Annotated in this window: 41 protein-coding genes (1 of these 41 running past the window's edge); 28 read left to right on the plus strand and 13 right to left on the minus strand. The window is 69.6% G+C overall.

What is annotated here, in order from left to right:
- Nucleotides 1-141, minus strand: partial view of a guanylate kinase gene (gmk, locus tag ACFW16_RS18030; protein WP_380307431.1) — the 5' end (the start) only. Its footprint begins 495 nt before the window's first position; the window shows 141 of its 636 coding nt (coding positions 1-141); its start codon is at nt 139-141; its stop codon lies off the left edge, out of view.
- Nucleotides 138-1,040, minus strand: a complete 903-nt coding sequence (locus ACFW16_RS18035; protein WP_380307433.1) for a YicC/YloC family endoribonuclease — start codon at nt 1,038-1,040, stop codon at nt 138-140. Before ACFW16_RS18035 ends, gmk begins: the two co-directional genes overlap by 4 nt.
- Nucleotides 1,041-1,085: 45 nt before the next feature.
- On the opposite strand from ACFW16_RS18035, the gene ACFW16_RS18040 reads away from it, so the two are divergent.
- Entirely contained in the window at nt 1,086-1,844 is a 759-nt protein-coding gene (locus tag ACFW16_RS18040) for an SDR family NAD(P)-dependent oxidoreductase (protein ID WP_380307435.1), read from the plus strand.
- Nucleotides 1,845-1,911: 67 nt separating this feature from the next.
- Nucleotides 1,912-2,040: a hypothetical protein gene (locus ACFW16_RS18045; protein ID WP_255646373.1), complete on the plus strand. Its 129-nt coding sequence runs from the start codon at nt 1,912-1,914 to the stop codon at nt 2,038-2,040.
- Here ACFW16_RS18045 and pssA read toward each other — a convergent pair.
- From pssA to fabD, 7 genes are all read right to left on the minus strand, one after another.
- Nucleotides 2,022-2,900, minus strand: a complete 879-nt coding sequence (pssA, locus tag ACFW16_RS18050; protein ID WP_380307437.1) for a CDP-diacylglycerol--serine O-phosphatidyltransferase — start codon at nt 2,898-2,900, stop codon at nt 2,022-2,024. The two genes, ACFW16_RS18045 and pssA, sit on opposite strands and share 19 nt — an antisense overlap.
- The gene (locus ACFW16_RS18055; protein WP_380307439.1) at nt 2,897-3,613 is read right to left on the minus strand and encodes a phosphatidylserine decarboxylase; all 717 of its coding nucleotides are present in this window, start codon (nt 3,611-3,613) and stop codon (nt 2,897-2,899) included. Before ACFW16_RS18055 ends, pssA begins: the two co-directional genes overlap by 4 nt.
- Nucleotides 3,610-4,635, minus strand: a complete 1,026-nt coding sequence (gene mltG / locus ACFW16_RS18060; protein ID WP_380307440.1) for an endolytic transglycosylase MltG — start codon at nt 4,633-4,635, stop codon at nt 3,610-3,612. Before mltG ends, ACFW16_RS18055 begins: the two co-directional genes overlap by 4 nt.
- 4 nt (nt 4,636-4,639) lie before the next feature.
- Nucleotides 4,640-5,902, minus strand: coding sequence for a beta-ketoacyl-ACP synthase II (fabF, locus tag ACFW16_RS18065; RefSeq protein ID WP_380307442.1), 1,263 nt, complete (start codon nt 5,900-5,902; stop codon nt 4,640-4,642).
- Between the two features lie 43 nt (nt 5,903-5,945).
- Complete coding sequence (locus ACFW16_RS18070; protein WP_225766028.1) at nt 5,946-6,185, minus strand: acyl carrier protein; 240 nt, start codon at nt 6,183-6,185, stop codon at nt 5,946-5,948.
- 144 nt (nt 6,186-6,329) lie between these two features.
- Nucleotides 6,330-7,067 (minus strand): 3-oxoacyl-[acyl-carrier-protein] reductase, encoded by a 738-nt coding sequence (gene fabG, locus ACFW16_RS18075; protein WP_380307444.1) that lies wholly within the window; start codon nt 7,065-7,067, stop codon nt 6,330-6,332.
- A 31-nt stretch (nt 7,068-7,098) separates the two neighbouring features.
- On the minus strand, nt 7,099-8,049 hold the full coding sequence (gene fabD, locus ACFW16_RS18080; RefSeq protein ID WP_380307446.1) for an ACP S-malonyltransferase: 951 nt from the start codon (nt 8,047-8,049) through the stop codon (nt 7,099-7,101).
- A 235-nt stretch (nt 8,050-8,284) separates the two neighbouring features.
- On the opposite strand from fabD, the gene rpsF reads away from it, so the two are divergent.
- From rpsF to ACFW16_RS18155, 15 genes are all read left to right on the plus strand, one after another.
- A complete protein-coding gene (rpsF, locus tag ACFW16_RS18085; protein WP_380307448.1) occupies nt 8,285-8,749 on the plus strand; it encodes a 30S ribosomal protein S6 in 465 nt (154 codons plus the stop codon).
- The gene (gene rpsR, locus ACFW16_RS18090; protein WP_026872743.1) at nt 8,746-8,985 is read left to right on the plus strand and encodes a 30S ribosomal protein S18; all 240 of its coding nucleotides are present in this window, start codon (nt 8,746-8,748) and stop codon (nt 8,983-8,985) included. Before rpsF ends, rpsR begins: the two co-directional genes overlap by 4 nt.
- Before the next feature lie 14 nt (nt 8,986-8,999).
- Nucleotides 9,000-9,584 carry a 50S ribosomal protein L9 gene (gene rplI / locus ACFW16_RS18095; RefSeq protein WP_380307450.1) on the plus strand — a complete coding sequence of 195 codons (585 nt, stop codon included), beginning with the start codon at nt 9,000-9,002 and terminating at the stop codon, nt 9,582-9,584.
- Nucleotides 9,585-9,844: 260 nt separating this feature from the next.
- The gene (mprF, locus tag ACFW16_RS18100) at nt 9,845-12,397 is read left to right on the plus strand and encodes a bifunctional lysylphosphatidylglycerol flippase/synthetase MprF (RefSeq protein WP_380307452.1); all 2,553 of its coding nucleotides are present in this window, start codon (nt 9,845-9,847) and stop codon (nt 12,395-12,397) included.
- Entirely contained in the window at nt 12,394-13,833 is a 1,440-nt protein-coding gene (locus tag ACFW16_RS18105; protein ID WP_380307454.1) for a virulence factor family protein, read from the plus strand. The genes mprF and ACFW16_RS18105 overlap by 4 nt, the downstream gene beginning before the upstream one ends.
- A 108-nt stretch (nt 13,834-13,941) precedes the next feature.
- Nucleotides 13,942-15,429, plus strand: coding sequence for a replicative DNA helicase (locus ACFW16_RS18110; RefSeq protein ID WP_380307456.1), 1,488 nt, complete (start codon nt 13,942-13,944; stop codon nt 15,427-15,429).
- Nucleotides 15,419-16,537: an alanine racemase gene (gene alr / locus ACFW16_RS18115; RefSeq protein ID WP_380307458.1), complete on the plus strand. Its 1,119-nt coding sequence runs from the start codon at nt 15,419-15,421 to the stop codon at nt 16,535-16,537. The genes ACFW16_RS18110 and alr overlap by 11 nt, the downstream gene beginning before the upstream one ends.
- The gene (locus ACFW16_RS18120; RefSeq protein WP_380307460.1) at nt 16,534-17,304 is read left to right on the plus strand and encodes an MlaE family ABC transporter permease; all 771 of its coding nucleotides are present in this window, start codon (nt 16,534-16,536) and stop codon (nt 17,302-17,304) included. The genes alr and ACFW16_RS18120 overlap by 4 nt, the downstream gene beginning before the upstream one ends.
- A gap of 5 nt (nt 17,305-17,309) precedes the next feature.
- Complete coding sequence (locus tag ACFW16_RS18125; protein WP_380307462.1) at nt 17,310-18,086, plus strand: ABC transporter ATP-binding protein; 777 nt, start codon at nt 17,310-17,312, stop codon at nt 18,084-18,086.
- Nucleotides 18,087-18,161: 75 nt separating this feature from the next.
- Nucleotides 18,162-18,410, plus strand: a complete 249-nt coding sequence (locus ACFW16_RS18130; RefSeq protein ID WP_380307463.1) for an antitoxin — start codon at nt 18,162-18,164, stop codon at nt 18,408-18,410.
- Entirely contained in the window at nt 18,407-18,829 is a 423-nt protein-coding gene (locus ACFW16_RS18135) for a type II toxin-antitoxin system VapC family toxin (RefSeq protein WP_380307465.1), read from the plus strand. The genes ACFW16_RS18130 and ACFW16_RS18135 overlap by 4 nt, the downstream gene beginning before the upstream one ends.
- Nucleotides 18,830-18,874: 45 nt before the next feature.
- Nucleotides 18,875-20,311: a DNA repair protein RadA gene (gene radA / locus ACFW16_RS18140; protein ID WP_380307467.1), complete on the plus strand. Its 1,437-nt coding sequence runs from the start codon at nt 18,875-18,877 to the stop codon at nt 20,309-20,311.
- Between the two features lie 31 nt (nt 20,312-20,342).
- Complete coding sequence (locus ACFW16_RS18145) at nt 20,343-21,014, plus strand: CvpA family protein (RefSeq protein WP_380307505.1); 672 nt, start codon at nt 20,343-20,345, stop codon at nt 21,012-21,014.
- A 107-nt stretch (nt 21,015-21,121) separates the two neighbouring features.
- Nucleotides 21,122-22,588 (plus strand): amidophosphoribosyltransferase, encoded by a 1,467-nt coding sequence (gene purF, locus ACFW16_RS18150; RefSeq protein WP_380307469.1) that lies wholly within the window; start codon nt 21,122-21,124, stop codon nt 22,586-22,588.
- 4 nt (nt 22,589-22,592) lie between these two features.
- Nucleotides 22,593-23,312 carry an SDR family NAD(P)-dependent oxidoreductase gene (locus tag ACFW16_RS18155; protein ID WP_380307471.1) on the plus strand — a complete coding sequence of 240 codons (720 nt, stop codon included), beginning with the start codon at nt 22,593-22,595 and terminating at the stop codon, nt 23,310-23,312.
- Between the two features lie 94 nt (nt 23,313-23,406).
- Here ACFW16_RS18155 and ACFW16_RS18160 read toward each other — a convergent pair whose 3' ends face one another.
- From ACFW16_RS18160 to ACFW16_RS18175, 4 genes are all read right to left on the minus strand, one after another.
- Entirely contained in the window at nt 23,407-24,528 is a 1,122-nt protein-coding gene (locus tag ACFW16_RS18160) for an alpha/beta hydrolase-fold protein (RefSeq protein WP_380307473.1), read from the minus strand.
- Between the two features lie 119 nt (nt 24,529-24,647).
- Nucleotides 24,648-25,541, minus strand: coding sequence for a 3-hydroxyisobutyrate dehydrogenase (gene mmsB, locus ACFW16_RS18165; protein WP_380307475.1), 894 nt, complete (start codon nt 25,539-25,541; stop codon nt 24,648-24,650).
- A 212-nt stretch (nt 25,542-25,753) separates the two neighbouring features.
- A complete protein-coding gene (locus ACFW16_RS18170) occupies nt 25,754-26,821 on the minus strand; it encodes an enoyl-CoA hydratase/isomerase family protein (protein ID WP_380307477.1) in 1,068 nt (355 codons plus the stop codon).
- A gap of 19 nt (nt 26,822-26,840) precedes the next feature.
- Nucleotides 26,841-27,980 carry an acyl-CoA dehydrogenase family protein gene (locus ACFW16_RS18175; RefSeq protein ID WP_380307479.1) on the minus strand — a complete coding sequence of 380 codons (1,140 nt, stop codon included), beginning with the start codon at nt 27,978-27,980 and terminating at the stop codon, nt 26,841-26,843.
- Between the two features lie 118 nt (nt 27,981-28,098).
- On the opposite strand from ACFW16_RS18175, the gene ACFW16_RS18180 reads away from it, so the two are divergent.
- From ACFW16_RS18180 to ACFW16_RS18230, 11 genes are all read left to right on the plus strand, one after another.
- Nucleotides 28,099-28,497: a heme-binding protein gene (locus ACFW16_RS18180; RefSeq protein WP_380307481.1), complete on the plus strand. Its 399-nt coding sequence runs from the start codon at nt 28,099-28,101 to the stop codon at nt 28,495-28,497.
- Nucleotides 28,498-28,590: 93 nt separating this feature from the next.
- Nucleotides 28,591-29,412 (plus strand): ABC transporter ATP-binding protein, encoded by an 822-nt coding sequence (locus ACFW16_RS18185; protein ID WP_380307483.1) that lies wholly within the window; start codon nt 28,591-28,593, stop codon nt 29,410-29,412.
- Nucleotides 29,409-31,322 (plus strand): long-chain fatty acid--CoA ligase, encoded by a 1,914-nt coding sequence (locus ACFW16_RS18190; protein ID WP_380307485.1) that lies wholly within the window; start codon nt 29,409-29,411, stop codon nt 31,320-31,322. Before ACFW16_RS18185 ends, ACFW16_RS18190 begins: the two co-directional genes overlap by 4 nt.
- A gap of 4 nt (nt 31,323-31,326) precedes the next feature.
- On the plus strand, nt 31,327-32,220 hold the full coding sequence (locus tag ACFW16_RS18195) for a branched-chain amino acid ABC transporter permease (RefSeq protein ID WP_380307487.1): 894 nt from the start codon (nt 31,327-31,329) through the stop codon (nt 32,218-32,220).
- A 167-nt stretch (nt 32,221-32,387) separates the two neighbouring features.
- Entirely contained in the window at nt 32,388-33,473 is a 1,086-nt protein-coding gene (locus ACFW16_RS18200; RefSeq protein WP_380307489.1) for a branched-chain amino acid ABC transporter permease, read from the plus strand.
- A 40-nt stretch (nt 33,474-33,513) separates the two neighbouring features.
- A complete protein-coding gene (locus tag ACFW16_RS18205) occupies nt 33,514-34,788 on the plus strand; it encodes an ABC transporter substrate-binding protein (RefSeq protein ID WP_380307491.1) in 1,275 nt (424 codons plus the stop codon).
- A 156-nt stretch (nt 34,789-34,944) separates the two neighbouring features.
- Nucleotides 34,945-35,742 carry an ABC transporter ATP-binding protein gene (locus ACFW16_RS18210; protein WP_380307493.1) on the plus strand — a complete coding sequence of 266 codons (798 nt, stop codon included), beginning with the start codon at nt 34,945-34,947 and terminating at the stop codon, nt 35,740-35,742.
- A gap of 92 nt (nt 35,743-35,834) precedes the next feature.
- Nucleotides 35,835-37,061, plus strand: coding sequence for a phenylacetate--CoA ligase family protein (locus ACFW16_RS18215; protein WP_380307495.1), 1,227 nt, complete (start codon nt 35,835-35,837; stop codon nt 37,059-37,061).
- Between the two features lie 106 nt (nt 37,062-37,167).
- The gene (locus ACFW16_RS18220; RefSeq protein ID WP_380307507.1) at nt 37,168-38,286 is read left to right on the plus strand and encodes a tryptophan 2,3-dioxygenase family protein; all 1,119 of its coding nucleotides are present in this window, start codon (nt 37,168-37,170) and stop codon (nt 38,284-38,286) included.
- On the plus strand, nt 38,283-39,455 hold the full coding sequence (locus ACFW16_RS18225; protein WP_380307497.1) for a hypothetical protein: 1,173 nt from the start codon (nt 38,283-38,285) through the stop codon (nt 39,453-39,455). Before ACFW16_RS18220 ends, ACFW16_RS18225 begins: the two co-directional genes overlap by 4 nt.
- Nucleotides 39,456-39,522: 67 nt before the next feature.
- On the plus strand, nt 39,523-40,443 hold the full coding sequence (locus tag ACFW16_RS18230) for a phosphotransferase family protein (RefSeq protein WP_380307499.1): 921 nt from the start codon (nt 39,523-39,525) through the stop codon (nt 40,441-40,443).
- Nucleotides 40,444-40,595 lie beyond the last annotated feature (152 nt).

A 40,595-nucleotide genomic window follows, 5' to 3' on the forward strand; every position in this document is an offset into this window, starting at 1 on the left:
CTGCGCCCGGGTGGTGACCGAGACGGAGATCGTCAGGTTCGGGTCCTGCGCCAGAACGGCCCGGGTGATCGAGGTCTTCCCCGCCCCCGAGGGCGAGGACAGGACGAGCATGAGCCCGCGTCGGGAAATAGCGGTGGTCATTCGATGTTCTGGATCTGCTCGCGGAACTGTTCGATCACGGCCTTGAGGTCGAGGCCGATCCGGGTCAGCGCCACATCCGCCGCCTTCGAGCACAGCGTGTTCGCTTCCCGGTTGAACTCCTGGCACAGGAAATCGAGCCGGCGCCCGACGCCGCTACCGGCGGCAAGCAGGCCGCGCGCCTGGCCGATATGGGCGTCGAGCCGGTCGAGCTCCTCGCGCACGTCGCAGCGGCCGACCAGCACCGCCACCTCCTGCGCCAGCCGGTCCTCGGCCAGAGGCGGCCGGGCTTCCAGCAACAGGTCGAGCTGGGCCTTGAGCCGCGCCTTGAGCGCCTCCGGCTGGGCGGCGGCGGAAGCCCGGGCCTGGCCGACGAGCGCGGTGATCTGGTCGATCTGGCCGGCCAGGACGTCGCGCAGGCGCCCGCCCTCCTCCAGCCGCGTCGCCAGCAGGTCGTCGAGCAGCGGCGCGATCGCCGCCCCCGCCTCGGCCTCGACGGCGCCGTTCAGCTCGGCCGACGCGGCATCGCCGTTCTCGACGACGCCGCGCACGCCGAGCAGCGCGTCGACCTGCACCGGCGCTGTGTCGCCGTTCACCTCGCGCACCAGCGCGATCAGCTGGTCCAGCACCTCGCGGTTGATGCGCAGCTGCGGCGCCGCCTCGCTGCGGCCGAGCGACAGGTTGAGGGTGATGTTGCCGCGGCGGAAGCGCTTGGCCAGCTCGATCCGCGCGGCGGCCTCCAGCCGCTCGAAGCCGGCCGGGGTGCGCAGGCGCAGGTCGAGCGACTTGCCGTTGACGCTGCGCGCTTCCCACACCCAGGACACGCCCTCGACGCCGCCCTCCCTGCGGGCGAAGCCGGTCATGCTGGAAAGCTGGGCCGAGGCGGTCTTATCCTGAGTCATAGCGGGCTTATAGCGGTCGCCCGGATCGCCAACAAGGAGAACACCATGGCGGGTCCGACCGCGATCCTGATCACCGGCGCCTCGAGCGGCCTCGGCGCGGCGCTGGCCAAGGGCTATGCCGCGCCCGGCGTGCGGCTGGTGCTGTTCGGGCGCGACACCGCCCGGCTGGAGACGGTGGCGGAGGCGGTCCGTGCCCTCGGCGCGACGGCGGAAACAACGGCCGTCGATGTCACCGATCAAGCGACGATGGCGGCGGCTGTGATCGCGGCCGACGAGGCCGGGCCGCTCGACCTCGTCATCGCCAATGCCGGCGTCGCGCCGGGCGGGGCCGAGGGCACCGACGTCGCGGCGAAGGCCCGCCGGATCCTGGCGGTCAATCTCGACGGCGTGCTCAACACCGTCGACCCGATCCGCCCGCGCATGGCGGCGCGGGGCGCCGGGCAGATCGCGCTGATGAGCTCCCTGGCCGGGTTCCGCGGCTTTCCCGGCATGGGGCCCTACGCCGCCTCGAAGGCCGCGGTGCGGATCCATGGCGAGGCGCTCCGGGTCGAGCTGCGGCCGCGCGGCGTCCGGGTCTCGGTGATCTGCCCCGGCTTCGTGCGCACGCCGATGACCGACGGCGCCGGTTTCCCGATGCCGATGCTGATGGAGGTCGAGGACGCGGCGGCGGCGATCCGGCGCGGCCTGGAGCGCGGCCGGCCGCTGATCGCCTTCCCCTGGCCGATCCATGCCGGCTCGCGGCTGCTGGCCGCGCTGCCGGCCGCCTGGGCCGACGCGCTCATCCGCCGTTTCATCCGGGTGTGACTGCCGTCACGGTACGCCCACGCCGGATCGGGCATTGTCGCGTCACGCATTCAGAAAGCGCGACATCATGCACCTGATTCATGACGACGACGACACCGACAGCCCGTTCGACCTGGTCCGCGAGATCGTGACAATCGTCGGCTGGGTGGCGACCACCTTCGCCCTGCTGCTGGTCGCCTACGCCGCGTTCGGCTGATCCGGCCGGTCGGGGGGCTGTTGCGCCGAAGCGGCGGCCGGCGCCCCCTCGTCCAGATCCCCCATCATCAGCGCGGCCTGGCGCTTGAGATGGGCGTAGCGCCGGATGCTGAAGAAGATGCTGCCGACATAGATCAGGCCGAGCGCGACCAGCGTCGGCCAGGTGGCGGTGACCAGCAGCGTGGCCACCAGCCCGACCCCGACCAGCACCGGCACGATATATTCCTGCGGGATCCGCACCACCTTCATCGAGAAGGTCGGGATCCGGCTGACCAGCAGCAGCGCGACGAAGACGGTCCAAAGCCCGACCAGCAGCGGCGCCGCCCAGAAGCCGGACGAGAACTCGAAGCTGATCATCAGCGGCATCAGGATCAGGATGGCGCCCGCGGGCACCGGCACGCCGGTGAAGTAGTTGTAGGCGAAGGGCGGCAGGGTGGTGTCGTCCAGCGCCGTGTTGAAGCGCGCCAGGCGCAGCGCGGCGCAGACGGCATAGGCCATGACCGCCAGCCAGCCCAGGCTGCCGGCATCCTGCATCATCCAGAGATAGAGGATGATCGCCGGGCTGACGCCGAAGCTGACGATGTCGGCCAGGCTGTCCAGCTCGGCCCCGAATTTGCTCGACCCGCGCAGCAGCCTGGCGACGCGGCCGTCCAGCCCGTCCAGCACCGCGGCCACCAGGATCGCCGTCACCGCCTGCTCCCAGCGCTCATGCACGGCGTAGCGGATCGCGGTCAGCCCGGCGCACAGCGCCAGCGTGGTCAGGATGTTCGGCAGCAGCCGGTTGATCGTCAGGCCGCGGATGCGGACGACCGGGCGGCGGCGGAAGGGCCGCGGGCCTCGCCGGTGTTCGGGCTTCATCATCGTGCGACGGCGACCGGGTTGGCGACGACCGCGGCCGCCAGGTCGGCCAGCACGGTCTCGCCGCCGACCATGGTCTGGCCGACCGAGACCAGAGGCTCCACCCCGTCGGGCAGGTAGATGTCGGTCCGGCTGCCGAAGCGGATCAGCCCGTATGTCTCACCCGCCACCACCGGCTGGCCGGGCGACAGGTCGCAGATGATGCGCCGGGCCACCAGCCCCGCGATCTGGACGAAGACCAGGATCCGCCCGTCCGGCAGGCGCAGCGAGACGGCGCAGCGCTCGTTCTCCTCGCTGGCCTTCTCCAGATTGGCGTTCAGGAACTTGCCCGGCCGGTATTTCACGTCGACCACCGCCCCGTCGGCCGGGACCCGGTTCACATGCACGTTGAACACGTTGAGGAAGATGCTGACCCGGGTCAGCGGCCGGCTGCCGAGGCCGAGCTCCGCCGGGGGCACCGCCTGCACCAGCATCTGCACCACGCCGTCGGCCGGCGCCACCACCAGGTCCGGCCGGGTCGGCGTCACCCGCGGCGGATGGCGGAAGAAGTAGATGCACCAGGCGGTCGCCAGCACGCCGAGCCAGCCCAGGGGCTCCCAGATCAGGAACAGGATCACCGTGACCACGGCGAACACGCCGATGAACGGGTAGCCGGCCGGATGGATCGGCACCAGGACCCCGCGGATCGTGTGCAGAAGATGGGGGTCGTCGTTCAAGGCGTCTCGTCTCCGCTTGCCGGGGCCGCGTCGCCGGGAGTCGGCGGGGCGGCCTGCCGTCGCTTCTGCCATTCGGCGACGTTGCGATTGTGCTCCTCGAGCGTCCGGGCAAAGACATGCCCGCCGGACCCGTCGGCCACGAAGTAATAATAATCCGTAACCGCCGGCTTGAGCACTGCGGCAAGTGCGTCGCGCCCGGGATTGGCGATCGGTCCCGGCGGCAGGCCCGTCACGACATAGGTGTTGTAGGGCGAATCCAGCTTCCAGTCGGCCCGGGTCAGCGGGCGGCCGAGCGGCTTCCTGCCCTGGGTCAGGGCATAGATCACCGTCGGGTCGGCCTGCAGCGGCATGCCGGCCTGCAGCCGGTTCAGGAACACGCTGGCGACCGCGGGACGTTCCGCCGGCACCCCCGTCTCCTTCTCCACGATCGACGCCAGGGTGACGGCCTCCTGCGGCGACTTGAACGGCAGCCCGTTCGCCCGCCTCGCCCAGAGCGCGTCGATCTCCTGCCGCATCGCCTTGCGCATCCGTTCGATCACGGCCGCGCGGGTGTCGCCGCGGATGAACTGATAGGTTTCCGGCAGCAGCGAGCCGTCTGCCGGGACATCCCCGGCCTCGCCGGTCAGGAGAGGCTCGGCCTGCACCAGGGCCACGATCTCGGCCGAGGTCAGGCCTTCCGGAACGGTGACCTTGTGCGAGACGTTGCTGCCGCGGGCCAGGAGATCGGCCGCCTCGGCCGGGGAAATCCCGGGCGCGAAGGCGTATTCCCCGGCCTTCAGGACGCGGTCGCCGCCGTCCAGCGCGGTCCCGGCCAGGAACACCCAGCGGTTCTCCACGACGCCCGCCGCCTCAAGCTGAGCCGCGATCGCGGTCAGGCCGCTGCCGCGCTCGATGACGAGCGTCGCCGGAGCCGTCAGCGGCCCCGGCGAACGATACTCATGAAGGAACCATGCGACGCCGCCACCGATGACGGCCGCCAGGACCACCAGGAAGACGAGCGCGCGGGCGAGTGCCCGAAGCATGAACTCAGACGTACTCTCGGAAGATCAGCGACGCGTTGGTCCCGCCGAAGCCGAAGCTGTTCGACAGCGCGGCACGCACCGGCCGCTCCTTGGCCTGCTTCGGCACCAGGTCGACGCCGAGGCAGCTGTCCGACGGATCCTCGAGGTTCAGCGTCGGCGGCACCAAATCGTGGTTGACCGCGAGCACCGAATAGATCGCCTCGACCGCGCCGGCCGCGCCGAGCAGATGGCCGATCGCGGACTTGGTCGATGACATCGACACGGTCTCGATCGCATTGCCGAACAGGCGCTTGACCGCGCCGAGTTCGATCTCGTCGCCCAGCGGCGTCGAGGTGCCGTGGGCGTTGACGTAGTCGATGTCCGACGGGGCCAGGCCGGCCCGCTTCAGCGCCGCCGACATCGCCCGGAAGCCGCCGTTGCCGTCGTCCGGCGGGGCGGTGATATGATGGGCGTCGCCCGACAGGCCGTAGCCCACGACCTCGGCATAGATCGTGGCGCCGCGCGCCTTGGCGTGCTCCAGCTCCTCCAGCACGACCACGCCGGCACCCTCGCCCATGACGAAGCCGTCGCGGCCCTTGTCATAGGGGCGCGAGGCCCGGTCGGGGGCGTCGTTGTAGGCGGTGGACAGCGCCCGGGCCGCGGCGAAGCCGGCGAGCCCGAGCCGGCACACCGCCGCCTCCGCCCCGCCCGCCACCATGACGTCGGCATCGTCCCACATGATCAGCCGCGCCGCGTCGCCGATCGCGTGCGCGCCGGTCGAGCAGGCCGTGACCACGGCATGGTTCGGACCGCGGAAGCCGTGCTGGATCGAGACCTGGCCGGAGGCCAGGTTGATCAGCGCCGCCGGGATGAAGAAGGGGGAGATCCGGCGGGGCCCCTTCTCCTCCAGGGTCAGCGAGCCCTCGGCGATCCATTGCAGGCCGCCGATGCCCGAGCCGATCATGACGCCGGTGCGGTCACGCGCCTCGTCGGTCGGCGGCACCCATCCCGAATTCGCGATCGCCTCATTGGCCGCGGCGATCGCGTAATGGATGAAGACGTCGTTCTTGCGCTGGTCCTTGGGCGGGACCGCGCTGTCGACGTCGAAATCGCCGGGGCCGGTGCCGCGCGGCACCATGCCCGCGATCCGCGCCGGCAGATCCGAGACGTCGAAGGTCGAGATCGCCCCGATGCCGGACTGGCCGGCGATCAGTCGATCCCAGTTGGTCTTCACACCGGCACCGAGAGGCGTGACCATCCCCATGCCGGTGATTACGACACGTCGCATCATTTCATCCGGTTCTGCGGCGGAACGTGGCAAGGGCCTGCGATCAGCCGGCCGAATGCTGCTCGATGAACTGGATCGCGTCCTTCACCGTCAGGATCTTCTCGGCCGCGTCGTCCGGAATCTCGCAGCCGAACTCCTCCTCGAACGCCATGACCAGCTCGACGGTGTCGAGGCTGTCCGCGCCCAGATCGTCGATGAAGCTGGCCGACTCGGTGACCTTGCCTTCTTCGACGCCAAGATGCTCGACGACAATCTTCTTAACGCGCTCGGCGATGTCGCTCATTCGTTCTACCTTTCAAGAGAGCGGAACGGGGCTGAATTCCGCAGTGCTGAACCCCCGCACGAGTGACCGCCCCGTAACCCGCGGTCACATAACACACCTGATCGAACATGGCCAAGCATCTGGCCATGTCCAGCCCTGGCGACGTCAAACCATCGCCATTCCGCCATTCACATGGATGGTCTGGCCGGTGACATAGGCCGCCTCGTTGCTGGCGAGATACAGGACCGCGGCCGCGATCTCGGCCGGCTCGCCCATCCTCGCCATCGGGATGGTGGCCGAGATCCGTGCCTTCTGCTCGTCGTTCAGCGCACCGGTCATGGCGCTGGTGACGAAGCCCGGCGCGACGCAGTTGACGGTGATGCCGCGGCTCGCCACCTCCTGCGCCAGCGCCTTGGTCATGCCGGTCAGGCCGGCCTTGGAGGCCGCGTAGTTGGCCTGGCCCGGATTGCCGGTATGGCCGACGATCGAGGTGATCGACACGATCCGGCCCCAGCGCTTCTTCATCATGCCGCGCAGCGCCGCGCGGGCCAGGCGGAAGGCGGACACCAGGTTGACGTCGAGGACGGTCTCGAAATCCTCGTCCTTCATCCGCATCGCCAGGCCGTCGCGGGTCAGGCCTGCATTGTTGACCAGGATGTCGAGGCCGCCGGTCGCGGCCTCGGCCGCCTTGGCCACCGATTCGGCGCCCTCGGCGCTCGACAGGTCGCCCGGCGTCACATAGGCCCGCTCGCCCAGTTCCCGGGCCAGCCCCTCCAGCTTCTCGACCCTGGTGCCGGACAGCGCCACGGCGGCGCCCTGGGCGTGCAGCAGGGTCGCGATGGCGCGGCCGATGTCGCCCGAGGCGCCGGTGATAAGCGCCGACTTGCCGTTCAGATCGAACATGGTCTCATTCCTTGTGCTGCGGCCCCGTGTTTCAGGCGCCGGTCGATGCGATCCAGGCGTCGATCTCCTCGGGCGTCTGCAGCGACACTGCGGCGAGGTCGCGATCGATGCGCTTGGCGAGGCCGGCCAGCACCTTGCCGGCCCCGAGCTCGACCAGTTCCTGCACGCCCGCGGATTTCATGTAAAGCACGCTCTCGCGCCAGCGCACGGTGCCGGTCACCTGCTCGACCAGCAGGCGGAGGATCTCGTCCGGCGCGGTCACCGGGGCGGCGGTGACGTTGGCCACCACCGGCACGGCCGGCGCCTTGATCTCGACCTCCGCCAGCGCCGCGCGCATCGCCTCGGCCGCCGGCGCCATCAGCGGGCAATGGAAGGGGGCACTGACGGGAAGGAGGATGCTGCGCTTGGCGCCGAGCTCGGCCGCCAGGGCCATCGCCCGCTCCACCGCCGCCTTGTGGCCGCTGACCACAACCTGGCCGGGGGCGTTGTCATTGGCCGCGGCGCAGATCGAATCCGCGGTCGAGGCACGGGCGGCGACGTCGCGCGCCTGGTCGAGGTCGAGGCCCAGCAGCGCCGCCATGGCGCCGACGCCGACCGGCACCGCCTTCTGCATCGACCGGCCGCGCAGGCGCAGCAGCCGGGCCGCGTCGGCGACGCTGACCGCCCCGGCCGCGGCCAGGGCCGAGTACTCGCCCAGGCTGTGGCCGGCGACGAAGCCGGCGAAATCGGCCAGCGACTTGCCGGACCGCTCCGCCACCGCCCGCGCCGCGGCGACCGAGGCCGCCATCAGCGCCGGCTGGGCGTTCTCGGTCAGGGTCAGCGTCTCGATGTCGCCGCCGAACATCAGCTCGGACAGTTTCTGGCCCAACGCCGCATCGACCTCGGCGAAGACGTCGCGGGCGGCGGCCGACCCTTCGGCCAGCGCCTTGCCCATGCCGACAGCCTGGCTGCCCTGTCCCGGAAACACGAAAGCGCGCGCCATGGCGGCGATCCCCGCATCACAATGAGGGCGCTGGTCTTAGAGCCTCGCCACTGCAAGTCAAGCCTGATCGATGATACAGGGTTCCGATCGTGCTTGATCTTCGGCCGCTCCTGAGTATAGTGCGCGGCTTCGTCGATGCTCCTTGCCGGCCGCACGGCATAGCGGTCGGCTTTGGCATGGGCGGCTGGCGGTCCGCCGCACAGCGCCATGCCGGGAACAGCCATAAGGAGTCACCATGCCACTTTACGAGAGCGTGTACATCGCGCGGCAGGACGTGTCCGCCGCGCAGGTGGAGGCCCTGACCGAGGGCTTCACCGCCATCCTCACCGAGAATGGCGGCAAGGTCACCAAGACCGAGTATTGGGGCCTGAAGAGCTTCGCCTATCGGATCAAGAAGAACCGCAAGGGCCACTACGTCCTGCTGAACATCGACGCCCCCGCGGCCGCCGTGGCCGAGATGGAGCGCCTGATGGGCATCAACGAGGACGTGCTGCGCACCCTGACCCTGCGCATGGACGTCCTCGAGGAAGGCCCCTCGGCGATGATGCAGAGCCGGGCCGGCCGGGACCGTGACGGTCGCGACCGCGATGGCCGGGGCGACCGTGACGGCCCCCGCGGCGATCGCGACCGTGGCGAGCGCCGGGACCGTGGCTTCGGCGCCCCGCGCGAACAGGCCGAAGGTGAAGGAGCCCAGGCATGAGCGCGATGGGTGCACGCCGTCCGTTCTTCCGCCGCCGGAAGACCTGCCCGTTCTCCGGCGCCAACGCGCCGAAGATCGACTACAAGGACACCAAGCTGCTGGGCCGGTTCATCTCCGAGCGCGGCAAGATCGTCCCGAGCCGCATCACCGCGGTCTCGGCCAAGAAGCAGCGTGAGCTGGCCCGCGCCATCAAGCGCGCGCGCTTCCTCGGCCTCCTGCCCTACATCGTGAAGTAAGGGGAGGTTCAGCCATGGAAATCATCCTGCTGGAGCGGGTCGAGAAGCTCGGCCAGATCGGCGACGTGGTGAAGGTGAAGCCCGGCTTCGCCCGCAACTACCTCCTGCCGCAGAAGAAGGCGCTGCGCGCGACCAAGGCCAACCTGGCCGTGTTCGAGAAGCAGCGGGCGCAGATCGAGGCCAACAACCTCGAGGCCAAGGGCGAGGCGCAGACCGTCGCGGGCCGGATGGACGATGTGCAAATCGTCGTCATCCGCCAGGCCGGCGATACCGGCCAGCTCTACGGCTCGGTGTCGGCGCGTGACATCGCCGAGGCCCTGACCGAGGCCGGCTACACCGTCTCGCGCGGCCAGGTCGCGATCGAGCAGCCGATCAAGACCCTGGGCCTGGAGAAGGTCCGGATCCGGCTGCACCCCGAGGTCAGCGTCATCGTCACCGTGAACGTCGCCCGCTCGGCCGAAGAGGCCGAGATGCAGCGCCAGCGCGGCGGCATGGTCGTCGCCTCGGTCCTCGAAGAGGAAGAAGCGGCGGCCGAAGCCGCTGCCGAGGCCGCCATCGCCGAGGCCGAGACCGAGAGCACCGAGGGCGAGCCGGCGTAACCGGCTCTCGCCGGTCAGTATCGAGAGGGCGCGGATCTTCGGATCCGCGCCTTTTTCTTGAGGCGCGCCCGTCCTCGACGGATGACGCAACCTAAACTGCACGTTGCAAACTCTTAACGTGATCCCGGGACCGGGCGGGACTAGCGTCCGGCCGATCCGGTGCAATTGAGTTCCCCTCCATGTCCACGGTACAGCCGCAGGCGGTTTCCGTTCCGACTGTCGACGCTGCCGGCGTCACCGGCGACGTGACCCTTCGGCCCATGCATCAGCGTCTGAAGCCGGCCCTGCTGACGATCATCACCCTGCTGCTGTTCGCCGGCGCCGCCTATGCGATCCGGCAGGAGCTGGCGGCGATGAGCTGGCACGACCTGATCGTCCGGATCCGTGCCCTGCCCTGGACTTCGGTCGGCCTGGCGCTGCTCGGCACCGTCGGCAGCTTCATCGCGCTGATGGGTTACGACTGGTCGGCGCTGCGCTATGTCGGCGCCCGGGTGCCGCTGCGGACCATGGCCCTGGCCAGCTTCTGCGGCTACGCCGTCGGCAACACCATCGGCGGTCTCGTCACCGCCAGCTCGGTGCGTTACCGCGTCTACACCGCGACCGGGCTGGAGTTCGGCGACATCGCCAAGGTCGCCGGCTTCTGCGCCCTCGCCTTCGGCTTCGGCATCGCCACGGTCGGCGCCGCGGGAATGCTGCTGCAGCCGCATCTGCTGACCCGGGCGCTCGGCATCCACAGCGGCTGGACCACCGCCGCGGCCGGCATCGTCCTGGCCGGCGCCGCGCTGTTCCTGCTGCTCTGCGCCCTGCGCCGGCCCGGCCAACCGTTCCTCGGTCGGATCCCGCTGCCCAGCTTCGGCATCGCCACCGGCCAGCTGGTGATCTCTACGGTCGAGCTGCTGTTCGCCGGCTTCGCCTTCTGGGTCCTGCTGCCGCATGGCAGCGTGCCGTTCGGCGCCTTCTTCGTCGTCTTCGTCGTCGCCACCGTGGCCGGCATCCTCAGCCATGTGCCGGGCGGCGTCGGCGTGTTCGAGTCGGTGATACTGCTCGGCCTCGGCTCCGTGCTGCCGCCGCAGGCCATCGCCGCGGCGCTGGTCGTCTACCGCGCGGTCTATTTCCTGATCCCGGTGATTCTGGCCGTGGGGATCCTCGCCAGCGCCGAGACCGCTCGGACCTTGAGCCGGCTGCAAAGCCACGCCCCGACCCGGCTGACGCTCGACGTCGCCGGCCGGCTGATGCCGTCGGTGATGGCGGCGCTGATCTTCGTCGTCGGCACGCTGCTGCTGATCTCGGCCGCCACACCGACGCTGAAGAGCCGCTTCGAGATCCTGGAGACCCTGCCGGTCGCGGTGGTCGAGCTGTCACACATCCTCGCGGCGGTCACCGGGCTGGCGCTGCTGGTCGTCGCCTGGGGCCTGTTCCGGCGGCTGATCGCGGCCTATTGGCTGACCCTGCTGCTGCTCGCGGTCAGTGCCGTCCTGGCCCTGGGCAAGGGCTTCGCCTGGCGCGAGGCGCTGCTGCTGCTGCTGTGCCTCGTCATCATGCTGCCCTGCCGGGAGGAGTTCTGGCGCCGCTCCGCCCTGTTCGACCAGCCGATGACCCCGGGCTGGCTGATCGCGCTCGGCAGCGTCGTCGGCGGCATGGCCTGGCTGACCTTCTTCTCCTTCCGCCACGTCGCCTATGCCAACGACCTGTGGTGGACCTTCGAGATCCATGAGGAAGCGTCGCGCGCCCTTCGGGCCATGGTCGCGGTCAGCCTGCTGGCGACGCTGTACGGCCTGTGGCACCTGGTCCGGGCCCAGCGCGGCCGGATGGCGGCGCCGACCGCGGCCGAGCTCCACCAGGCCGAGCAGATCCTGCGGCAGCAGCCCCGTGCCGAGGCCAATCTGGTGCGCATGGGCGACAAGGCGCTGCTGTTCTCGGACAGCGGCCGCGCCTTCCTGATGTATGCCATCCAGGGTCGCACCTGGGCCGCGCTGGGCGACCCGGTCGGCGCGCGCGAGGACTGGCCGGAGCTGATTTGGCGCTTCCGCGAGATGACCGAGGCCACCAGCGGCCGCCCCGCCTATTACGGCGTCCGGGCCGAGACCCTGCCGCTCTATCTCGACACCGGCATGACCCTGTCGAAGCTGGGCGAAGAGGCGCGGGTGCCGCTGCGCGACTTCACCCTGGAGGGCGGCAGCCGCAAGAAGGCGCTGCGCTATGCCCTGTCCCGCGGCGAGAAGGACGGGCTGAGCTTCGAGATGGTGCCGGCGGGTACCGGCACCGGCCTGATCGGCGAGCTCGCCGCCGTCTCCGACGACTGGCTGCACAAGCAGGCGGCCAAGGAGAAGCGGTTCTCGCTCGGCGCCTTCATCCCCGGCTACGTCCACGGCTCGCCCACGGCCCTGGTGCGCGAGAACGGCCGGCTGGTGGCCTTCGCCACGCTGATGGTGACGAACGAGAAGAGCGAGGTCGCCATCGACCTGATGCGGCACACCGAGGCGAATTCCAAGCTGGTGATGGAGTTCCTGATCACGAAGCTGATCGTGCACTTCAAGGACCAGGGCTACGAGACGCTCAGCCTCGGCATGGCGCCGCTGTCGGGCCTGGAGAGCCACCCGCTGGCGCCGCTGTGGCACCGCATCGGCCGCTTCGTCTATCGCAGCGGCGCCCGCTTCTACAATTTCGAGGGGCTGCGCACCTTCAAGCAGAAATACGACCCGGTGTGGGAGCCGCGCTATCTGGCAACGCCGAGCGGCCTGGCCCCGGCCCTGGCGATCTCCGACATCGCGGCGCTGATCGGCGGCGGGATCAAGGGGCTGGTGGCACGATGAAACGTACCTCCTGGCTGGCCGCCGCCGGGCTGGCGGTGACGGCCGGGGTCGCCCTGGCCGCCGCGGCCTGGCTGATCCCCGACCAGCGCGCCTCGGCCGCGCCGACGCGCAGCTATGACGGCGGCACCCTGGGCTCGGTCCGGCTGTGGCAGCCGGAGGGCCAGCCGGGCTCCATGGTCTTCCTGTTGTCGGACGACACCGGCTGGAGCCCGGAGTTCGACACGGCGGCGCAGCGGCTGCAGGGCAGCGGCGCCTTCGTCGTCGGCGTCGACCTGAAGAGCTATCTCGACGGGCTGGAGCACGGCGACGACGAGGACTGCCATTCCCCGGCCGGCGATTTCGAGGATCTGAGCCAGCGGCTCGAGCGCGAGTTCAAGTTCTCCGCCTACCACGCCCCGATCGTGATCGGCCGGGGCCAGGGCGCGACCATGGCCTACGGCGCGGTGGCCCAGGCGGCGGCCAAGACCACGATCGCGGGCGGCGCCAGCATCGGCCCGCTGCCGCCGCTGAAGACGAAGCTGCCGCTCTGTTCCGGGCCGGCCGACACGCCGGTAGCGACGGCGGCCCCGGGCGGCGGCTTCACCTATGGGCCGCAGCCGCATATTCCGGGCTGGTGGCGCATCGGCGTGCAGCAGCCGGACGCAGCTGCCAGCGATCTCGCCGCGGCCTCTGGCGGCGAGGTCGTGACGCTGCCGAAGGACGCGCCGCTGGCCGACCAGGTGGTGACGATGCTGCACCAGGACGCGCCGGCGGACGCCGATGCCTCCGCCGTCAGCAGCCTGCCGCTGGAGGAGCTTCGCGCCGCCGGCCCGTCGCCCACCCTGGCGATCGTCTATTCCGGCGACGGCGGCTGGCAGGATCTCGACAAGACCATCGGCGAAGCCCTTCAGAACAAAGGGGTTTCTGTCGTCGGCGTCGACAGCCTGCGCTATTTCTGGAGCCAGCAGACGCCGGATCAGACGGCCAAGGACCTGGCCCATATCATCGACCATTACGGCAAGGCCTGGGGCGCCCAGCGGGTGATCCTGATCGGCTATTCTTTCGGTGCCAATGTCCTGCCCTTCGCCTACAACCGGCTGCCGGCGGCCGAGAAGGCGAAGATCGACCAGATCAGCCTGCTGGGTCTGGCCGAACGGACCGACTTCGAGATCCGCGTCACCGGCTGGCTCGGCGTCAGCGCCGATGACGACGCGCCGCCGGTCGCGCCGGAGCTGAAGTCGATCGACCCGGCCCGGATCCAGTGCTTCTACGGCGAGGAGGAGGACGACACCGTCTGCCCCACCCCCGCCATGGCCGGCGCCGAGGTGATCAAGACCACCGGCGGGCACCATTTCGACGGCGACTATGACAGCCTCGCGCGCACCATCATGGACGGCGCCGCGAAACGGCAGCAGGCGAACCTTTCGCCATCGACAACCAAAACGACAACCCCCTGATCCGACGACCGGATTCCGGTTGTCCACAGATTCGCTCACAATCCGGCCCCGATATCCACAGCGGGGCATGGCTGGCGATGCACCGACCGGCTGCGGTAGGGTGGGTCGATGGAGAAGTCGCGTCCCGAATCCCCCCTCACCCTCGTTCACAGCGCCGACCAGATGGCGAGCCCGACCTACCGGCGGATGCCGGCGAACGAGGAGGCCGAGCAGGCGCTGCTCGGCGCCATCCTGGCCAACAACGCCGCGCTGGAGAAGGCGTCGGACTTCCTGCGGCCGGAGCATTTCTACGTGCCCGCCCATGGCCGGATCTACGGCGCGGCGCTGCGACTCGCGGAGCAGAACCGGGTCGCCGACCCGATCAGCCTGAAGCAGTATTTCGAGACCGACAACGAGCTGGAGGGCGTCGGCGGCGCCCAGTACCTGACCGACCTGGCGGCCAGCGTGGTCTCGGTGATGAACGCCGAGGACTACGCCCGGACCATCTACGACCTGTCGCTGCGGCGGCAGCTGATCCTCGCCGGCGAGGAGATCGTCAACGACGCCTACAAGCTCGACAACGAGATGGACGGCCCCGCCCAGATCCAGGAGGGCGAGGAGAAGCTGTACCGGCTGTCCAGCTCGGGCGTGCTGCGCAAGGATTTCGAGCCGTTCGGCGACGTCCTGGCGCGCGCGGTCGACGCCGCCGGCAAGGCGCTGGAGCGCGACACGCCGCTGACCGGCGTGACCACCGGCCTGGCCGAGATCGACAAGATGATGGGCGGCATGCAGCCCTCGGACCTGATCGTCCTGGCCGGCCGGCCGGGCATGGGCAAGACCGCGCTGGCCACCAACATGGCCTTCAACGCCGCCACCGCCTATCTGCGCAAGCACGGCAAGGAAGGCGCCGTGGTCGGCTTCTTCTCGATGGAAATGTCGGCCGATCAGCTGGCCGTCCGTATCCTGTCCGAGGTCGCCGAGATCGCCTCGGAACGGATCCGCAAGGGCGACATGAAGCGGTCCGACTTCCCCCGCGTGGTCGAGGCGGCGAACCTGATCCGGCAGACGCCGTTCTTCATCGACGACACCGCCGGCGTTTCGATCAGCACCTTAAGAACCCGCGCCATGCGCCTGAAGCGGCAGCATAATCTCGGTATGCTGGTGGTCGACTACATCCAGCTGATGAGCGCTGGCGGCTCGAAGAAGACCGACAACCGGGTGCAGGAGATCTCGGAAATCACCCGCGGCCTGAAGATCCTGGCCAAGGATCTCAGCATCCCCGTCATCGCCCTGTCCCAGCTGTCGCGCCAGGTCGAGAACCGCGAGGACAAGCGGCCGCAGCTCTCCGACCTGCGCGAATCCGGCTCGATCGAGCAGGACGCCGACGTGGTCATGTTCGTCTATCGCGAGGCCTACTACCTGTCGAAGGGCGAGCCGCCGGAGGGCACGCCGGAGCACCAGGACTGGATGGCGGCGATGGACCGGGTGCACAACGTGGCCGAGGTCATCGTCGCCAAGCAGCGCCATGGCCCGACCGGCACTAGGCGGCTGCACTTCGAGGGCCAGTACACCAAGTTCTCCAACCTGCAGTCCGATCCCAGCTTCGATGACCAGTGAGGCGGCGGCGCTCGGCCGGGCCGGCGCCCTGCTGACCATCGACCTCGACGCCATCGCCGGGAACTGGCGCCGGCTCCAGGCGCGGGGTGGCCCGGCGGAATGCGGCGCCGTGCTCAAGGCCGACGGCTACGGCCTCGGCGCCGCCCCGGTCGGCCGCGCCCTGTTCGCCGCCGGCGCCCGCAGCTTCTTCGTCGCACATCTGGAGGAAGGGATCGCCCTCAGGACGGTGCTCGACGAACCCCGCATCGTCGTCCTCAACGGCCTGCTGCCGGGCCTGGCCGCCGACTACAGCGCCCACGACCTGATCCCGGCGCTGAACGATCCCGGCGAGATCGCCGCCTGGGCCGGGCACGCCCGGGCGCTCGGCACCGCCCTGCCCGGCTTCGTCCATCTCGACAGCGGCATGAACCGGCTCGGCCTCGTGTCCCAGGACCAGGACCGGCTGGCTGCCGACCCGAGCAGCCTCGATGGCATTGAACCGATCACCTGGATGACGCACCTCGCCTGCGCCGAGGAGCCAGGCAATCCGATGAATAAGGCGCAACTCGACCGCTTCCGCCGGGCGGTGGCGGCGCTGCCGAAGGCGCCGGTCAGCATCGCCAACTCCTCCGGCATCTTCCTCGGCCGCAGCTTTCATGGCGACCTGACCCGCCCCGGCGCCGCGCTCTACGGCATCAACCCGACGCCGGGCCGGCCGAATCCGATGGCGGATGTGGTGCGGCTCGAGGCCCGGATCCTGCAGACCCGCCGCGTTGACACCCCCATGACCGTTGGATACGGTGCCGCGCACCGCGTGGAGGGTCCGGCCAGGCTCGCGACGATCGCCGTGGGCTATGCCGACGGGGTCCCGCGGGCCGCCAGTGGTCGCGGCGCCGTGCGCATCGCAGGCTTCACCGCGCCGATCACCGGCCGCATCTCGATGGATCTGATCACGGTGGACGTGACCCACATTCCCGAAACGCTGGCCGCGCCCGGCGCGCTGGCCGAGATCCTCGGCCCGGAGCTGCCGCCCGACCGGCTGGGCGAGAGCGCCGGCACCATCGGCTACGAGATCCTGACCAGCCTGGGCCGGCGCTGCGCCCGGCGCTATCTCGGCGGCGCCGAATGAACTTCCTCGCCACGATCGGGCGCACCTTCCTGGCCTTCCTCGCCGCGGTCGGCCGCCTCGCGCTTTTCACCCTGACCGCGCTGGCGCAGTGCCTGCGGCCGCCCTTCTACCCGCGGCTGTTCCTGCGCCAGATCATCGACATCGGCTACTACTCGCTGCCGGTGGTCGGGCTGACGGCGCTGTTCACCGGCATGGTGCTGGCGCTGCAGACCCAGGCGGGCTTCGCCCGCTTCGGCGCCGGCGGCTTCGGCGCCAGCGTCGTCCTTTTGTCGGTGGTGCGCGAGCTGGGGCCGGTGCTGGCCGGGCTGATGGTCGCCGGCCGCATCGGCGCCTCGATGGCGGCCGAGATCGGCACCATGCGGGTGACCGAGCAGATCGATGCCCTCAGCACCCTGTCGACCAACCCGTACAAGTACCTGGTGGCGCCGCGGCTGATCGCCGGGCTCTTGATGCTGCCCTGCCTGGTGATCGTGGCCAACATCATCGGCGTGTTCGGCGGCTTTCTGATCAGCGTCTACCGTCTGGGCGACAACCCCTCGGCCTATATGACGGCGACCTGGCAGGCGCTCGAGGTCGAGGACGTCGTGCTCAGCCTGCTCAAGGCCGCGGCCTTCGGCTTCGTCGTCGCGCTGATGGGCTGCTACCACGGCTACAATTCGCGCGGCGGGGCCCAGGGCGTCGGCGCGGCCACCACCAATGCGGTGGTCTCCGCCTCGATCCTGATCCTGCTGTTCGACTTCATGATCACCGGCCTGTACGTGGGGTGACGGCGATGGCGGCGACCCCCAAGATCCGTCTGGAGAGCGTGCAGAAGGCCTTCGGCCCGAAGCAGGTGCTGCGCGGCATTGACCTGGAGATCGCTTCCGGCGAATCCCTGGTCGTCATCGGCGGCTCCGGTACCGGCAAATCGGTGCTGCTGAAGTCGATCGTCGGCCTGATCCGCCCCGACCGTGGCCGAATCCTGATCGACGGCACCGAGACCACCCAGCTGTCCGGCGGCGACCGGGTCGACCTGATGAAGCGCTTCGGCATGCTGTTCCAGGGCGCCGCGCTGTTCGACAGCCTGTCGGTCTGGGAGAATGTGGCCTTCGGCCTGATCCAGGGCCGCGGCGAGTCCCGCAAGCGGGCCAGGGAGATCGCGGTCGACAAGCTGGCCCAGGTCGGCCTCGGCCCCGACGTCGCCGCGCTCACCCCGGCCGAGCTGTCCGGCGGCATGCAGAAGCGCGTCGGCCTGGCCCGCGCCATCGCGGCGGAGCCGGAGATCATCTTCTTCGACGAGCCGACCACCGGCCTCGACCCGATCATGGCCGACGTGATCAACGACCTGATCGTGAAGTGCCGCCGCGACCTCGGCGCCACCACCCTGTCGATCACCCATGACATGGCCAGCGCCCGCAAGATCGCCGACCGCATCGCCATGATCTATGAGGGCCGGATCATCTGGGCCGGGCCGGCGGCGCAGGTGAACGACTCCGGCAATCCCTATGTCGACCAGTTCGTGCACGGCCGCGCGGACGGGCCGATCCAGATGCAGGTCCGGGTGTCCTGACGTCGCCTCGGCGGTCTTGCGGCTCTCCGGTCTGGATGATATCTACTAGTGGTAGATATCATTTGGAGGCGCGTCATGTCGAAAACCGGAACCGCCCGATTGTTCCGACATGGACGCAGCCAGGCTGTGCGCCTGCCCAAGGAGTTTCGCCTGCCCGGCGAAGCCGTCCGTGTCACTCGCGTCGGCAACGGAGTGCTTCTGGAGCCTATTGAAACTGACATCGAGGCTTGGTTCGCCAGCCTGGATCGCTTTGCCGAAGAGCCTTTCATGCCGGATGGTCGGGAGCAGCCCACGATGCCGATCGACAAGATCGACCTCGAATGATGCTCTGCCTCGACACCAATGTCGTGATCGGCATCCTCAATGGGCGGCCGGAGGCGGTGCGACGAAATCTGGCTGCGGCGTTTGCAGAGGGTGAGCGGATCACCGTCTCATCCATTGTGCTGTTCGAGCTTTGGTACGGCGCAGCAAAAAGCGGACGCCCTGCCCTGAATACAGAACGGATCAAGACTTTCCTGGCTGGGCAGATCGAGATCCTGTCCTTCGAGCCGGAAGATGCAAAGGAGGCCGGGACTCTGCGCGCCGCCCTGGAGAAAGCGGGCACTCCCATCGGACCGTTCGACGTGCTGATCGCTGCCCAGGCATTGCGGTGGCAGGCAGCGGTCGTCACCGCGAACGCAGGTGAGTTCGACAGGGTGCCGGGGCTCGTGCGGCTCGACTGGTCTCGGGACCGGGACGGATGAGAATGCAACGCCTTTCCGTTCGGCTCCTCCGATAGGCCCCTGCCCATGGCGAAGAACGCGACCCGCTACATCTGCCAGAACTGCGGCGCCAGCTTCCCGCGCTGGGCCGGGCGCTGCGAGTCCTGCGGCGAGTGGAACACGCTGGTCGAGGAAGTGGTCGAGGCCGCGCCGAAGGCGTTCGGCGGGGCCAAGGCCGGCGGGGGCCGCGCCATCGCGTTCACCGATCTGGCTTCGGCGACGATCGACGAGCCGCGCTGGCGCAGCGGCAACGACGAGTTCGACCGCGTCTGCGGCGGCGGCGTCGTCCCCGGCTCGGCCATCCTGATCGGCGGCGACCCCGGCATCGGCAAGTCGACCCTGCTGCTGCAGGTGTTGTGCCGCCTGGCCGGCGGCACCGAATGCGCCTATGTCTCGGGCGAGGAGGCGGTCGACCAGATCCGCATGCGGGCCCGGCGCCTGGGCCTGGCCGACGCGCCGGTCCGCCTCGCCGCCTCGTCCAATGTCCGCGACATCATCGCCGCCATGGACCGGCCGGACGGGCCGAAGGTCGTGGTGATCGATTCGATCCAGACCATGTTCCTGGAGGCGCTGGAGAGCGCGCCGGGCACCGTCGCCCAGGTCCGTGCCTCGGCGGCCGAGCTGATCCGCCACGCCAAGCGCCGCGGCACCGCCCTCCTGATCGTCGGCCACGTCACCAAGGACGGCGCCATCGCCGGCCCGCGCGTGCTCGAGCACATGGTCGACACCGTGCTCTATTTCGAGGGCGAGCGCGGCCATCAGTTCCGCATCCTGCGCGCGGTGAAGAACCGCTTCGGCGCGACCGACGAGATCGGCGTGTTCGAGATGACGGATGGCGGCCTGGCCGAGGTGTCCAACCCGTCCGAGCTGTTCCTGGCCGACCGCAGCGGCGACGTCTCCGGCGCCGCGGTCTTCGCCGGGCTCGAGGGCACCCGGCCGGTGCTGGTCGAGATCCAGGCCCTGGTCGCGCCCTCGTCGCTCGGCACCCCGCGCCGCGCCGTGGTCGGCTGGGACAGCGCCCGCCTGGCCATGGTGCTGGCGGTGCTGGAGGCGCGCTGCGGCGTCGCCATCGGCATGAACGACGTCTACCTCAACGTCGCCGGCGGCCTGCGCATCGCCGAGCCGGCGGCCGACCTGGCGGTGGCGGCCGCCCTGCTCTCTTCCCTCACCGGCGTGCCGGTGCCGCGCGACACGGTGGTGTTCGGCGAGATCGGCCTGTCCGGTGAGATCCGCGCCGTGGGCCAGGGCGATGCGCGGCTGAAGGAAGCCGCGAAGCTTGGATTCGCCGCCGCGATCGTGCCACAAGGTCACCCGAAGCGGGGCCGCGCCGCCAGCCGCGACGCGTCGCCGATCGAACGGCGCAGCATCGCCCGGCTGGAGGAGCTGGTGGCCTTGTTCAGCACCAACGGGCGCGGCGCGTCAGCAGGCCGCCGCAGGAGTTTCGAGGAGACCGATCCTGGATAGCCTTCCCATCGCCGCCGGCGACATCGCGATCCTGATCATCCTCGCCATCTCGGCCTTCCTGGCGCTGGCGCGCGGCTTCGTGGCCGAGGTGCTGTCGATCGCCGGCTGGCTCGGCGCCGCGCTGGTGACCTTGTGGACCTTCGGCGACGCCAAGCCCTATCTGCGCCAGTACATCGAGATGCAGCTCCTGGCCGACATCCTGACCGGGGTCGGCATCTTCGTCGTGGCACTGGTGATCTTCTCCACCATCAGTCACCTGATCGCGCGGGTGGTGAAGGGCTCGGCGCTCAGCGCCGTCGACCGCTCGCTCGGCTTCGTCTTCGGCGTGGTGCGTGGCGCCGTGCTGGTCTGCCTCGCCTATCTGCTGCTGACCTGGGTGTTCCCCGAGACCCGGCGGCCGCCCTGGCTGGAGAACGCACGAATGCTGCCTTGGGTGCAGGCCGGCGCCGAGTACCTGAAGAGTCTGGTGCCGCAGGAGGCGCTGGCCGGAGCGATCGACAAGGCCAAGCAGGAGGCCCCGGCCCTGGCGCCGCAGACGATCACCGACCCGATCGGCAGCCTGCTGAACCAGAACCAGGCCCCGGCGCAGCCGCAATCACAGCCAGCCCAGCCCCAACCAGCGCAACCACAGCCGGCCCAGCCGCCGGCTTCCGCTCCGCCTGCCCCGGCCGTCACGCCGACACACCCGACGCAGGCGCATTAGGCCCCCCCGTCGAACGCGGGTGCAACCGGTGGCGGTTGACATTATATAGGCGCCAGACGTCTCAATGGCGCCGATGGCGCCCAGGGCCCAGGACCCTCCGCAGCGGCATGCTGACGACCGATCCCTTCGACCTCTACGGCGACACGCTCCGTGAGGAGTGCGGCATCTTCGGCATCATGGGGCATCCCGAGGCCGCCGCGATGACCGCGCTGGGGCTGCACGCGCTGCAGCACCGCGGCCAGGAGGCCTGCGGTATCGTCTCGCATGACGGCGAGCAGTTCTATGTCCACCGCGCCAACGGCCTGGTCGGCGACGCCTTCTCGTCGCAATCGGTCGTCGGCCAGCTCAAGGGCAATGCCGCGATCGGCCATGACCGCTACGCCACCACCGGCGGCGCCGGCCTGCGCAACGTCCAGCCGCTGTTCGCGGATTTCGAGTTCGGCGGCTTCGCCATCTCGCACAACGGCAACCTGACCAACGCCGGCCGGCTGCGGCACCAGCTGGTCAGCCGCGGCTGCCTGTTCCAGTCGACCTCGGACACCGAGGTGTTCCTGCACCTGATGGCGACCGCCCGCGGCGGCAACGTGATCGACCGGCTGGTCGAGGCGATGCGCCAGGTCGAGGGCGCCTATTCGCTGATCGCCCTGTCGCCCGAGCACGTCATCGGCATCCGCGACCCGATGGGCTTCCGCCCGCTGGTGCTGGGCAAGCTGGAGACCGCGTCCGGCACCAGCCATGTGCTGGCGTCGGAGACCTGTGCGCTGGACATCATCGACGCCGAGTTCATCCGCGACGTCGAGCCGGGCGAGATGGTGGTGCTGACCGCCGACGGCATGACCAGCTTCAAGCCGTTCCAGCCGGCCGAGCGCCGCTTCTGCATCTTCGAATACATCTACTTCGCCCGGCCCGACAGCGTGGTCGAGGGCTCCTCGGTCTACGAGGCGCGGCGGCGGATCGGGGCCGAGCTGGCGGTCGAATCCCCGGTCGAGGCCGACGTCATCATCCCGGTGCCGGATTCGGGCGTGCCGTCGGCCATCGGCTTCGCCGCCCAAAGCGGCGTGCCCTTCGAGCTCGGCATCATCCGCAACCACTATGTCGGCCGCACCTTCATCGAGCCAACCGACCAGATCCGCCATCTCGGCGTGCGCCTGAAGCACAACGCCAACCGGGCGATGATCGAGGGCCGCCGGGTGGTGCTGGTCGACGATTCGATCGTGCGCGGCACCACCAGCCAGAAGATCGTGAAGATGGTGCGCGCGGCCGGCGCCAAGGAGGTCCATATGCGGATCTCCAGCCCGCCTACGACCAACCCCTGCTTCTACGGCGTCGACACGCCGGAGAAGTCGAAGCTGCTGGCGCACAACTACTCGGTCGCGCAGATGGCGGCGCTGATCGGCGTCGACAGCCTGGCCTTCATCTCGATCGACGGGCTGTACCGCGCCATGGGCGCGCCGAAGCGGGCCGGCAACGCGCGGCAGTTCTGCGACGCCTGCTTCACCGGCGACTATCCGACGCCGCTGACCGACCATACGGCGGCGCCGCGCCGCAGCTCCGCCCTCTCCGAGCGCGTCTGACCTGATGGCCGAGACCACGAGGCCTCTGGAGGGGCAGATCGCGCTCGTCACCGGTGCGTCGCGCGGCTTCGGCGCCGCGGTCGCGGTCCGGCTCGCCGCCGCCGGCGCCCATGTTGTCTGCGCCGCCCGCACCGTCGGCGGGCTGGAGCAGACCGACGACGCCATCAAGGCCGCGGGCGGCAGCGCCACGCTGGTGCCGATGGACCTGTCGAAGTTCGAGCAGATCGACCTGCTCGGCGGCTCGCTGGCCCAGCGCTTCGGCAAGCTCGACCTGCTGGTCGCCAGCGCCGCGATGCTCGGCCATCTCGGGCCGGTCGCCTACAGCGACGAGAAGGTCTGGGCCCGCGTGCTCGACCTCAACCTCAACGCCAATTACCGGCTGATCCGCTCGGTCGACCCGCTGCTGCGCGCCGCCGAGGCGCCGCGCGCGGTCTTCGTCACCGACCGCATTGCCCGCAGCGGCATCGCCTATTGGAGCGCCTACGCCGTTGCCAAGGCCGGGCTCGACACCCTGGCCGGACTTTATGCGGCGGAGACGGCGAAGACGCCGCTGCGCGTGGCGCTGTTCCATCCCGGCCCGATGGCGACCCGCCTGCGCGAGCAGGGCTTCCCGGGCGAGGCGCCCGGCGCCCAGCCGGCTCCCGACGACGCCGCCGACCGGCTGCTCGCCCGGCTCCTGGCCGGGGAAGGGCTCGCCTCCGGCAAGGTCGCGGACTGGGACTGATCATCGCGTAGGTTGGGTTCGCGACCGCGAACCCAACATCGATCCGCCGTCGGGGTGTTGGGTTCGCCCAAGGCGAACCCAACCTACGATCCGGTCAGCCCTTGAAGATCTTCTGCAGGAAATCGGCCAGCGAGGGGCGCCACACCGCCATCTCGTGATAGAGGCCGGGATAGTCCTTGTAGTCGTAGCGGATGCCGGCGGCGTCGAGGTCCTTGCGCAGCCCGGCGATGTCCTTGCCGGTGATGGTGTCGTCGCTGCCGACCGTCACGGTGAAGGCCTTCAAGCTGGCGTTCACCTTGGCCGGATCGGCCAGCGCCTTGGCGATGCCGGCGTCGGGCACGGTGGTCTGAGAGACGCCGCTGAAGGTCGCCAGCCAGGCGAAGGTGCCGAGGTGGCCGAGGCCCGAGACCAGCGCCTGGTAGCCGCCCTGGGACAGGCCGGCCAGCGCCCGCCCCGACGCGTCGGTGCGGACCCGGTAATGTGCCTCCATATACGGGATGATGTCCTCGATCAGCTCGCGGTCGGCCGCGGCGGCGTTCGCCGGATAGAAGGTCTGGCGCCGGGTCGCGCCCGGGAAGTCCTCCGGCACCGCGGCAGGGATGTCGGCCTCCGTGTCCGGGATCACCACGATCATCGGCGCGATCTTCTTCTCGGCCAGCAGATTGTCGAGGATCTGCGGCGCCCGGCCCTGGGTGACCCAGGACCACACCGTGTCGCCGAAGCCGTGATAGAGGTACAGCACCGGCAACGGCGCCGAGCCGTCGCCATAGCCCGGCGGCGTCCACACCAGCATCTGCCGTTCGGAGCCCAGCGCCTTGCTGGTCAGGGTCACGACCCGCAGGTCGCCATGCGGCACCGGCCGGGTGTCGACGATGCTGCCCGGCACCAGGACCAGGCTGGTGTTGACCTGGCGCTGCGGCTTCGGCGCGGCGGTGCCGATGTCCGTGGCGCGGAAGCCGTCGACGTTGAAGTAGTATTCGTAGAGGTCGGGCGCGACCGGGCCGACGGCGACGCTCCAGACGCCGCGCCCGTCCTTGGTCATCGGCGTCGCCTTGGCCTTGGCCGGGTCCATCGACCCGAACACGACCGAGACCGCCTTCGCCTCGGGCGCGAACAGCCGGAAGGTGATGCGGCGGTCCGCTTCGACCCGGGTGACGAAGTCGCGCAGCGGCTGGTCGGTCGGCGGCAGGGCGGGAATGCCGGGATCGGCGGCCATCGACGGCGCTCCACTCAGCGACAGGACAAGAACGGCAACAGACGCGGAAATCTTGCGCACCGGGTCCCTCCCGAGTCGTTGGGCTTCGATTATGCCCGACGAACCGAAGGGAACCGGCGCTACTTCTCGCCGGAGATCATCTTGAAGATGCCGGAAAAGTCGGTCTCGGCCGCGCCCTCGTTGACGAACAGGGTGTAGAGGGCGGCCGCCGCGGCGCCGAGCGGCGTGGCGGCGCCGGCCGCCTGGGCCGCGGCCTGCGACAGGCGCAGGTCCTTCAGCATCATCGCCGCGGTGAAGCCGGGCTTGTAGTCGCGATTGGCCGGCGAGGTCGGCACCGGCCCCGGTACCGGGCAGTATGTCGTCAGCGACCAGCACTGGCCGGAGCTCTTCGACGACACGTCGAACAGCTTCTGCCGCTCCAGCCCCAGCCTGTCGGCCAAAGCGAAGGCCTCGGACACCGCGATCATCGAGATGCCGAGCACCATGTTGTTGCAGATCTTCGCCGCCTGGCCGGTGCCGGCGCCGCCGGTGTGGATGACGGCCTTGCCCATCGCCTGCAGCACCGGCTCGGCCCGGCCGAAAGCCTGGTCCGGGCCGCCGACCATGAAGGTCAGGGTGCCCGCCGCGGCGCCGCCGGTGCCGCCCGAGACCGGCGCGTCGACCATGGCGAAGCCGCGGGCCGCCGCCTCCTTCCCGATCAGGCGCGCGCTGTCGACATCGATGGTCGAGCAGTCGATCAGCAGCGCCCCCGCCGGTGCATTGGCGCAGACCCCGTTCTCGCCGAGATAGGCCTCGCGGGCATGGACGCCGGTCGGCAGCATGCTGACCACGACCTGCGCGTCCTCCACCGCCGCGGCGATCGACGGCTTGGCGGCGATGCCTTCCTTCGCCACCGCCTCGCGGACCGAATCCACCGGGTCGAAGCCGGACACGCGATGCCCGGCCTTCACCAGGTTCAACGCCATCGGCCGGCCCATGTGGCCGAGCCCGAGAAAGGCGATACGCAGCGACATAGCGTTCCTCCCAACCAGGCGTGGACCGCCTGTCCTGTGGTTCGATCGGCCTGTTCCTGCCATCTAGAACAGGAATCTGCCTAATAGAGCTGTCATGCCCGGGCTTGACCCGGGCATCCAGAAAATGTCGACGCCCTCTGGATTGCCGGGTCAAGCCCGGCAATGACAATAGAGGGACAACCCCGATCGGAAGATCCTGTCACGATCATTCTTCAGTCGAAGCTCAGCTCGCGGCCGGGCAGCGGCTGGAAATAGGCCGCCACCGCGGCGTCGTCCACCTCGGCCAGCGTCGCCGGCCGCCAGGTCGGGTCGCGGGTCTTGTCGACCAGCTGCGCCCGCACGCCTTCGAAGAAGTCCGGCTTCGCCAGGAAGCGGTGGACCATGCGGTACTCCATCGCCGCCACCGCGTCGTAGATCATGGTCTTGCCCTGGCGGATCTGGCGCAGCGTCACCTTCAGGCTGGTCGGCGACCCGGCGCGGATCTGCGCCGCCGCGGCCTGGGCCCATTCGCCGGCCTCCGCGTCGAGCGCGGCCAGGATCTCCTCCACGGTGTCGCGGCCGAAGCAGCGGTCGATCGCCGGACGCAGCGGCGCCAGGGCCGGCGCGCCGGGATCGGCGGCGAAGCGCTGCAGCACCGCCTCGGCCACCAGCCCGCCATTGCCGATCCAGCCGGCATCGGCCAATGCCGCAACCAGGTCGTCGACCCGGGCCGAGGCGACATGATGCGTTCCCATCCGGCTGAAGAGCATGTCGGCGGCGCCGATGCGACCGCCGGTCAACGCCAGATAGGTGCCGATCTCGCCCGGACAGCGCGACAGGAACCAGCCGCCGCCGATGTCCGGGAACAGGCCGATGCCGCATTCCGGCATGGCGCTCAGCGTCTTTTCGGTGGTCACCCGGTGCGAGCCATGCACCGACAGGCCGAGGCCGCCACCCATGGTCACGCCGTCCAGCAGTGCGATCCAGGGCTTCGGGAAATGGTGGATGGCGTGGTTCAGCCGGTACTCGACCCAGAAGAAATCCTGCTCCCGGTCGCCGCTCGGCACGCCGCTCTGCGGCCCCCGCTCATACACCGCGCGGATGTCGCCGCCGGCGCAGAAGGCGCGGTCGCCGGCGCCGCGCAGCACCACGGCGTGCAGCCCCGGATCCTCCGCCCACTCCGCCATCCGCGGCAGCAGCGCCCGGCACATGCCCAGCGTCAACGCGTTCAGCGCCTTCGGCCGGTTCAGCGTCACGATGGCGATCGGCCCCTCGCGGTCGATCAGGATCTCGTCGGTCATGGCAGTATCTTCCGGCCCGTCACTCCGCCAGCAGGCGCCGGGCCACGATCAGGCGCATGATCTCGTTGGTGCCTTCCAGGATCTGGTTGACGCGGACGTCTCGCAGGAAGCGCTCCACCGGATACTCCTTGATGTAGCCGTAGCCGCCGTGCAGCTGCAGCGCATCGTTGCAGATCCGGAAGCCGGCGTCGGTGGCGAAGCGCTTGGCCATGGCGCAATGCTGGGTCGCGTCCGGGTCGCCCCGGTCGAGCGAATCCGCGGCGCGGTGGATCATCAGCCGGGCCGCGTCCAGGTCGATCGCCATGTCGGCCAGCTTGAACTGCAGCGCCTGGAACTCGGCGATCTTGCGGCCGAACTGGCTGCGCTGCAGCATGTGGCCGCGCGCCGCCTCCAGGCAGGCGCGGGCGCCGCCGACCGAGCAGGCGCCGATGTTCACGCGGCCGCCTTCCAGCCCCTTCATCGCGAAGGTGAAGCCCTGCCCTTCCTCGCCGAGCCGATTGGCGACAGGGACGCGGCAATCCTCGAAGATCACCATGGTGGTGACCTGGCTGTTCCAGCCCAGCTTCTTCTCCTTCTTGCCGAAGGACAGGCCGGGCGTGCCCTTCTCGACCACGATCGCGGAGATGCCCTTCGGCCCCGCCTCCCCGGTCCGCACCATCACGACATAGATGTCGGAGGTCGAGCCGCCGGAGATGAAGGCCTTGGAGCCGTTCAGCACGTAATGGTCGCCGTCGCGCACCGCGCGGGTGCGCAGCGATGCGGCGTCGGAGCCGGAGCCGGGCTCGGTCAGGCAGTAGCTGGCGAAGCGCTCCATCGTCATCAGCGACGGCAGGAAGCGCGCCTTCAGTTCCTCCGACCCGAAGCTGTCGATCATCCAGCCGACCATGTTGTGGATCGAGATGTAGGCGGCGGTGGAGACGCAGGCCGCCGACAGCTCCTCGAACACGATGGCGGCGTCGCGCCGGGTCAGGCCGCTGCCGCCATGCGCCTCGCCGCAATAGATGCCGGCGAAGCCCAGCGCCGCGGCCTGGCGCAGCGTGTCGACCGGGAAGATCTGCTCCTCGTCCCAACGGGCGGCATGGGGCGCCATCTGCTCCACGGCGAAGGCGCGCGCGGCATCTCGGATGGCGTCTTGTTCGGCGGTCAGCGTGAAGCTCATGGAATGAGCGTGGCCGCAACCGGTCCCGGGATCAAGGGGCAGCGTGTACGATTCTTTCGCGCTGCGGCGGGCGGCTTCGAGACTGCTATGCTGGACCGCCGACTCCCGGGAGACCGCCATGCCCGACTTCGCCCCTGCCCTCGCCGAAGCCCAGGCCGTGCTGGCGGCCGCCCTGGCCGAGGCCGGGCGACGCGAGCAGCAGATCGCGGCGGTTGTGGTGGATCGCGGCGGCCACATCGTCGCCGCGGCGCGGATGGACGGCGTCGGCCACCTGACGCTGGAGATCGCCCGGCGCCGGGCGGCCGCGGCGCTGCATCTCGGCGAGCCGACCCGCGATCCCGCCCTGCGCCTCACCCGCGACCCGGCCGAGGCGGCGCAGTTGGCCGGGTTGTGTGAGATCCTGGTGCAGCCCGGTGGCTTTCCCTGGCGCGACGCCGGTGCCGTTGTCGGCGCCCTCGGCATCGCCGGCGCCGAGGACGACCACGCCATAGCCGATATCGCCATCGGCGTCCTGTAGACGTTTTGCCGATTGCCTTTCCCGGCGCTTCCACGACATTGATATTGCAAGGCACCCGCCAGAGGTGCCCGACGCGAAACAGGGGGAGAGAGCATGCAGGCTGCGGCCGTGCCGCCCGCACCGGGAGATGCGCTTCTGACCGCGGACTCGGTCAGCCTCGCCTTCGGCGGGGTCAAGGCCCTGACCGATGTCGGCTTTGCCGTCCGCCGCGGCGAGCTGTTCTCGATCATCGGCCCGAACGGCGCCGGCAAGACCTCGATGGTCAACTGCATCTCCGGCCGCTACAGCCCGACCGCCGGCCGCATCCACTACAATGGCCGCGACATCACCCGGCTGAAGCCCAGCGCCCGGGCCGAGCTCGGCCTCGGCCGCACCTTCCAGAACCTGGCCCTGTTCGCGCATATGTCGGTGCTCGACAACATCATGGTCGGGCGCCACCACCTCTTGAAGAACAACGTGCTGACGGGCGCGCTGTGGTGGCTGGGCGGCGCCCGGCAGGAGGAGTTGCGGCACCGACGCGCGGTCGAGGAGATCATCGACTTCCTCGAGATCCAGCATGTCCGCCGCGCCCTGGCCGGCACCCTCTCCTACGGCCTGCGCAAGCGGGTGGAGCTGGCCCGCGCCATCGCGCTGAAGCCCGACCTGATCCTGCTGGACGAGCCGATGGCCGGCATGAACCTCGAGGAGAAGGAGGACATGGCCCGGTTCATCGTCGACCTGAACGCCGAATGGGGCATGACGGTGATCATGATCGAGCACGACATGGGCGTGGTGATGGACATCTCGCACCGCGTCATGGTGCTGGATTTCGGCCGCAAGATCGCCGAGGGCACGCCCGAGGAGGTGCTGGCCGACAGCCATGTCCGCCGCGCTTATCTCGGCGAGGTCGATGACGGTGCGGAGGCGGCGGCTTGACCGACGCCGCGTTCGACACCTTCCCCAAGCTGCTGGCCCGCAACGCCGCGCAATGGCCGGGCGAGGTGGCGCTGCGCGAGAAGGATTTCGGCATCTGGCAGGAGATCACCTGGGCCGGCTTCCACGCCCGGGTGCGCGACTTCGCCCTGGCGCTGCGCGCCCTGGGCATCGGGCCGGGCGCGGTGGTCGGGCTGATCGGCGACAACCGGCCGGACTGGGTGGCCGGCCAGATCGCCGCCCATGCCGCCGGCGCCATGAGCCTGGGCCTCTATCGCGACGCGCTGGACGAGGAGGTGGCCTATCTGATCGGGCACGCCTCGGTCGCGATCGTCCTGGCCGAGGACGAGGAGCAGGTCGACAAGCTGCTGGGCCTGGGCGATCGCATCCCGAGCGTCCGGCACATCGTCTATTCCGACCCGCGCGGCATGCGGAAATACGAGGATCCGCGGCTGCTGCCGGTCGAGGATTTCATCGCGCAGGGCGCCCCGCTGCTGGCGGCCGATCCCGGCCTCTACGACCGCATGGTGGCGGAGACGCGCGGCGAGGATGTCGCGGTGCTGTGCACCACCTCCGGCACCACGGCGCATCCGAAGCTGGCCATGCTGTCGGCCGGATCGGTGATCCGGCACACCGCCAGCTATCTGGCGGTCGACCCGCAAGGGCCGCAGGACGAATACGTCTCGGTGCTGCCGCTGCCCTGGATCATGGAGCAGGTCTACGTCTTCGGGAAGGCGCTGCAGTGCCGGATGGTGGTGAACTTCGTCGAGGAACAGAGCACCAGCTGGGCCGATTTCCGCGAGATCGGCCCGACCTTCGTGCTGCTGGCGCCGCGGGTGTGGGAAGGCTTGGCCGCCGATGTCCGTAGCCGGATGATGGACGCGTCCTGGCTCAAGCGTCGCTTCTTCGACCTCGGAATGAAGATCGGACTGAAAGCTCTTGATCGTAAGAAGAAATCAGCGCTCGCCAAGATCCTGCTCTTCGCCGCTTTGCGCGACCGGCTGGGCTTCGCCCGGCTGCGTTCGGCCGCGACCGGCGGGGCGGCGCTGGGGCCGGAGACCTTCCGCTTCTTCCTCGCCATGGGCGTGCCGCTGCGCCAGCTCTACGGCCAGACCGAGCTCCTGGGCGCCTACACCATCCATCGGCCGGGCGACGTCGACTTCGACACGGTCGGCGTCGCCTTCGACGACAGCGTCCAGCTGCGGATCGAGGCGCCGGACCAGAACGGCGTCGGCGAGATCGTCACCCGCCACCCCAACATGTTCCTCGGCTACTACCGCACCGAGGAGGCCGCCGACCTGCGCGACGGCTGGCTGGCGACCGGCGATGCCGGCTATGTCGACGGCAAGGGCCACCTGGTCGTGATCGACCGGATGAAGGACTTGTCCACCACCAGCGGCGGCGACAGGTTCAGCCCGCAATACATTGAGAACAAGCTGAAATTCTCGCCCTATGTCGGCGAAGCGGTGATCCTCGGCCATGGCCGGCCGGACCTGGCGGCGATCATCTGCATCCGCTTCCCGATCGTCTCGAAATGGGCGGAGAAGAGCCGCATCGCGTTCACCACCTACACCGACCTGTCGGCGCGGGGGGAGGTCTACGGCCTGATCCGCCGCGAGGTCGAGACGGTGAATGCCGGCCTGCCGGAGGCGCAGCGCATCCGCCGCTTCCTGCTGCTGTACAAGGAGCTGGACGCCGACGACGGCGAGCTGACCCGCACCCGCAAGGTGCGCCGCGGCGTGATCGGCGAGAAATACGGCGACATCATCGACGCCATCTATCGCGGCGACCCGGCGATCCCGGTCGACACCACCATCGCCTTCCAGGACGGCACCCGGCAGCGGATCCGCACCACGCTCAAGGTGGTCGACCTCGCGCCCGGCCGCGCCGGGCAGCGCCACGCGGCGGAGTGAGCCCATGAACCTCACCTTCCTGTTCCAGCTCCTGGTCAACGGCGTGATCGTCGGCACGCTCTATGGCGTCGTCGCCATGTCCTTCGTGCTGATCTACAAGGCCAGCCGGGTGGTGAACTTCGCCCAGGGCGAGTTCCTGCTGATCGGCGCCTGGATCTGCTGGTGGGTGCTGACCAAGTACCAGGTGCCCTTCGTTCTGGGCTTCGCCATCACCCTCGCCTTCATGCTGGTGTTCGGCATCCTGCTGCAGGTGGTGGTGCTGCGGCCCTTGATCGGCGAGCCGGTGATCTCGGTGATCATGGTCACGATCGGGCTGTCGCTGGTGTTCCAGCCGCTGATGGCCTGGATCTTCGGCGTCTCGGCGCAGCCCTTCCCGCCGGTGTTCGAGACCCGGTCGGTCGACATCCTCGGGCTGCAGGTGCAGACCGTCTACATCCTGTCGATGGCGATCAGCCTGTTCATCATGGGCGGCTTCGCCTGGTTCTTCAAATTCTCGCGCATGGGGCTGGCGATGCGGGCCACCGCCTTCGACCAGCAGGTGGCGCAGTCGATGGGCATCTCGGTACGCCAAGTCTTCGCCATGGCCTGGGCGATCTCGGCCATGGTGTCGTCGGTGGCCGGCATCGTGGTCGGCGTGGTCAACGGCGTGTCCTCCGCCCTCTCGGTCTTCGGCATCAAGGTGTTCCCGGCGGTGATCCTGGGCGGGCTCGACAGCGTCGTCGGCGCGGTGCTGGGCGGGCTGATCATCGGCGTGCTCGAGCATTTCGCCCACTGGCTGGACGTCACCTTCCTGGGCTGGGGCAACATGCTGAAGATCGCGCCCTTCTACGTCCTGATCGTGATCCTGATGATCAAGCCCTACGGCCTGTTCGGCACCCGCGACATCGAGAGGGTGTGAGGATGAAGTTGCCCTCCGCCCTCCCCCTTACTGTCATGCCCGGGCTTGACCCGGGCATCCAGGGCCGCAAGAACGGCTCCGGGTGGCCCCTGGATCGCCGGGTCAAGCCCGGCGATGACAAGAAGGGGAAGCGCCTTTCCCACTCGCCGGCAGGAAAGGTCTCCTGAATGGCCAACGCTTATGCCCGCCCCTGCGGCGATTTCCGCACCAGCTACGCCGCCGACACCACCATCTTCGACGACGCGTTCAGCCGGCGCAGCGTCATCGTCATCCTGGCTCTGCTGGCGTTCTCGCCGATCGCGGTGCAGCTCGGCTGGCTGTCCAAGGGCTGGATCGACAGCTTCATCGAGATCGGCTATCTCGCCGTCGCCGCGCTCGGCCTCAACATCCTGGTCGGCTTCACCGGCCAGATCTCGATCGGCCACGCCGTGTTCTTCGGCTTCGGCGCCTTCGCCTCGGCCTGGCTGAACCGCAGCACCGGCATCCCGGTGTTCTTCTGCATCCCGCTGGCCGGGCTGATGACCGCCGCGGTCGGCCTGGTCTTCGGCATCCCGGCGGCGCGGATCAAGGGCCTGTATCTCGCCATCGCCACCCTCGCCGCCCAGGTCATCCTCGAGGATTTCTTCGCCCGCGCCGGCTGGTTCACAGGCGGCGTCGCCGGCGCCCATGCCGCCCCGGTCACCCTGTTCGGCTGGGAGGTCGACCGCATCAACTACTTCTACGTCGTGCTGTTCTGGGGCGCGCTCTTGTACCTGGCCGCGACCAACCTGATGCGCTCGCGCGACGGCCGCGCCTTCGTCGCCGTGCGCGACCATTACCTGGCGGCCGAGATCATGGGCATCAACCTGACCCGCTACCGGGTGCTGTCCTTCGGCATCGCCGCCTTCTACGCCGGGGTCGGCGGCGCGCTGTACGCCCATTACCTGCAGGTGGTCTCGGTCGAGGAATTCACGATCCTGAAGTCGATCGAGTTCCTCGGCATGATCATCATCGGCGGCCTCGGCTCGATCATGGGCACCATCCTGGGAACCGTCTTCATGGTGTCGCTGCCCGACGTGATGGACTGGCTGGTGCGGCTGATCCGTGGCACCTGGCTGTACAAGACGCTCGACCTGCGCGTCGGCATCAACTTCCTGAAGGAGATGGCGGTCGGCGTCGCCATCATCCTGTTCCTGATCTTCGAGCCGGACGGCCTGGCCCATCGCTGGCGCCAGATCAAGGCCTGGTGGAAGCTGTACCCCTTCTCGTACTGAACCCGGCCGCGACAGAACGGCCGCCATGGAGGAGACACCGATGCGATCCCTGCTCACCGCCACCACCCTGGTCGGCCTGTGCGCCTTGCCTGCCTGGGCGGACGACATCCCGGTCGGCCACATCGCCGACCTGACCGGCGCCACCGCCTCGATCGGCGTGCCCTACGCCGACGGCGTGGCCGACACGCTGAACTGGGTGAACGAGAACGGCGGGGTCGACGGTGACGACATCGCCTTCGAGACCTACGACTACGCCTACAAGGCGCCGCAGGCGGTCTCGGAGTACCAGCGGCTGGTGGCGAACGAGCAGGTGGTGGCGATCGCCGGCTGGGGCACCGCCGATACCGAGGCGCTGATCGAGTTCGTCGGCAAGGACCAGATCCCCTACTACTCCGGCTCCTATTCCGGGGCGCTGACCGACCCGACCGGCAAGGCGCCGAAGGCGACCAAGGCGACGCCGTTCAACTTCTTCTACGGCCCCTCCTACTCCGACGCCTGCCGGGCGCTGGCGCAATGGGCGGCCGAGGACTGGAAGAAGAAGGCCGGCCAGGGCAAGCCGAAATGGGTCCATATGGGCGACAACCACCCCTACCCGAACTCGCCCAAGGCCGCCTGCAGCGAATACGCGCAAGAGCTGGGCTTCGAGGTGCTGGACCCGATCCAGTACACGATGGCGCCGGGCGACTTCACCCCGCAATGCCTGACGCTGAAGGAGAAGGGCGCCAACTACGCCTATGTCGCCAACATCGCCGGCTCGACCGTCTCGCTGCTCAACTCCTGCGCCACCGCCGGCACCAAGGTGCAGTTCGTGGCCAATGTCTGGGGCTATGACGAGAACGTCATGAAGGCCGCCGGTCCGAACGCCGACGGCGTCGTGGTCGCGGTCCGCACCGGATCGATCTGGACCGACAGGAACGCCGGCATGGACCGGGTGCGCGAGATCTCCAAGGTCAGCGATTCCAGCGGCGAGGCCTATCGCCCGCTGAGCTACATCGCCGGCATCTGCGCCACCTCCTACATGGTCGAGGCGATCAAGGCGGCGAAGGCCAAGGGCGAGGTCACCGGCCTCGCCATCCGCGACGCGATGTACGACAAGAAGGACTGGGTGCCGGCCGGGCTCGAGGCGGTGTGCCTGCCCTCGACCTGGACCCCGACGGACCATCGCGGGCTGATGACCGTGCCGATCTACCAGGGCCATGTGAAGGGCGCGACCCAGGGCAAGGAGGTCACGGCGCTGATGGCCGACGGCACCATGTCACTGGAGAAGGTGGCCGAGATCACCCTGCCCCGCCGCCCGGAATGGCTGGGGTATTGAGGTGTCGGGCGTCTTCGGCGCTTCCTTTCCATTCCTGTCATGCCCGGGCTTGACCCGGGTATCCAGGGGCGGCCAGAGCGGCTCTCGGTGGCCCCTGGATCCTCGGGTCAAGCCCGAGGATGACAAGGAAGAGAACCGGAAGCTCTTGGTGGCGGCATGACCGCCCCGCCGCTGCTCTCGGTCGAGAACATCGAGGTCGTCTACAACGACGTCATCCTGGTGCTGCGCGGCCTCAGCCTCGCGGTGCCCCAGGGATCGATCGTGGCGCTGCTGGGCGCCAACGGGGCCGGCAAGTCGACGACGCTGAAGGCGATCTCCGGCCTGCTGCGCACCGAGGACGGGGCGGTCACCCGCGGCGCCGTCACCTATGAGGGCCAGCCGATCCACCAGCTCGACCCCGGCGCCGTGGTGCGCCGCGGCATCTTCCAGGTGATGGAGGGGCGCCGCATCGTCGCCGACATGACCTGTGTGGAGAACCTCCGGCTCGGCGCCCACACCCGGCGCGACCGCGGGGTGGCCGACGACATCGACCGGGTCTACGGCTATTTCCCGCGGCTGCGCGAACGCAACGGCCTGGCCGGCTATCTCTCCGGAGGCGAGCAGCAGATGCTGGCGATCGGCCGGGCGCTGATGGCGCGGCCGAAGCTGATCTTGATGGACGAACCGTCGATGGGCCTGTCGCCATTGATGGTGAAGGAGGTGTTCGGCATCATCCGCCGGCTCAACGCCGATCTCGGCATCTCGATCCTGCTGGTCGAGCAGAACGCCCGCATGGCGCTGTCCTGCGCCGGATACGGCTATATCATGGAGAACGGCAAGGTGGTGCTGGACGGCACCGCCGAGGCCCTGGCGGCCAACGAGGACGTCAAGGAGTTCTACCTCGGCGGCGCCGGGGAACAGCGCAAGAGCTTCAAGAACCTGAAGAGCTTCAAGCGCCGCAAGCGCTGGCTGTAGGGCACTTCGCCTCCCGGCATTGTGCGGCCCGTCCGGCGGCGTCATGCTGGATGCGAGTCATCGCCCGGGCATCCGTCGAAACAGGGAATCCCATGGCCGAGCATTACGACGATCTCGAGACCCGTCCGGCCGAGGAGCGGGAGGCGTCGCTGCTGGCCGAGCTGCCGGCCCAGATCGCCCATGCCAAGGCCTCCGCCCCCGGCTACGCCAAACGTCTGGCCGAATTCGATCCGGCGGCGGTGACCAGCCGGGCCGAGCTGGCGGAATTGCCGCTGACCCGGAAGTCCGAGCTGCCGACGATCCAGGGGGTCGACCTGCCTTTCGGCGGGCTGACCACGATCCGGCCCGGGCAGTTCCGCCGGATCTTCGCCTCCCCCGGCCCGATCTACGAAGGCGAGGCGCACGGCATCGACAGCTGGCGCTTCGCCCGTGCCCTGTTCGCCAGCGGCTTCCGCGAAGGCGACATCCTGCAGAACTGCTTCTCCTACCACTTCACCCCGGCCGGCGTGATGTTCGAGACGGGTGCGGAGGCGCTGGGCTGCGCCGTGATCCCGGCCGGCACCGGCAACACCGAGCTGCAGGCCCGGGCCATGGCCGACCTGAAGCCGCGCGGCTATGTCGGCACGCCCGACTTCCTGAAGCTGATCCTGGAGAAGGCCGACCAGCTCGGCCACGACACCGGCTCGGTGACGCTGGCCCATGTCTCCGGCGGTCCGCTGCTGCCGCCGCTGCGCGAGTTCTACTCCGCCCGCGGCATCGACCTGTTCCAGAGCTACGGCACCGCCGATCTCGGCCTGATCGCCTACGAGACCGAGGCGCATGAGGGGCTGGTGCTGGCCGAGGGCATCCTGGTCGAGATCGTCCGTCCCGGCACCGGCGATCTGGTGCCCGAGGGCGAGGTCGGCGAGGTGGTGGTCACCAGCTTCGACCGCTGCACGCCCTGGATCCGCTTCGCCACCGGCGACCTCTCCGCCATCCTGCCCGGGCGCAGCCCCTGCGGCCGCACCGCGCCGCGGCTGCGCGGCTGGCTCGGCCGGGCCGACCAGAGCACCAAGGTTCGCGGCCTGTTCGTCCATCCCGGCCAGATCGCCGAGGTGCTGAAGCGCCACGGGCTGGAACGCGGAAGGCTGCTGGTCTCGAGCCGCCAGGGCATCGATGACGTGGCGCTGCAGGTGGAGAGCGCCGACGCCTCCGTGGCCGACGCCGTGGCCGACACCGTGCTCGACGTCACCAAGCTGCGCGCAGCGGTGACGGCGGTTCCGCCGGGCAGCCTGCCGAATGATGGCAAGGTGATCGACGACACCCGCAAGTTCGAGTGAGCCAGGAAGCCGCTGGCCGCCGCTTGCGATTCCCCGCACCGCCGCGCTAGCCTCCCCTCACCATCAGCACTGGACCGCGGTCGACTTCGGTCGGCAACCGGCAGGCATAGCCACCGGGAGACGCGCCATGGCCGAACCAGGCGTCCATTACGCATCCTATCTCCAGCTCGACACGCTGCTCGACCTGCAGGCCCGCGAAAGCGAGAAGGCCGGACGTCCGGCGCATGACGAGATGCTGTTCATCGTCATCCACCAGGCCTATGAGCTGTGGTTCAAGCAGATCCTGTTCGAGCTCGACGCCGTGCAGGGGGTGTTCGCCGCCGACCGGGTCGACGACCGCGCTATCGCCCGGGCCAGCCGCGCGCTGCACCGCATCCATGAGATCCTGAAGCTCGGCGTGCACCAGCTCGACGTGCTGGAGACGATGACGCCGCTCGATTTCCTCGACTTCCGCGACCTGCTGCGCCCGGCCTCGGGGTTCCAGAGCGCGCAGTTCCGGCTGATCGAGATCCGCCTCGGCCTGCGCGCCGCCGACCGGCTGGCCTATGAGGGCCGGTCCTTCGAGGCCCGGCTGGAGTCGCCGGGGCGTGAGCGGGTCGAGGCGGCGGGCGGCCAGCCCAGCCTGTTCGAGCAGCTCGACGCCTGGCTGGCCCGCACGCCCTTCATCGAGCTCGGCGGCTACCGCTTCCGCGAGGCCTACCGCCAGGCCGTGGTGGCGATGCTGGAGGGCGACATCGGCCACCTGACCGCCCATCCGACGCTGGACGAGGCGGCGCGGGAGAAGGAGGTGGCGGCGCTGCGCCAAGCGCTGTCCCGCTTCGACGCGCTGTTCGACGAGACGCGCCATGCCGAGGAGGCGGCGCAGGGATCCTGGCGCATGTCCTGGCGGGCGCTGCAGGCGGCCCTGTTCATCAACCTGTACCGCGACGAGCCGGCGCTGCAGGTGCCGTTCGGGCTGCTGAGCCTGCTGATGGACATCGACGAGACCATGACGCTGTGGCGCTACCGCCACGCGCTGATGGTCCAGCGCATGATCGGGCTGAAGACCGGCACCGGCGGGTCTTCCGGACACGACTACCTGGCCCGCACCGCGGAGCGGCACCGGGTGTTCGGCGACCTGTTCACCCTGTCGACCTATCTGATCCCGCGCTCGGCCCTGCCGCCGCTGCCGGAGGAGATCACCCGCCGCACCGGCCTGTCCTATGACGGGGAGGCCGGGGCATGAGCTTCAAGCCGCTGTTCTCCCGCTTCCTGGCGGCGGCGCCGGAGCGGCTGCATCTGGCCGCCCACAGCCACCACCTGTGGCCCGACACGGTGTTCGAGGCCCAGCTCCGCTATGTCGAGGACACCGCCCGCCTCGCCGACCACAAATGGGAGCATGTCTTCGGCACCGTGGTGCCGTGGCTGCAGGCGCGGATCGCCGCCATCCTGAGCCTGCCCGACCCGGCCTCCCTCGCCTTCGCGCCGAACACGCATGAGTTCGTGCGGCGGCTCCTCTCCTGCCTGCCGGCGGATCGGCCGGCTCGGATGCTGACCACCGATTCCGAATTCCACAGCTTCCGCCGGCAGATCGCGCGGCTGGAGGAGGACGGGCTGGTCCGGGTCACGCGCGTGGCGCAGGAACCGACGGCCGACTTCCCGGCCCGCTTCGCCGCGGCGGCCGGGGCCGGCGGCCACGATCTCGTCTTCTTCAGCCAGGTGTTCTTCAACTCGGGCTATGCGGTGCCCGACCTGGCGGCGCTGGTGGCGGCGGTGCCCGACCGGGAGACGCTGGTCGCGGTCGACGGCTATCACGGCTTCATGGCGCTGCCGACCGACCTGTCGGCGATCGCGCCCCGCGCCTTCTACATCGCCGGCGGCTACAAATATGCCATGGCCGGTGAAGGCGCCTGCTTCCTGCATGTGCCGCCGGGCTACGGCCCACGGCCGCGCGACACCGGCTGGTACGCCGCCTTCGGCGCGCTGGCCGGGGCGCAGGACGGGCGCGTGCCCTACGGCACCGATGGCAGCCGCTTCCTCGGATCGACCTTCGACCCCTCCGGCCTTTACCGGATGCTCGCCGTGCTCGACCTGCTGGCGGAGCGCGGCCTGGGCGTGCCTGAGATCCACGCTCACGTCCTGGCGCTGCAGGAGGCCTTCGCCGAAGCGCTGGCCCGGGCCGGGGTGCCCGACCTCGTCCGCGACCGGCTGCTGGTGCCGCTCGACACCCCGGTCCGCGGCCATTTCCTGACCTACCGCACCGACAAGGCCGGCGCGATCGACGACCGGCTGCGCGAAGCCGATATCGTCGTCGACCACCGCGACGACCGGCTGCGCTTCGGCTTCGGCCTCTATCACGACCTCGCGGAGGTGCCGGCCATGGCCGACCGCGTGGTCCACGCCTTGAGCCGGTAGCGGGACCGTGCGCGAGAGCTGGTCGAGGCCGTATCCGGCGATCGTCCTCAGCCCGGACGCCACGTCCGTGCTGGTCAGGTCCCTGCCCGGCCGGCCGGCTGTGCTGCGGGTCACCGAGCTGTCGGGCGGCCTCGCCAACACCAATCTCCGCCTCGACCTCGATAGCCATCCGCCGGTGGTGCTGCGGCTGTTCCAGCGCGACCCGGCCCAGGCCGCGAAGGAACGGGCGATCCACGCTCTCGCCGCCGAGCGCGGCTTCCCCGCCCCCAGGCTCCTGGGCAGCGGCGACGACCCGGCGACAGAGCTTCCCTTCGCCCTGCTGGAATGGATCGACGGTCAGCGGTTGGATGAAGCCGCCCGCGGGCTGGACGACACGACGCTGCTGCCGCTCGCCCGTTCCGTCGGCGGGGCGCTGGCAGCGATCCATGCGGTGACGTTCGACCGCACCGGCTTCCTCGACGCGTCGCTGGACGTGGCCGAGCCGGTCGATGCCGGCGGAACCGGGCTGACCGGCTTCCTGCGCCATGTGCTGGTCGACGGGTCCGGTGGCGAGCGGCTGGGCCGCGACCTGGCCGGCCGGCTGGTCGCCTTCGCCGAGCGCGAGGCCGGGCTGCTCGACCGCTGGCCCGGCCCGCCCTGCCTGACCCATTCCGATTTCGGCGGCACCAACATCCTGGTCCGCCATGGGCCGGAAGGCTGGGCCGTCGCCGCCGTGCTGGACTGGGAGTTCGCCTTCGCCGGCAGCCCGTTCTTCGATCTCGGCAACCTGCTGCGGCCGCCGCTCGGCTCTCGCCCCGGCTTCGCCGGCGCCGTTGCCGCCGGCTACCGCGCGGCGGGCGGCGAATTGCCGGCGGAATGGCGCCGGATGGCGGCGCTGGCGGATCTGTTCAGCTGGGCCGAATTCCTGACCCGCCCGACCGTCTCCGACGCGGTGGTCGCCACGGCGCGGCAGCGGATCACGGACACCATGGCGTTGTGGAATTCGTAGGTTGGGTTCGCGTTGCGAACCCAACAATCGTGCTGTCGGATGGAATGTTGGGTTCGCAAGTAACCCTCCGCCGGAGGCCGCCTTTGCGGGTTTGTCGGGTTGACCGAGGCTGAAGCGTTGGTTGACAGCGGCGGTGGTGGGAAGTGTCCACA

This window comes from Inquilinus sp. NPDC058860, assembly GCF_042743185.1.
Lineage (GTDB): Bacteria > Pseudomonadota > Alphaproteobacteria > DSM-16000 > Inquilinaceae > Inquilinus.

What these genes read in the sequence shown, in the direction of transcription:
- ACFW16_RS18035 (WP_380307433.1), bottom strand. Translation starts at nt 1,040, where the DNA reads ATGACTCAGGATAAGACCGCCTCGGCCCAGCTTTCCAGCATGACCGGC.
- ACFW16_RS18040 (WP_380307435.1), top strand. Translation starts at nt 1,086, where the DNA reads ATGGCGGGTCCGACCGCGATCCTGATCACCGGCGCCTCGAGCGGCCTC.
- ACFW16_RS18045 (WP_255646373.1), top strand. Translation starts at nt 1,912, where the DNA reads ATGCACCTGATTCATGACGACGACGACACCGACAGCCCGTTCGACCTG.
- pssA (WP_380307437.1), bottom strand. Translation starts at nt 2,900, where the DNA reads ATGATGAAGCCCGAACACCGGCGAGGCCCGCGGCCCTTCCGCCGCCGC.
- mltG (WP_380307440.1), bottom strand. Translation starts at nt 4,635, where the DNA reads ATGCTTCGGGCACTCGCCCGCGCGCTCGTCTTCCTGGTGGTCCTGGCG.
- fabF (WP_380307442.1), bottom strand. Translation starts at nt 5,902, where the DNA reads ATGCGACGTGTCGTAATCACCGGCATGGGGATGGTCACGCCTCTCGGT.
- ACFW16_RS18070 (WP_225766028.1), bottom strand. Translation starts at nt 6,185, where the DNA reads ATGAGCGACATCGCCGAGCGCGTTAAGAAGATTGTCGTCGAGCATCTT.
- fabG (WP_380307444.1), bottom strand. Translation starts at nt 7,067, where the DNA reads ATGTTCGATCTGAACGGCAAGTCGGCGCTTATCACCGGCGCCTCGGGC.
- fabD (WP_380307446.1), bottom strand. Translation starts at nt 8,049, where the DNA reads ATGGCGCGCGCTTTCGTGTTTCCGGGACAGGGCAGCCAGGCTGTCGGC.
- rpsF (WP_380307448.1), top strand. Translation starts at nt 8,285, where the DNA reads ATGCCACTTTACGAGAGCGTGTACATCGCGCGGCAGGACGTGTCCGCC.
- rpsR (WP_026872743.1), top strand. Translation starts at nt 8,746, where the DNA reads ATGAGCGCGATGGGTGCACGCCGTCCGTTCTTCCGCCGCCGGAAGACC.
- rplI (WP_380307450.1), top strand. Translation starts at nt 9,000, where the DNA reads ATGGAAATCATCCTGCTGGAGCGGGTCGAGAAGCTCGGCCAGATCGGC.
- mprF (WP_380307452.1), top strand. Translation starts at nt 9,845, where the DNA reads ATGCATCAGCGTCTGAAGCCGGCCCTGCTGACGATCATCACCCTGCTG.
- ACFW16_RS18105 (WP_380307454.1), top strand. Translation starts at nt 12,394, where the DNA reads ATGAAACGTACCTCCTGGCTGGCCGCCGCCGGGCTGGCGGTGACGGCC.
- ACFW16_RS18110 (WP_380307456.1), top strand. Translation starts at nt 13,942, where the DNA reads ATGGAGAAGTCGCGTCCCGAATCCCCCCTCACCCTCGTTCACAGCGCC.
- alr (WP_380307458.1), top strand. Translation starts at nt 15,419, where the DNA reads ATGACCAGTGAGGCGGCGGCGCTCGGCCGGGCCGGCGCCCTGCTGACC.
- ACFW16_RS18120 (WP_380307460.1), top strand. Translation starts at nt 16,534, where the DNA reads ATGAACTTCCTCGCCACGATCGGGCGCACCTTCCTGGCCTTCCTCGCC.
- ACFW16_RS18125 (WP_380307462.1), top strand. Translation starts at nt 17,310, where the DNA reads ATGGCGGCGACCCCCAAGATCCGTCTGGAGAGCGTGCAGAAGGCCTTC.
- ACFW16_RS18130 (WP_380307463.1), top strand. Translation starts at nt 18,162, where the DNA reads ATGTCGAAAACCGGAACCGCCCGATTGTTCCGACATGGACGCAGCCAG.
- ACFW16_RS18135 (WP_380307465.1), top strand. Translation starts at nt 18,407, where the DNA reads ATGATGCTCTGCCTCGACACCAATGTCGTGATCGGCATCCTCAATGGG.
- radA (WP_380307467.1), top strand. Translation starts at nt 18,875, where the DNA reads ATGGCGAAGAACGCGACCCGCTACATCTGCCAGAACTGCGGCGCCAGC.
- purF (WP_380307469.1), top strand. Translation starts at nt 21,122, where the DNA reads ATGCTGACGACCGATCCCTTCGACCTCTACGGCGACACGCTCCGTGAG.
- ACFW16_RS18155 (WP_380307471.1), top strand. Translation starts at nt 22,593, where the DNA reads ATGGCCGAGACCACGAGGCCTCTGGAGGGGCAGATCGCGCTCGTCACC.
- ACFW16_RS18160 (WP_380307473.1), bottom strand. Translation starts at nt 24,528, where the DNA reads ATGGCCGCCGATCCCGGCATTCCCGCCCTGCCGCCGACCGACCAGCCG.
- mmsB (WP_380307475.1), bottom strand. Translation starts at nt 25,541, where the DNA reads ATGTCGCTGCGTATCGCCTTTCTCGGGCTCGGCCACATGGGCCGGCCG.
- ACFW16_RS18170 (WP_380307477.1), bottom strand. Translation starts at nt 26,821, where the DNA reads ATGACCGACGAGATCCTGATCGACCGCGAGGGGCCGATCGCCATCGTG.
- ACFW16_RS18175 (WP_380307479.1), bottom strand. Translation starts at nt 27,980, where the DNA reads ATGAGCTTCACGCTGACCGCCGAACAAGACGCCATCCGAGATGCCGCG.
- ACFW16_RS18180 (WP_380307481.1), top strand. Translation starts at nt 28,099, where the DNA reads ATGCCCGACTTCGCCCCTGCCCTCGCCGAAGCCCAGGCCGTGCTGGCG.
- ACFW16_RS18185 (WP_380307483.1), top strand. Translation starts at nt 28,591, where the DNA reads ATGCAGGCTGCGGCCGTGCCGCCCGCACCGGGAGATGCGCTTCTGACC.
- ACFW16_RS18195 (WP_380307487.1), top strand. Translation starts at nt 31,327, where the DNA reads ATGAACCTCACCTTCCTGTTCCAGCTCCTGGTCAACGGCGTGATCGTC.
- ACFW16_RS18200 (WP_380307489.1), top strand. Translation starts at nt 32,388, where the DNA reads ATGGCCAACGCTTATGCCCGCCCCTGCGGCGATTTCCGCACCAGCTAC.
- ACFW16_RS18205 (WP_380307491.1), top strand. Translation starts at nt 33,514, where the DNA reads ATGCGATCCCTGCTCACCGCCACCACCCTGGTCGGCCTGTGCGCCTTG.
- ACFW16_RS18210 (WP_380307493.1), top strand. Translation starts at nt 34,945, where the DNA reads ATGACCGCCCCGCCGCTGCTCTCGGTCGAGAACATCGAGGTCGTCTAC.
- ACFW16_RS18215 (WP_380307495.1), top strand. Translation starts at nt 35,835, where the DNA reads ATGGCCGAGCATTACGACGATCTCGAGACCCGTCCGGCCGAGGAGCGG.
- ACFW16_RS18225 (WP_380307497.1), top strand. Translation starts at nt 38,283, where the DNA reads ATGAGCTTCAAGCCGCTGTTCTCCCGCTTCCTGGCGGCGGCGCCGGAG.